43 protein-coding genes, 1 tRNA gene and 1 pseudogene (2 of these 45 cut by a window edge) are annotated in these 57,671 nt (G+C 46.5%); 24 read left to right on the plus strand and 21 right to left on the minus strand.

The genetic code is table 11. From position 1 onward, the window contains the following. Together PRU_RS00235 and PRU_RS00240 are read left to right on the plus strand one after the other, a co-directional pair. On the plus strand, positions 1-381 hold the 3' portion of the coding sequence (locus tag PRU_RS00235; protein WP_013065586.1) for a TonB-dependent receptor plug domain-containing protein. 1,674 nt of this gene lie to the left of the window's left edge; only the last 381 of its 2,055 coding nucleotides appear in the window; the start codon falls outside the window, past its left edge; it ends in the stop codon at positions 379-381. Positions 382-386: 5 nt separating this feature from the next. Further along, positions 387-1,181 carry a DUF4249 family protein gene (locus PRU_RS00240; RefSeq protein ID WP_080517152.1) on the plus strand — a complete coding sequence of 265 codons (795 nt, stop codon included), beginning with the start codon at positions 387-389 and terminating at the stop codon, positions 1,179-1,181. Here the strand turns inward: PRU_RS00240 and PRU_RS00245 are convergent. Both PRU_RS00245 and PRU_RS00250 read right to left on the minus strand, forming a co-directional pair. Continuing rightward, entirely contained in the window at positions 1,151-1,651 is a 501-nt protein-coding gene (locus tag PRU_RS00245) for a lipocalin family protein (protein ID WP_013064298.1), read from the minus strand. The genes PRU_RS00240 and PRU_RS00245 overlap by 31 nt on opposite strands. Then, positions 1,641-2,654 (minus strand): aspartate-semialdehyde dehydrogenase, encoded by a 1,014-nt coding sequence (locus PRU_RS00250; RefSeq protein WP_013065686.1) that lies wholly within the window; start codon positions 2,652-2,654, stop codon positions 1,641-1,643. The genes PRU_RS00245 and PRU_RS00250 overlap by 11 nt, the downstream gene beginning before the upstream one ends. A 90-nt stretch (positions 2,655-2,744) precedes the next feature. On the opposite strand from PRU_RS00250, the gene PRU_RS00255 reads away from it, so the two are divergent. The 3 genes from PRU_RS00255 to PRU_RS00265 are packed head-to-tail and all read left to right on the plus strand — an operon-like array spanning position 2,745 to position 6,426. Further along, a complete protein-coding gene (locus PRU_RS00255) occupies positions 2,745-4,877 on the plus strand; it encodes a cation:proton antiporter (RefSeq protein ID WP_013064918.1) in 2,133 nt (710 codons plus the stop codon). A 23-nt stretch (positions 4,878-4,900) separates the two neighbouring features. Further along, positions 4,901-5,584, plus strand: a complete 684-nt coding sequence (locus tag PRU_RS00260; RefSeq protein ID WP_013063685.1) for an ABC transporter ATP-binding protein — start codon at positions 4,901-4,903, stop codon at positions 5,582-5,584. Continuing rightward, entirely contained in the window at positions 5,581-6,426 is an 846-nt protein-coding gene (locus PRU_RS00265) for a CvfB family protein (protein ID WP_013063099.1), read from the plus strand. Before PRU_RS00260 ends, PRU_RS00265 begins: the two co-directional genes overlap by 4 nt. 42 nt (positions 6,427-6,468) lie before the next feature. Here PRU_RS00265 and asnS read toward each other — a convergent pair whose 3' ends face one another. From asnS to PRU_RS00295, 6 genes are all read right to left on the minus strand, one after another. Then, entirely contained in the window at positions 6,469-7,908 is a 1,440-nt protein-coding gene (gene asnS / locus PRU_RS00270) for an asparagine--tRNA ligase (protein WP_013064884.1), read from the minus strand. Positions 7,909-7,935: 27 nt separating this feature from the next. Next, positions 7,936-9,285: a pseudouridine synthase gene (locus tag PRU_RS00275; RefSeq protein WP_013064086.1), complete on the minus strand. Its 1,350-nt coding sequence runs from the start codon at positions 9,283-9,285 to the stop codon at positions 7,936-7,938. A 53-nt stretch (positions 9,286-9,338) separates the two neighbouring features. Beyond that, positions 9,339-10,685: an adenylosuccinate lyase gene (gene purB, locus PRU_RS00280; RefSeq protein ID WP_013063464.1), complete on the minus strand. Its 1,347-nt coding sequence runs from the start codon at positions 10,683-10,685 to the stop codon at positions 9,339-9,341. Positions 10,686-10,792: 107 nt separating this feature from the next. Continuing rightward, positions 10,793-10,867 (minus strand) — tRNA-Val (locus PRU_RS00285). Between the two features lie 86 nt (positions 10,868-10,953). After that, on the minus strand, positions 10,954-11,379 hold the full coding sequence (locus PRU_RS00290) for an ACT domain-containing protein (RefSeq protein ID WP_013065228.1): 426 nt from the start codon (positions 11,377-11,379) through the stop codon (positions 10,954-10,956). Positions 11,380-11,395: 16 nt separating this feature from the next. After that, the gene (locus PRU_RS00295; protein WP_013064721.1) at positions 11,396-12,694 is read right to left on the minus strand and encodes a phenylacetate--CoA ligase family protein; all 1,299 of its coding nucleotides are present in this window, start codon (positions 12,692-12,694) and stop codon (positions 11,396-11,398) included. 164 nt (positions 12,695-12,858) lie between these two features. Between PRU_RS00295 and PRU_RS00300 the strand changes: the two genes are divergently transcribed. Further along, on the plus strand, positions 12,859-13,593 hold the full coding sequence (locus PRU_RS00300; protein ID WP_013064392.1) for an MBL fold metallo-hydrolase: 735 nt from the start codon (positions 12,859-12,861) through the stop codon (positions 13,591-13,593). A 3-nt stretch (positions 13,594-13,596) separates the two neighbouring features. On the opposite strand, the gene PRU_RS00305 is transcribed toward PRU_RS00300, so the two are convergent. From PRU_RS00305 to dnaK, 4 genes are all read right to left on the minus strand, one after another. Next, positions 13,597-14,322: a DUF2461 domain-containing protein gene (locus PRU_RS00305; protein ID WP_013065292.1), complete on the minus strand. Its 726-nt coding sequence runs from the start codon at positions 14,320-14,322 to the stop codon at positions 13,597-13,599. A gap of 11 nt (positions 14,323-14,333) precedes the next feature. Then, positions 14,334-14,828: an acetyltransferase gene (locus tag PRU_RS00310; RefSeq protein ID WP_013063531.1), complete on the minus strand. Its 495-nt coding sequence runs from the start codon at positions 14,826-14,828 to the stop codon at positions 14,334-14,336. A 174-nt stretch (positions 14,829-15,002) separates the two neighbouring features. Continuing rightward, complete coding sequence (locus PRU_RS15120; protein WP_049769044.1) at positions 15,003-16,964, minus strand: hypothetical protein; 1,962 nt, start codon at positions 16,962-16,964, stop codon at positions 15,003-15,005. 913 nt (positions 16,965-17,877) lie between these two features. Beyond that, entirely contained in the window at positions 17,878-19,794 is a 1,917-nt protein-coding gene (gene dnaK, locus PRU_RS00320) for a molecular chaperone DnaK (RefSeq protein WP_013064777.1), read from the minus strand. 180 nt (positions 19,795-19,974) lie between these two features. Between dnaK and PRU_RS00325 the strand changes: the two genes are divergently transcribed. After that, positions 19,975-21,375, plus strand: a complete 1,401-nt coding sequence (locus tag PRU_RS00325; protein ID WP_041385470.1) for a hypothetical protein — start codon at positions 19,975-19,977, stop codon at positions 21,373-21,375. A 39-nt stretch (positions 21,376-21,414) separates the two neighbouring features. On the opposite strand, the gene recA is transcribed toward PRU_RS00325, so the two are convergent. The 3 genes from recA to PRU_RS00340 are packed head-to-tail and all read right to left on the minus strand — an operon-like array spanning position 21,415 to position 24,378. Next, the gene (recA, locus tag PRU_RS00330) at positions 21,415-22,437 is read right to left on the minus strand and encodes a recombinase RecA (RefSeq protein WP_013063920.1); all 1,023 of its coding nucleotides are present in this window, start codon (positions 22,435-22,437) and stop codon (positions 21,415-21,417) included. A 40-nt stretch (positions 22,438-22,477) separates the two neighbouring features. Further along, a complete protein-coding gene (locus PRU_RS00335; RefSeq protein ID WP_013065478.1) occupies positions 22,478-23,716 on the minus strand; it encodes a saccharopine dehydrogenase family protein in 1,239 nt (412 codons plus the stop codon). Between the two features lie 56 nt (positions 23,717-23,772). Further along, the gene (locus PRU_RS00340) at positions 23,773-24,378 is read right to left on the minus strand and encodes a DUF6621 family protein (RefSeq protein ID WP_013065334.1); all 606 of its coding nucleotides are present in this window, start codon (positions 24,376-24,378) and stop codon (positions 23,773-23,775) included. A gap of 205 nt (positions 24,379-24,583) precedes the next feature. Between PRU_RS00340 and nhaD the strand changes: the two genes are divergently transcribed. Beyond that, the gene (gene nhaD / locus PRU_RS00345) at positions 24,584-25,915 is read left to right on the plus strand and encodes a sodium:proton antiporter NhaD (protein WP_033151010.1); all 1,332 of its coding nucleotides are present in this window, start codon (positions 24,584-24,586) and stop codon (positions 25,913-25,915) included. 35 nt (positions 25,916-25,950) lie between these two features. Here nhaD and PRU_RS00350 read toward each other — a convergent pair whose 3' ends face one another. Genes PRU_RS00350 through PRU_RS00365 form a run of 4 tightly spaced genes read right to left on the minus strand, consistent with a single transcriptional unit; the run spans position 25,951 to position 35,364 of the window. Further along, a complete protein-coding gene (locus PRU_RS00350; protein WP_177168179.1) occupies positions 25,951-28,686 on the minus strand; it encodes an ATP-binding protein in 2,736 nt (911 codons plus the stop codon). Positions 28,687-28,704: 18 nt separating this feature from the next. Continuing rightward, positions 28,705-31,476: an ATP-binding protein gene (locus tag PRU_RS00355; protein WP_177168180.1), complete on the minus strand. Its 2,772-nt coding sequence runs from the start codon at positions 31,474-31,476 to the stop codon at positions 28,705-28,707. Between the two features lie 2 nt (positions 31,477-31,478). Beyond that, positions 31,479-33,461, minus strand: coding sequence for a PAS domain-containing sensor histidine kinase (locus PRU_RS15125; protein WP_013065077.1), 1,983 nt, complete (start codon positions 33,459-33,461; stop codon positions 31,479-31,481). Position 33,462: 1 nt separating this feature from the next. After that, on the minus strand, positions 33,463-35,364 hold the full coding sequence (locus tag PRU_RS00365; RefSeq protein WP_187288014.1) for a sensor histidine kinase: 1,902 nt from the start codon (positions 35,362-35,364) through the stop codon (positions 33,463-33,465). 286 nt (positions 35,365-35,650) lie between these two features. On the opposite strand from PRU_RS00365, the gene frr reads away from it, so the two are divergent. Genes frr through PRU_RS00380 form a run of 3 tightly spaced genes read left to right on the plus strand, consistent with a single transcriptional unit; the run spans position 35,651 to position 39,596 of the window. Beyond that, positions 35,651-36,211 carry a ribosome recycling factor gene (gene frr, locus PRU_RS00370; RefSeq protein ID WP_013064196.1) on the plus strand — a complete coding sequence of 187 codons (561 nt, stop codon included), beginning with the start codon at positions 35,651-35,653 and terminating at the stop codon, positions 36,209-36,211. Next, entirely contained in the window at positions 36,212-37,141 is a 930-nt protein-coding gene (rsgA, locus tag PRU_RS00375) for a ribosome small subunit-dependent GTPase A (protein WP_013064802.1), read from the plus strand. Between the two features lie 10 nt (positions 37,142-37,151). Further along, the gene (locus PRU_RS00380; protein WP_041385473.1) at positions 37,152-39,596 is read left to right on the plus strand and encodes an alpha/beta hydrolase family protein; all 2,445 of its coding nucleotides are present in this window, start codon (positions 37,152-37,154) and stop codon (positions 39,594-39,596) included. Between the two features lie 39 nt (positions 39,597-39,635). Here the strand turns inward: PRU_RS00380 and mnmA are convergent, their stop codons facing one another. Further along, on the minus strand, positions 39,636-40,715 hold the full coding sequence (gene mnmA / locus PRU_RS00385) for a tRNA 2-thiouridine(34) synthase MnmA (protein WP_013065715.1): 1,080 nt from the start codon (positions 40,713-40,715) through the stop codon (positions 39,636-39,638). 167 nt (positions 40,716-40,882) lie between these two features. Between mnmA and PRU_RS00390 the strand changes: the two genes are divergently transcribed. The 3 genes from PRU_RS00390 to PRU_RS00400 are packed head-to-tail and all read left to right on the plus strand — an operon-like array spanning position 40,883 to position 43,279. Then, entirely contained in the window at positions 40,883-41,848 is a 966-nt protein-coding gene (locus PRU_RS00390) for an SPFH domain-containing protein (protein WP_041385474.1), read from the plus strand. A 27-nt stretch (positions 41,849-41,875) separates the two neighbouring features. Next, positions 41,876-42,067, plus strand: a complete 192-nt coding sequence (locus PRU_RS00395) for a type II toxin-antitoxin system antitoxin (protein ID WP_013064487.1) — start codon at positions 41,876-41,878, stop codon at positions 42,065-42,067. Positions 42,068-42,079: 12 nt separating this feature from the next. Further along, entirely contained in the window at positions 42,080-43,279 is a 1,200-nt protein-coding gene (locus PRU_RS00400) for an alpha/beta hydrolase (protein WP_013065737.1), read from the plus strand. Between the two features lie 42 nt (positions 43,280-43,321). On the opposite strand, the gene PRU_RS00405 is transcribed toward PRU_RS00400, so the two are convergent. Continuing rightward, positions 43,322-45,241 (minus strand): alpha-glucuronidase, encoded by a 1,920-nt coding sequence (locus tag PRU_RS00405; RefSeq protein ID WP_013064909.1) that lies wholly within the window; start codon positions 45,239-45,241, stop codon positions 43,322-43,324. A 107-nt stretch (positions 45,242-45,348) separates the two neighbouring features. On the opposite strand from PRU_RS00405, the gene PRU_RS00410 reads away from it, so the two are divergent. The 10 genes and pseudogenes from PRU_RS00410 to PRU_RS00450 all read left to right on the plus strand — a co-directional run. Further along, complete coding sequence (locus tag PRU_RS00410) at positions 45,349-47,712, plus strand: beta-galactosidase (protein WP_013065075.1); 2,364 nt, start codon at positions 45,349-45,351, stop codon at positions 47,710-47,712. A gap of 85 nt (positions 47,713-47,797) precedes the next feature. Further along, positions 47,798-50,266 (plus strand): SLBB domain-containing protein, encoded by a 2,469-nt coding sequence (locus tag PRU_RS00415; protein WP_041385475.1) that lies wholly within the window; start codon positions 47,798-47,800, stop codon positions 50,264-50,266. Between the two features lie 6 nt (positions 50,267-50,272). Beyond that, complete coding sequence (locus PRU_RS00420) at positions 50,273-51,349, plus strand: GumC domain-containing protein (protein ID WP_013063358.1); 1,077 nt, start codon at positions 50,273-50,275, stop codon at positions 51,347-51,349. A 345-nt stretch (positions 51,350-51,694) separates the two neighbouring features. Beyond that, positions 51,695-52,249 carry a dTDP-4-dehydrorhamnose 3,5-epimerase gene (gene rfbC, locus PRU_RS00425; protein ID WP_013064752.1) on the plus strand — a complete coding sequence of 185 codons (555 nt, stop codon included), beginning with the start codon at positions 51,695-51,697 and terminating at the stop codon, positions 52,247-52,249. Positions 52,250-52,254: 5 nt separating this feature from the next. Then, positions 52,255-52,940 (plus strand): annotated as a pseudogene (locus PRU_RS15525) (AAA family ATPase); the annotation flags it as partial. Positions 52,941-52,996: 56 nt separating this feature from the next. Continuing rightward, entirely contained in the window at positions 52,997-53,083 is an 87-nt protein-coding gene (locus tag PRU_RS16470; protein WP_373314247.1) for a hypothetical protein, read from the plus strand. A gap of 214 nt (positions 53,084-53,297) precedes the next feature. Further along, positions 53,298-55,115, plus strand: coding sequence for an aminotransferase class I/II-fold pyridoxal phosphate-dependent enzyme (locus PRU_RS00435; protein WP_013063046.1), 1,818 nt, complete (start codon positions 53,298-53,300; stop codon positions 55,113-55,115). 7 nt (positions 55,116-55,122) lie between these two features. Next, positions 55,123-56,145 (plus strand): NAD/NADP octopine/nopaline dehydrogenase family protein, encoded by a 1,023-nt coding sequence (locus PRU_RS00440; RefSeq protein WP_013063014.1) that lies wholly within the window; start codon positions 55,123-55,125, stop codon positions 56,143-56,145. Further along, positions 56,142-56,828 carry a LicD family protein gene (locus tag PRU_RS00445; protein WP_013063781.1) on the plus strand — a complete coding sequence of 229 codons (687 nt, stop codon included), beginning with the start codon at positions 56,142-56,144 and terminating at the stop codon, positions 56,826-56,828. Before PRU_RS00440 ends, PRU_RS00445 begins: the two co-directional genes overlap by 4 nt. A gap of 2 nt (positions 56,829-56,830) precedes the next feature. Beyond that, on the plus strand, positions 56,831-57,671 hold the 5' portion of the coding sequence (locus PRU_RS00450; protein WP_013064607.1) for a lipopolysaccharide biosynthesis protein. It continues 602 nt past the right edge of the window; 841 of the gene's 1,443 nt are visible here — the first part of the coding sequence; it begins with the start codon at positions 56,831-56,833; its stop codon lies off the right edge, out of view.

Consider the following 57,671-nt stretch of genomic DNA (forward strand, 5'->3'; position numbering starts at 1 on the left):
CGCCGTCATGACATCAACATCGTGGCTATGTATCACCTGAATAAGCGTTGGAACCTGAGTGCCTCGTGGGTATATAACAGTGGTCAGGCTTTCACAGCCCCCAGTGGAAAGTATATGATTGAGGACAACTGGATATATTACTACACCGAGCGTAATGGTTATCGCGCACCAGCCTCGCATCATCTGGATGTAAGTGCTGTGTGGAGCAAGAAATACAGAAATCGCACCCATCAGCTGGTGTTCGGTATCTACAATCTGTATAACCGCTACAACCCCTTCCTCATTAACTTTGAGGATGGTGAGTATGGTGCAGGCACCAAGGCCAAGCAGTATTCGTTGTTCGGCATTGTACCATCGGTATCGTTTAATATTAATTTCTGATAGCTATGCGTAGATTACTATATATAATAGGTATATTAGGGCTGATGTCGTGTACAAAGGAAATCAGCATCGACTATCATAGTCACGATACACGCTATGTGGTTGAAGGTACTATTAACAATGATGGTACGGAGATACGTGTGAGCACCACCAATGCGATGGAAGATAATGCTACTGGCAGTGATGTGAACAACGCTACCGTTACAATGACGGCCGACGATGGTACCACTGCTACCATCCCCTTCGTACGCAATGGCTACTACCGTTCAAAGTTTGCTGGTATTGCCGGCACTGTTTATAAGTTGGATGTTGAGGTTGAAGGACACCATTTTACGTCAACTTCTACCATGCAGCGCACCCCCAAGATGAACGAGTTTAAACTGGTGTGGAAGAAGATGCTGACGGAGCGTTACTTGTTTGGTGACTTGCGCCTGCAGGACATACCTAACGAGAGTAACTGGTATTTTATGCATATTTATCGTAATGGTTTAGGTTATCGTTGGGCGGTGATGAAGGATGATAAGAATCCGAACAAGGAACTTCAGCAGCTGTTTACCTTCTTCCGTGATGGTCAGCACGATAATGACGTTCTACAGGATGGCGACGAGCTGCATATTGTTATACGTGCCATCGATCAGCGTGCTTACGACTATCTGTACTCTATGCAGCAGATGTCGAGCACGGCTACCAATCCTATTGATAACTTTACTGGTGGCTGTTTGGGGTATTTCTCAGCCAATAGCGAGATAGAATACTATCAGGATTTCTATTACCGCGATGTAACTGAAGATGACGAATAACCGTTAGTTTCGTTTGATAGTTTGCGAATAATGAAAGTAACGGTTATGCCTTTTTGTTCGTAGTCGTACCTGATAAGCACAGAACTGTCGGTAAACGAAACCACCTGTGCTAGGAGCGAGCGCTTGGCTCCGCCATCGTCAACATATGTAAGTTTCAGGTTATTGTTGTCGCACTGATAGTCGCCTTCGTAAATCACCATACCTTCTGTGTCGTAGGCGGTAAAAGTACCTTTGCGCACCATGCCGTTGTAATTGCCATCACCACGAAAAACAAACTGATCGTACGTAAAGTTATCGGGGCCTAAGTCGGTGTCGCCATCAATCACAACATCACCTTCGCCCCAACCGCGTTGCCAAGTGCCGACAATCATTTCGCCCAGTCGGCGTCCATCATCGTCACCACCACCGCAAGCGGTCAAAAATACCAGGGCAGCCACCATAGCTGCCCTGTATAAGAACTTACTTAACATTTCCAACCTTAACTAAGTACTCTGCAATCTGAACAGCATTAAGGGCAGCACCCTTACGTATCTGGTCGCCACTGAGCCAGAAGGTCAGACCGTTTTCGTCGCTCAGGTCCTTACGTACACGACCTACGTAAACATCGTCCTTGCCGGCAGTTTCCAGAGGCATGGGGTAGGTAAGTGTAGCGGGATCGTCCTTCAGTGTACAGCCGGGAGCAGCGGCGATAGCCTTCTGAGCCTCCTCTACGCTGATGGGGCGCTCGGTCTCAATCCAAACACTCTCTGAGTGAGAGCGCAGTGAGCTAACACGTACACACATGGCCGAGCACTTAGCATCGGTATGCATAATCTTACGTGTCTCGTTAAACATCTTCATCTCCTCCTTGGTGTAGCCATTTGGCTGGAACACGTCAATCTGAGGGATAACGTTATAAGCCAGCTGGTGGGCGAACTTCTTTACGGTCTTAACCTCACCATCCTCTACCATCTCTTTGTACTGCTGCTGCAGTTCGGCCATGGCAGCGGCACCGGCACCTGAAGCACTCTGATATGAAGCAACATGGATGCGTTTTATATGAGAGAGCTTTTCCAGAGGCTGGAGAACAACTACCATCATGATAGTGGTGCAGTTAGGGTTAGCGATTATTCCACGAGGACGGTTCAGGGCGTCCTCGGCGTTGCACTCGGGCACTACCAAGGGTACATCGTCGTCCATACGGAATGCACTCGAGTTGTCAATCATTACAGCACCATACTTTGTGATAGTCTCGGCAAACTCCTTCGATGTGCCTGCACCTGCTGAAGTGAAGGCGATGTCGACATCCTTAAAATCGTCGTTGTGCTGAAGCAGTTTAACCTCAATCTCCTTACCTTTAAAATTGTACTTCGTTCCGGCACTGCGCTCTGAGCCAAACAGTACCAGTTCGTCCATTGGGAAATTTCTCTCAGCGAGGATGCGCAGAAACTCTTGTCCTACGGCTCCACTTGCACCTACAATTGCTACTTTCATCTTGATAATCCTTTAAATGGTTACAATTTGGCCGCAAAATTATGTTTTTTTTTTCATTTTACCAAAAAAATGAGTACCTTTGTAGCCAAAATGACATTATTATTATCATATTTGCCGATTACAGACCCAACTTTTATCTTTTTTGTGGTGCTGATGATCATTCTGTTTGCTCCTATCGTGATGAGTAAACTTAGAATTCCGCATATCATTGGCATGGTTCTGGCGGGTATCGCCATCGGTCAATATGGTTTTAATATTCTGGTCCGCGACAACTCGTTCGAACTTTTTGGTAGGGTAGGTCTCTACTATATTATGTTCCTGGCCGGACTGGAGATGGACATGGAAGGTGTGAAGAAGCATTCGCGCCGATTCCTGCTGTTCGGACTGCTGACGTGCTTTGTCCCGCTGATACTTACCTATGCCATGTCGGTAACCATCCTCGACTATTCGTCATCGGCTTCGTTCCTGTTGGGCTGTATCATGGCGTCAAATACCTTGATTGCTTATCCTATTGTTGGTCGATATGGTTTGCAGAAGCACCAGAGCGTGGCTCTGAGTGTAGGTTCGTCGATGATATCACTGTTTATGGCGCTGGTGATGCTGGCTGCTATCTCAGGATCGTTCAGCAAAGATAGTGGTTGGTGGTTCTGGGTGCTGTTTGTGGTTAAGTTTGCCGCCTTCTGTGTAGGTAGCGTTGTTCTGATACCTAAGTTGACGCGCTATTTCCTGCGCCGATACAGTGATGCCGTGATGCAGTACACCTTCGTTATGGCGGTGATGTTTCTCAGTGCGGCACTCTCGTCGCTCATTGGTATCGAGGGTGTGTTTGGCGCATTCTACTCTGGTCTGATATTAAACAGATATATCCCACGTGTGTCGCCACTGATGAACCGCATCGAGTTTATCGGTAACGCGCTGTTCATCCCCTATTTCCTGATTGGTGTGGGTATGCTCATCAATCTGGGTACGCTGTTCTCTAGCATGCAGATGGTATGGATTGTACTGCTTATCGTGTTCTTCGGAACATTTGGTAAGGCTGTGGCTGCCTATATCTGCAGTCTGCTGTTCCGCCTGTCAAAGGCCGATGGTCACATGATGTTCGGTCTTACATCGGCCCATGCGGCTGGTGCCATCGCTATGGTGATGGTGGGCATCCGTTTAGAGGTGGCTCCCGGCGAATACCTGGTGAGCGACGACATGCTGAATGGTATCATTATGATGATATTGTTTACCTGTATCATCAGTACCATGATGACCGAGCATGCTGCCAAGAAGATTATCATTCAGGAGAAGACCCATCTGCAGGGTGATGTACCTAAGGATGACGACGAGAAGATATTGTTATGTGTGAAATATCCTGAGATTGCACCACATCTGCTGTATATGTCGATGTTTATGCGTAACCAGCGTTTGAATCGCGACTTGGTGGCGTTGAATGTGGTTTACGATGATGAGCGTAGCAATGCTGCTCGCGAAGAGGGTATCCGATTGTTGGAGCAACTGCAGCATACGGCCAGCGCCAGCGAGGTAAAGGTGCAAACGCAGGTGCGCTTGGCTACCAATATCGCCAATGGTATTAAGCACGCTTTCCGTGAGTTTGGATGCTCGGAGATTGTGATGGGGATGCACGTGCATACCGATATCAACCCCAGGTTCTGGGGAGAGTTTATCCAGAGTTTGTATAATGGCTTGAACCGCCAGATTCTGCTGGTACGTTTCGTTCAGCCTATGACCACGTTGCGTCGTATTCGTGTGGCAGTACCTTCACGAGCCGAGTTTGAGCCTGGTTTCCATCGTTGGCTCGAAAGGTTGAGTAGGTTGGCTGGTCAGTTGGACTGCCGTATCCAGTTCCATGGTCGCAACGAGAGTCTGATGCTCATCAAGGAGTATATCAACAACCGCCATCCCAATGTGCGTGCCGAGTACACCTACATGGCCCATTGGAACGAGTTGCCTCAGTTGGCTGCGGGTATTGCCGACGACCATCTGTTTGTGGTAGTTACAGCCCGTAAGGGTACCATCTCATACAAAACAGCGTTAGAGCGACTGCCTGATGAGTTGCAGAAGCACTTCTCGGGTAAGAACCTCATGATAATCTTCCCCGACCAGCATGGTGATACTAAGGACGAGCGCATGAGCTTTACTGAGGCACAGCACCACGAGGAGAAGAGTATCTATGATACTATTCTGCGCTGGATACACGAGAGGAAGATTAAACATTAAAAATTAAACATTAAAGATTAGAGATGATTGATATAAAGAATATAACCAAGAGCTTTGGCTCGTTACAGGTACTGAAGGGCATCGACCTCCATATCAACAAGGGCGAGGTGGTAAGCATTGTAGGTCCCAGCGGTGCAGGTAAAACCACGTTGCTGCAGATTATCGGTACACTCGACCGTCCTGATACGGGTAGTGTAGTGGTTGATGGTATCGATACAACCACGCTCTCATCCAAGCATCTTGCCGATTTCCGCAACCGCCATCTGGGATTTGTATTCCAGTTCCATCAGCTGTTGCCCGAGTTTACTGCTATCGAGAATATCATGATTCCCGCTTATATAGCTGGCACATCGCAGAGTAAGGCTAAGCAGCGTGCCAAAGAACTGCTTGAGTTTATGGGACTGGCCGATCGTGCTACCCATAAACCCAACGAACTCTCTGGTGGTGAGAAACAGCGTGTGGCTGTGGCTCGTGCGCTGGTAAACAATCCTGCAGTGATTCTTGCCGATGAGCCTTCTGGCTCGCTCGACACAAAGAATAAGGAAGAGTTGCATCAGTTGTTCTTCGATCTTCGTGATCAGTTCGGACAGACTTTTGTGATTGTTACCCACGATGAGGGACTTGCTTCGATTACAGATAGAACTATTCATCTTAAGGATGGACTGATATTACCTACGGAAAACATTGAAATAACAGAGGAAATATGATAAAATTAGGAGATTACAATACCTTGAAAATCGTGAAGTCGGTCGACTTCGGACTTTATCTCGACGGTGGCGAGGAAGGCGAAATTTTGCTTCCCCAGCGTTATGTTACTAACGATATGAAAATTGGTAACGAGGTTACGGTGTTTATCTACCTCGACCAGGAGGAGCGACCTGTGGCTACAACAGAGACACCTTATGCCAAGGTGGGCGAGTTTGTAAGTTTAGAGGTGGCATGGGTTAACCAGTTTGGCGCATTCCTTAACTGGGGTCTGATGAAAGATATCTTCTGCCCCTTCCGTGAGCAGAAAAAACGTATGGAGCAAGGTCAGCGTCATATCGTATATATTAAGGTAGATGAAGACAGCTATCGCCTGATGGCTACGGCTAAGGTAGAGAAATATCTCACTACACCTATCATTACCGATCTGCCATCGTTGCAGCATGGTGCCGAGGTGGATATTTTAGTGTGGCAGAAGACCGATCTGGGCTTCAAGGTGATTGTGAACAATAAGTTCCAGGGCCTGATATTCGAGAATCAGATTTTTCAGCCTCTGCACAGTGGTATGAAACTCAAGGCCTATGTGGATCATGTGCGTCAGGATGGCAAGATTGATATCGTTCTGCAGCAGACAGGCAGACAGCAAACGCTGGACTTTGCTGAGACACTGCTACGCTATCTTTACGAGAACGATGGATTCTGCAATCTGGGAGATAAGTCGCCTGCCGAGTTGATTTATGACCGCTTCCAGGTATCAAAGAAAGCCTATAAGAAAGCTGTTGGCGATCTCTATAAGCGTCGCCTCATCACCATCGAACCTGATGGCATTCGCTTAGTAAAATAAAGGCAATAAAAAACCTCGCCGATTGGCGAGGCTTTTTTATGTTTAGAACTCTGCTGATTTCGGAGTACGTGGGAAGGGGATCACGTCGCGGATGTTCTGCATACCTGTTACGAACAGGATGAGACGCTCGAAACCAAGACCGAAACCGGCGTGTGGGCATGAACCCCACTTGCGGGTGTCGATGTACCACCAGAGGTGGGTCTGGTCCATCTCGCGGCGATTAATCTCGCCCATCAACTTATCGTAGCTCTCCTCACGAACACTACCACCGATAATCTCACCAATCTGTGGGAAGAGTACATCGGTACCCTGCATGGTAGGACCAGGGGCAACAGCACCCTTATAACCTACTGAACCACCATCGGCAGTGTCCTGGTTCTGCTTCATATAGAACGACTTGAATGCACGTGGGTAGTCGGTCATGATAACAGGCTTCTTGAAGTGCTCTTCAACCAGGTAGCGCTCATGCTCGCTGGCCAGGTCGTCGCCCCAGTTGCAGGGGAACTCGAACTTCTTGCCGTTCTTGATAGCCTCCTGCAGGATATTGATACCCTCAGTGTAAGGCAAGCGAACGAAGGTCTCCTTGAGTACACCCTCCAGACGCTCGATCAGAGTTTTATCAATCATCTTGTTCAGGAACTCGAGGTCGTCCTTACAGTTATCGAGAGCCCAGCGTACGCAGTACTTGATGAAGTCCTCTTCAAGATCCATCAGCTCTTCCTGATCCAAGAAAGCAACCTCAGGCTCAACCATCCAGAACTCAGCCAGGTGACGAGGTGTGTTACTGTTCTCTGCACGGAAAGTAGGACCGAAGGTGTAGATAGAACCCAGTGCGGTAGCACCCAGCTCACCCTCCAACTGACCAGATACAGTCAGCGAAGTCTGTTCACCGAAGAAATCATCGTCGTAGATAATCTTGCCGTTCTCGTCCTTCTTCAGGTCGTACAGGTTCTTGGTAGTTACCTGGAACATGTTACCTGCTCCCTCACAGTCACTGGCAGTAATCAGTGGGGTGTGGAAGTAGAAGAATCCATGCTCGTGGAAGTAGGTGTGGATAGCCATCGCCATGTTGTGGCGGATGCGCATCACTGCACCAAAGGTGTTGGTGCGCAGACGCATGTGAGCGTTCTTACGCATTACCTCGAAGCTCTGGCCCTTCTTCTGCATGGGGTAGTCGTTGCCGCACAGACCGTAAACCTCAAGCTTAGTAGCCTGGATTTCGCTGCTCTGACCGGCACCCTGACTCTCAACCAGTGTACCCTCGGCGCTGATGCAGGCACCAGTGGTGATATCCTTCAATACCTGCTCGTCGAACTTAGTGGGATCAACAACAATCTGCACATTCTTGATGGTAGAACCGTCGTTGAGTGCAATGAAGTCTACAGCCTTAGAGCTGCGGTGCGTGCGCACCCAACCCTTAACGCAAACCTCCTTGCCATATTCAGTGCTCTTCAGCACATCAATAATCTTTGTTCTTTTCATTATCAATTGTCAATTATCAATTGTCAATTACTCATAAGCTCCCATACGCAGGCGGTCAACCTCCTCCTCGGTCAGGTAGCGCCAGTCGCCACGCTTCAGGTTCTTCTTAGTCAGACCAGCGAACTGTACGCGGTCGAGCTTCTGAACACGGTAGCCCAGGCTCTCGAAGATACGGCGAACGATACGGTTCTTACCTGAGTGAATCTCGATGCCAACCTGCTTCTTATCGGTAGGATGAGCATACTGAACGTCGTCGGCCTTAATCTCACCATCCTCAAGCTGGATGCCCTCGGCAATCTGTGCCAGGTCGTGAGCGGTAACGTTCTTATCGAGGTAAACGTGATAAATCTTCTTCTTCAGGTACTTAGGATGTGTAAGCTTAGAAGCCAGATCGCCATCGTTGGTGAGCAGCAGCACACCAGTGGTGTTGCGGTCGAGACGACCTACGGGGTAGATACGCTCAGGACAAGCGTTCTTAACGAGGTCCATTACAGTCTTACGCTGCTGAGGATCGTCGCTGGTAGTAACGTAGTCCTTTGGCTTGTTGAGCAGTACGTAAACCTTCTTCTCGATGTTTACGGGCTGATCGTGGAACTTAACAACATCGGTACGCAGGATCTTTGTTCCCAGCTCGGTTACAATCTCGCCGTTAACCGATACTACACCTGCCTGGATGAACTCGTCGGCCTCGCGACGGCTGCAAACACCAGCATTAGCCAGGAACTTGTTCAAACGCAGTGGCTCGTTTGGATCGTAGTTAATCTCCTTGTACTCGATGCGCTTCTTCATAGAGTACTTTGCATTTGGATCGTAGTCGGCTGTGCGCTGACGTGGACCCTTCTTATAAGGAGCTGCTCCGTAAGGCTTGCCATAGCCACCCTGCTGAGGACGACCGTAGCCACCCTGCTGAGGACGACCGTAGCCACCCTGCTGGGGACGACCGTAACCACCCTGCTGAGGACGACCGTAGCCACCCTGCTGAGGACGCTGGCCATAACCGCCACCCTGTGGACGCTGGCCGTAGCCACCCTGCTGGGGACGACCGTAACCGCCCTGCTGAGGACGACCGTAGCCACCCTGTGGGCGCTGGCCATAACCACCCTGACGCTGCTGACCGTAGCCACCATCGTTATTGTAGTTGTTACGTGGACGATAGCCTCCCTGAGGACGCTGAGGTGCATTGCTCTGCAAACCTGCGCCGAATCCCTCTGGGCGGAACTCGCCTTCGTCGTTGTTATTGCGATAGCTGGGACGCTCATATACTGGGCGCGCAGCGGTATGAATGCGTGGACGTGGTGAACGACCTGGACGATACTCCTTCTGATATCCGTCCTGTGCAGTCTCTTCCTGTTTTTTCTCGTTGTTTTCGAAATCCATGACTTGTTATTCTTTAAAATGTTACTAATTTCTATAAATATACTAATGTGTAATTAAATGCCTGTATAGGTTGATGGGGTAATGGCACGAAGTTCTTCTTTTACATCCTCACTCACCTCGAGTGTTTCAATGAAATTCTTGATCTTTTCGCCAGTCAGCTTCTCGTTGGTACGAGTCAGCGCCTTCAGGGTCTCGTATGGGTTGGGGTAGGCCTCACGACGCAGAATAGTCTGGATAGCCTCGGCTACTACTGCCCAAGTGTTGTCGAGATCCTCCTGCAGCTTCTCCTCGTTCAGAATGAGCTTGCGCAAACCCTTCAGTGTGCTCTGGAAAGCAATCACAGCATGACCCATAGGTACACCTACGTTACGCAGAACGGTAGAGTCGGTCAGGTCGCGCTGCAAACGGCTTACGGGCAGCTTTGCTGCCAGGAACTGCAGAATGGCGTTGGCAATACCCAGGTTACCCTCAGAGTTCTCGTAGTCGATGGGGTTCACCTTATGTGGCATAGCACTCGAACCAACCTCGCCCTTCTTGATCTTCTGCTTGAAGTAGTCCATAGAGATGTACATCCAGAAGTCGCGATCCAAGTCGATAACGATGGTGTTGATACGACGCATAGCATCAAAGATAGCACCCAACCAGTCGTAGTTCGAAATCTGAGTGGTGTACTGCTCGCGCTCCAATCCTAACTTTTCGCTTACGAATGTGTTACCAAACTCACGCCAGTCGTACTGTGGATAAGCCACGTGGTGAGCGTTGTAGTTACCGGTAGCACCACCGAACTTGGCAGTGATAGGGGTAGCCTTCAGACCGCGCAGCTGCTCTTCCAGACGGTACACGTAAACCATTACCTCCTTACCCAAGCGGGTTGGCGATGCAGGCTGTCCGTGGGTCTTGGCCAGCATAGGGATGTTCTTCCACTGCTCGGCATAATCGTGCAGTTGCTCAATCAGCTCCTCCACCATAGGATAGTAAACCTGCTCCAGAGCCTCCTTGATAGAAAGGGGAACGCTGGTGTTGTTAATGTCCTGCGATGTGAGGCCGAAGTGGATGAACTCCTTGTAGCTCTCGAAACCGCCCATGGCGTCGAGCTGCTCCTTGATAAAGTACTCTACGGCTTTTACGTCGTGGTTAGTAATCGACTCAATGTCTTTCACACGCTGTGCATTAGCGGGTGTGAAATTACGGTAGATGTCACGAAGTTGATCGAATGTTGAGTGGTTGATACCCTGAAGTTGAGGTAATGGCAATTCACACAAGGCAATAAAATACTCTATTTCAACGCGTACCCTGTAACGTATCAAGGCATACTCTGAAAAGTATTCTGCCAATGGTTCGGTCTTACTTCTGTAACGGCCATCAATAGGCGAGATGGCTGTCAATAAACTTAAATCCATGTTTTAAATTAATTCCTGTAATTATCGATAATTTCTAAACGTTCAATATCCTTCTTTAACCCAAAACCGCAACCTCATCGGCTGCGGAAAGCGGATTTTTTGTGTTGTGGGCGTTGACGGATTCGAACCGCCGACCCTCTGCTTGTAAGGCAGATGCTCTAAACCAGCTGAGCTAAACGCCCTTGTTTCTTGTTTGCGGGTGCAAAGGTACAAAGAAAAAATGAAACTGCAAAATTTTCAGGCGAAAATCTTGCAGTTTCTTGTAAATTTATAGCTGATAGAGGTCGTTTGCGGCCATCAACTCCACTTTTTTGTCTGAAAGTATCTTCTCGCAGGCATCCAAATCGGTGGGGCGGATTACCACTGTGGCCACATCGCCATTAGCAAACGAATACATATACTCGATGAAAACACCGTTCTGTGAGAGGTGCTTCAGTACGATGGCCAGCGAACCACTGGTGTTGGGGCATACAAATCCGATCACGTCAGTAATCTTCACGGCAAAGTGTGCCTCTTTCAGAACCTGATAGGCTTTGTCGGGATCGGAAACGATGCAGCGCAGAATACCAAAGTCGCTGTTATCGGCAATACTCATGGCCGAAAGGTTGATGCCTGCTGCACCAAGCACCTCGGTCACCTCAGTCAGACGGCCTGACTTGTTCTCAAGGAAAATTGATAGTTGCTTAGTCTTCATAATTACGATTGTATTTTTAGATGTTACGTTTGTCAATCACACGCTTGGCCTTGCCCTCCGAGCGCTCAATGCCCTTTGGCTCAACCAACTTAACCTTGAAGCCCAGTCCGATCACGCTACGCAGCTCGCCTTCCAGCTTCTTCTGCAAACCAACCATCGTGGCCATATCGTCGGTAAAGTACTCCTCCTTCACCTCAACCTTCAACTCTGAGGTATCGGTATTGTTCACGCGGTCAACAGTGAGCAGGAAGTGAGGCTCGTACTCAGGCAACTTCAGGATGACATCCTCAATCTGCGATGGGAATACGTTCACACCACGGATAATCAGCATATCATCGCAACGGCCCAAGATACGATCCATACGTACCAAGGTACGTCCGCACTTACACTTGTCGTAGTGCAGGGCTGTCAGGTCGTGGGTGCGATAGCGGAGCAATGGCATACCCTCTTTAGTAAGGTGGGTGAATGTCAGCTCACCGAACTGACCTTCTGGTAGAGGCTCGCCTGTCTTTGGGTCCAGAATCTCTGGATAGAACAGGTCCTCGTTCAGGTGGGTGCCGCACTGGTGCTCGCACTCGTAGCCTACGCCAGGACCGGCAATCTCGCTCAGTCCGTAGATATCGTAAGCTTTAATACCCAGACTCTCTTCCAGTTTCTTACGCATCTTCTCGGTCCAAGGCTCTGCACCAAACACGCCCACTTTCAGCTTAAACTCATCGCGGCTCCATGGGCACTCTTTCATGGCTTCGCCCAGGAACATGGCGTAGCTGGGGGTACAGCACAGAATGGTGGTGCCAAAGTCGTGCATCAGGGTCATCTGCTTCTGGGTGTTACCTGAAGAGATGGGGATTACCGATGCGCCGATATTGGTGGCTCCGTCGTGAGCGCCAAGACCTCCAGTAAACAGGCCATAGCCGTAAGCTACCTGGAAGATATCGTCCTTACCTGCACCATAGGCGGTAAAGGCACGACTGATGGCTTCGCTCCACATAGCAAGGTCTTTGCGGGTGTAAAGTACTACAACTGGTTTACCGGTTGTTCCCGATGAGGCATGGATTCTGACAATCTGACTCATGGGCACGGCAGCCAGTCCGAAGGGATAGTTGTCGCGGAGGTCGAGCTTATTAGTAAAAGGCAGCTTGGTAATGTCGTCGATACTCTTGATATCGCCTGGTTCCAACCCCATCTCCTGAAACTTCTTACGGTAGAAGGGGGTGTTGTAATATACATACTCTGCCATTTTTACTAGGCGTTGACTCTGGATTTCGCGAAGCTGTTCGCGATCCATACACTCCATTGTTTCATTCCAAATCATGTCTGTTTCTTGTCGTTGATTATATGTACTTTACGGGCACAAAGTTAAGGTATTTTTTTGAATCAACCAAGAAAGTACCATCAAAAGTATATATTTTATTTATTTGGTTTGGAACTTTCGTATATTTATCGTATTTTTGCCCCAGTTCTATATATTAATAAGGTATGAAGAAACTATTTTTATTGCTAATGGCCGTTTTAGGTCTCAACACAGCCTGTGGCCAGTCACCTTACGAGGTAGATGAGTTTACCACCGCGAGTGGAAAAACCGTTAAGTTTCATGCGCTGATGCACTCGTGTATCCGTATTCAGTATGATGGCAAGGAGATACAGATTGATCCTGTGACGAAGCTGGGCAATCGTTCTATCAACTATGCAGCCATGCCTAAGGCCGATTACATCTTTGTAACCCATGAGCATGCCGACCATTACGATGCTGCTGCACTTAAAACATTATCGGCTGACAAAACGCAGCTGGTGATGAATAAGCGCTGTGCCGATATGTATGGTTCTGGTAAGGTGATGGCGAATGGCGACAATCTGCAGTTAGCCGATGTTAGCGTTGAGGCTGTGCCTGCGTATAACTCTACGGTAGGTCGCGAGCAGTTCCACCCCAAGGGGCGCGATAATGGCTATATCCTTACTATCGATGGTTTGCGTATCTATATTGCCGGCGATACCGAGGATATCCCAGAGATGGCACAGATTAAGGATATCGACATTTCCTTCCTGCCTTGTAACCAGCCTTATACGATGACGCCCGATCAGTTGGTACGTGCAGCAAAGGTTATCAAACCCAAGGTGCTGTTCCCTTATCACTACGGACAAACCGACCTGAGCTCGATACCTGCTCAGCTTGAAGGAACAGGCATCGATGTAAGGATTCGTCATTACGAGTAAGGGCTACTCGTAATCGTCGATTACTGAGTTCATGAAATCCATCATTGGCTTGGCGGCTTTGAACATGCGTTCAATTTCGTCGAGCCATTTTTCGCCTTCATAAAAGTCGTCTGGCACCTGATGCCAGCAACAGTAATCCTTCATGCGCAGATACTCTACGTAGGGCCAGTCTTTGGGGAATCCTACTGGGCATTTCTTTAGTTTCTCCAGTCCAAAGCCCTGGGGCTGGTCCCAGCTCGATACATCCGTTGGTGTCGAGAAGCTGCTGGCTACAGGGCTACCGTAGTATTTCTTGAATTCTTTATTCTCTACGCACTTCAGCCACTCTGCTGTGTTGCCCATCATCTCATTGCGGCACGATGTGAGTATATTGGTTGGCAACCAATAGTTACCACACGCCACCATGCAATGTCCTGGCTCCAGGTGCAGGTAGTATCCGCCATGCAGAGCTTTCTTACCATGGGCTGCAATATAGCCGCCAAAGTGGTTCTTGTAGGGCGACTTATCGGGTGAGAAACGTGTGTCGCGATTAAAACGATACGTGCAATCCTTTACTGTAAGATGTGCAATCGAGGGGTCGAAACTCGCAATCCTGTTAATAGCCATTTCAATTCCAGCTTCGAAATCTGCCCTTACAGCATCATACTCCGCCTTATGCTCCCAAAACCAATCACGGTTGTTATTTGCCATCAACTGCTTCAGATAGCTTAGAATTCGTTTTGTATCCATATCCTTTGTTTTTATTTTGTTTTCTGATAAGCCAGGCGTTCGTCGCCCGAAAGTAGGTAGATGATGCCGCAGTAGGTAAAGCCTTCTTTGAGAATGACGTGCTGCATAATTTGATTGTCGCGATGGGTGTCGATGCGGATGTTGCTGTCGTGGGCAAAGCAGAAGTCCATGATGCTCTTAAAAACACCGTGGGCATCAGGATAACTGGCAATGCGGTGCACTACGTGATAGGGTAGAGTGTCCTCTATCCAGTTGCCCTCGTAGATTTTGGCGTAAGTTGGATCTGGACTGGGTAGAAAGGCGAAATAGGCCACGATGGTGCCATCGTCTTCTACCACATAGCCGCCACCAATCTCTATGTCGTGCAGAATCACATCTGTTGTGGGGTAATTGTCGGCCCATTGGTGCATGTTGCCCGATTGCCGCATAATCTTTTTGGCTGCAGCGATGACGTTCATGATGTCGTCAACCTGCTGCGGGTTGGCTTTTGTGATGGTTCTATTCATTGTCTGATTATCAATTATTAAACTTTTTAATTCGCCGGCAAAGTTACAAAAAACTTATGAAACAGGCGCTGGAAAAGTACTATTAATGAACGGCACAAACGATTATTTAACAAATAAGGGCTCGCTTGATGGCGAGCCCCCTCGTGTTTTTCAGGTACATGTTAATGACATAATTTATTTCCACCAGAACTCATCTACAAATGTACCTTGTACATAGTCTGTGAATTTCTTATTTTCATTAGCAATATTTCTTCTTTCTGGTACAGGTACGAATGTGTCGTCGACCAGTATCTTACAGGCTGCTTCACCTGTTGTGGCCTGGAGCTCCATCCATGAGCCGTTCTTATATACCTCAATCTTAATATTCTTAATCTGCTCGGGAGTGGTGTACTCGCCGGTAATCTCGAACTCAACGGGGTCAACATTCGGACCAGCACCCGTGTTATACATCTTATATTCGCCCTTTTCGTTGGGAGTTGTTTCGCCGAACAAGCCATGAACCTCTATGCCCATCACTCTGAGTGGAAGCACACCGCCAGCACAAATCAGTCTCAGTGTGGTCTTGCCGCCTTCGGCCTTCACTACGTCGAAGACAACGTCGTTGAAGTCGAAATCTCCAGCTTCTGAAGCCGACAGGTCCTCAGCAATCACGCGGTAGAGTGGGGTGCTGCCGCCAACAAAGCCTGGGTTACATGGTGTTTCGGGAATGGTAATATTGGGCTTGCCCGATTTGAAACCGGCCGCGTAGATGTTGTCAGCTATGCCGAAACCATCAACTGCGTAGATAACCGTTCTGCCGGCACCGCTGTCGCCTTGTGCGAAGTGAGTCTCTGCCGAAACATAGAGGTTGCCGCCGTAGATGATTGCGCCATGACTGTTGGTACTAGCAAGAGATGGGTCTCTGACAATATCCTTAGCCTGGAATACTGCATACCCATCTGGCGAGATGCCATAGATGCCATATCCTGAATCACCGGTTCTTCCGCATTCAAACTGGGCTGTTTTCTCAACTTTAAACACAGCATTCTCGCCCATCAAGATCTTAAATGGACCAGAAACGGCGCCAGAGCTTGAGTCTCTACCTCCATAGAAATTCTCTGTTACTACACCGCAACCAGCATCAATCTTGAAGGCACCTTCGGCAGATGAGATGTTCATCTCAAAGTCGTGGGTCACCTCAAGGAAACAGTTGTTGATTACGTTCTCGCTTCCACCGATGTAAGCATAGTCATAAGTAGTCCAATGTCCATTGTTTACCCAGCCAGAGTTGGTAGATTGGATTTTGGTGGTGTTGGTAACGTTACACTCGGCGTTGTTCTGTATAGCAGCTGCTTTTACAGTAACATTGGTGGCAGTGATGGTACCATCGTTTACAATTCGGCTATTGTTACTTTCGATATTTATGTTTCCTGCTTCCAGTGTGCCGACATTATAGAGGAAACCTGATACGTTAGTTTCGAAGGTGCCAACTTTGATGGTTCCATGATTGTAGATCTTGGTGCTATTGTTAGCCTTGAGGAGACCTGATGCCTCGAGTGTGGCACCTGCGGCAATATAAATGGCATCAACATTGAGAGTGATGGCACTAACCTCGCCTAACTTTAAGGTTGCTCCTTCAATCAGATAGATTGCCGATCGATAGTCAGGTGCAAATTTGGGGGAGTTGGCATCAGTGTCGCTATCTGATAAATCTACGGTTCCTGTTACATAAATCGTGCTGGCGCCAGCATACGTAGAAACAGATGGGGTTTCTGCATCAATGTAATAATTACCTGCTCCACCTCCCCATGATGGCAGTCTGTTGACACCTGCAGGTACTGCATTCAAGAAATTGCTGGCATTGCAGTCGGTCGGGAATGTGATGGTAGGCTGTAAGTTACCTTTGTACGAGGCATAAGTGCCCGCAGCACGGGTAAGGGCGCGTGTGTTGGCTTTCTTGCTGCTGAATCCCCAGTCAACATTGGAACCAACCTTACCAAACGCTTTTTCAAAAGCTGCAGCATACTTTTCGTTCAAATTCTGTTCAACTTTCTCTTCGCTGTAGAGATATTTATCATGACTACACGACGAGAGCATGATCGTAACCAGAAGGGTGGTTACAATTGCTATAAATCCGAAATTTCCTTTTGTTGTCATAATTGTAATAGGTTAGATTAGTAATTGCATTCATCATTGATATATTTGGCGCAAATATACGAAAAATACAAGTATGTTGTACTTGGTGTATGGTTAATTAGTGTTAACTGTTGCGCAAAAATAATGTGTTCGAAAATAAAAAGCATTGTATGGTCGATAGATTACGCGTGGTATATGCCAGAATCTTAGATGCCCTATCGTATATTTTTTCTATACAATAAACATTATTATTATTGAAAATTATGTAATTAGCCTACATGCCTACATGTTTTTATCGTAAATGCCTATTATACAATATGTTACAAAGTTTAAAGCCTACATAAAGCCCCACAAAAGCCTACATAAAGCCTACATAAAGCCTACATGCAGCCTACATGTTTTTGCCGTTTACCCACGTACTAACAGATATTGTTTGCCTGGTTAGCAGCTTTTATCCTTAATACTTGTTACGAAATTCTCTAGAGAATTTTGCTACTACCTAGGCACTCAGCAATGTTTAGTAAGGCACTTAGCCGAAAATTCTCTAGAGAATTTCGCAGCATCCTTTAGGAAGAAATATTGCAAGTACATTAATAAGTATGTTTTCGCAAGGCAGAAAGTAGCTTTTCGCATACTGATAAGTAAGCATCAAAAGGCCCAAAAGCTACTTTTCGTACCCTAAAAAGCTACTTTTCGGTCGATTTTATGTAGGCTTTATGTAGGCTTTTGTGGTACTTTATGTAGGCTTGAAAACGCCAGAAACCCTTTATGCATGCGGTTTTCGAGCGATTTTATGTAGGCATGTAGGCAATATGCCGAAAAATTTTGGGTGGAAATGGAATCATATGGAATACTGGTTGATTGAGAAATAAAACAAAAGAGGTGCAGACGTTGAATCTGCACCTCTTGGTTATGTTGTAAGTAAATCAGTTGTTTACTTTACCTCCTCAAAGTCGGCGTCCTGGATGTCCTCAGCCTTTGGACCTTCCTGCTGGGCCTGCTGCTGACCGCCCTGGAACTGATCGCCACCAGGCTGACCGGCTGCACCGCTCTGCTGGTACATCTGCTGCGAAGCAGTCTGCCAAGCAGTGTTCAGGGCTGCGATAGCTGTGTCGATAGCAGCTACGTCGCCTGCCTTGTGGGCATCCTTAAGCTGCTGCAGAGCCTGCTCGATAGCTGGCTTGTGCTGTGCAGGGATCTTATCGCCAAGCTCCTTCAGCTGATTCTCGGTCTGGAAAATCATAGAGTCGGCCTGGTTCAGCTTGTCAATGCGCTCGCGCTCCTTCTTATCGTTCTCTGCATTCTGCTCAGCCTCGGCCTTCATGCGGTTGATCTCGTCCTGTGACAGACCAGATGAAGCCTCGATGCGGATGGCCTGCTCCTTACCTGTAGCCTTATCCTTGGCAGATACCTTGAGGATACCGTTGGCATCGATATCGAAGGTTACCTCGATCTGAGGAATACCACGGCGTGCAGGAGCGATACCTGTGAGGTTGAACTGACCGATTGACTTGTTCTGTGAAGCCATTGGACGCTCACCCTGCAGAACGTGGATAGTTACCTCGGTCTGGTTATCAGCTGCAGTAGAGAATGTCTCGCTCTTCTTGCAAGGGATAGTGGTGTTAGCCTCGATCAGCTTGGTCATTACGCCACCCATGGTCTCGATACCCAGTGTAAGAGGAGTAACGTCGAGCAGTACGATGTCGCCTACGCCACCTTCCTTGTTCAGGATAGCACCCTGGATTGATGCACCTACGGCTACAACCTCGTCGGGGTTAACACCCTTTGAAGGCTCCTTACCGAAGTAGTTCTTAACCAGAGTCTGAACAGCTGGGATACGGCTTGAACCACCTACCAGGATTACCTCGTCGATATCAGCTGTGTTCAGCTTAGCATCGGCCATAGCCTTCTGACATGGAGCCAGACAAGCCTGGATGAGGTCGTGAGCCAGCTGCTCGAACTTAGCACGGGTAAGAGTCTTAACCAAGTGCTTAGGTACACCTGCTACAGGCATGATGTAAGGCAGGTTAATCTCGGTGCTTGTAGAAGAAGACAGCTCGATCTTAGCCTTCTCGGCAGCCTCCTTCAGGCGCTGCATAGCCATAGGATCGGCAGTCAGGTCGGCACCCTCGTCGTTCTTGAACTCCTGTACCAGCCAGTCGATGATAACCTGGTCGAAGTCGTCACCACCCAGGTGAGTATCACCATTGGTAGAGAGTACCTCGAATACGCCGCCACCGAACTCCAGAATAGAGATATCGAATGTACCACCACCCAAGTCGAATACGGCAATCTTCATATCCTTGTTAGCTTTGTCAACACCGTAAGCCAGAGCTGCGGCTGTAGGCTCGTTTACGATACGCTTTACGTCGAGACCGGCAATCTGACCAGCCTCCTTAGTAGCCTGACGCTGAGAATCAGAGAAGTAAGCAGGTACGGTGATAACAGCCTCGGTAACCTCCTGACCCAGATAGTCCTCTGCAGTCTTCTTCATCTTCTGCAGAACCATAGCAGAAATCTCCTGTGGAGTGTACTTACGACCGTTGATGTCAACACGTGGGTAGCCACCCTCGTTAACTACAGTATATGGTACACGACCAATCTCTTTCTCGGTCTGCTGCCAATTCTCACCCATGAAACGCTTAATAGAGTAAACAGTGTTCTTAGGATTAGTGATGGCCTGACGCTTAGCAGGGTCACCGATCTTACGCTCACCGTTATCAACAAAACCAACTACTGAAGGTGTTGTACGCTTACCCTCGCTGTTGGCAATTACTACTGGCTCGTTACCCTCGAATACGGCAACACAGCTGTTGGTAGTTCCTAAATCGATTCCAATAATCTTTCCCATAATTCTTATATTTTTTTAATTTATACTCAATTTGTCACAATCGGGAGTGCAAAGCATGTGCCAAAATGTCCTTTTATGATAAAAATGTTTTTTATTACGTCATTTTGGCACAAAATATTTGGATATTCATCCGAAAAAGTCTATCTTTGCACACAGAATTCTATATTAAAACAATCGGTCATGATGAAAAAAACGTTTTTAACTGCCTGTATGGCGTTTGCCTTTATGGCAGCCTCGGCTCAGACCAACTCTTATATTGTAAAGACTAAGGGCGCTACCAAGAGTGCTCAGAATCATATGGCAGACGAGATTGCCGAAGCGATGGAGGAGGATGAGGAGAGTGCTAAGGACTTCATCAGCCAGAACTTCCGCTTCCACAGTTTGTGCGATTGGGAGGAAGGTATGAAGTTTATGGTGATGCCTGATAAGTACGACCTGGTGGTGAAAACTTTTACTGAAACTGCCACGGGCAAGAATGTGAGCAATCTCACATTGAAGTATAAAATCATGATCTATAAAGGCCATTCGGAGAGTAAGGATGGTCATGCCCTGATTAACTTCCAGTGTCAGGATGATGGCAAATCCTATTATTACGAGATAGATTACGGCACCTTTGAGGACTATTGCTTCCAGAAAACGGGTGTGCCCACATTGGCCTATCTGGGCGATGTGGATATTGCCAAGGAGAAGCTGATGGATAAGATGCTGTACACCAAGACCAAGCTTTACCGTATGGATACCGAGTATGATGGCGAGGGCTATCAGGAGGTGCTGGTTGACCAGGATATGGTGGTTAAGGTAGTGGCTGTAGGTGTTGGCTCGCGTAATTTCCCTGTTAAAATCGTGGTCGAGGATAAGGATGGCAACCAGTTCTATCAGAACGTAACGATGTCGAGAACCAACTGTGGACTGCGCGACGATGAGTTGGCAGGTGAAGATGCTCGATTCTTGTTTAATAACTCGTTTGAGTTGCAGGACGACATCATGTCAATCAGCAGTCGTAACTACAAGCTGTTTATTGGTAAGGTGGTACACACCAAGATTCCTGTAAAGATGCTGAACGAGGTTACCAGCAAGCAGCAGGCAATACCACGTTTGGCTGAGTACAAGATTGAATCGATTACGCCCCACAAGAGCGATAATATGGCTACCGTTAAGCTGAAGAATACCACCCTTGGTACCTACTTCTATTCCGAGTGCTTCCTTGATCAGTATCAGAGCGAGGCTCATCCCGATCAGTTCTTCGGTTTGATATTTGCTCCTGGTCCTGGTAAGAAGGTTGTAACCAGCGAAGCCAGTCGTGCTATGATTCGTGCCGGACACGTAGGTGTCGGTATGAGCGAGGACGAGGTTCAGATGGCAGCTGGTGAGCCCGATAAGGTCGAGCCCGGACAGGGTGGACAGTACTTCTGGGTGTTTAACCGCTCGAACGATAAACTGCTGTATGTAGAGTTCGACGGAACGGGTGTGGTTAAGAAAACCAGCGTAAAGGATATGAACGAAGGCACTGGTAAGAAAAAGAAGAAGCCTCAGCCAGTAAAGGGTTGGATGGGTGGTAAAGCCGATCCAACAGCCGAATAAACAATTATCCCAGCCAAGCGGCTGGGATAATTGTTTTTATTATTTCTTGTCAGCGATAGCTTCCATAATCTTTGCTTCGAGTTCCTCGCAAAGCTCTGGATTATCCTTGAGCAGCGCTTTTACTGCATCACGGCCCTGAGCCAACTTCGAGTCGCCATAGCTGAACCATGAACCACTCTTCTTGATAATCTCGTACTCAACACCCAGATCTACAATCTCGCCAATCTTTGAGATGCCCTCGCCAAAGGTAATCTCGAATTCGGCCTTGCGGAATGGGGGAGCTACCTTATTCTTAATCACCTTTACGCGTACCTGGTTACCAATGATGTTGTCGCCATCCTTAATGGCAGTAACCTTGCGGATATCCAGACGTACTGAAGCGTAGAACTTCAGGGCGTTACCACCTGTGGTAGTTTCGGGGTTACCGAACATTACACCAATCTTCTCACGCAACTGGTTGATGAAGATACAGGTAGTGTTAGTCTTCGAGATGGTTGAGGTGAGCTTGCGGAGTGCCTGGCTCATCAGACGGGCCTGCAGACCAACTGCAGAATCACCCATATCGCCCTCAATCTCCTTCTTAGGAGTCAGAGCGGCTACAGAGTCGATGACGATGATATCGATAGCACTCGAACGAATCAACTGGTCGGCAATCTCCAGAGCCTGCTCACCATTATCGGGCTGTGAGATATAGAGGTTCTCTACATCAACACCCAGGTGGGCTGCATAGAAACGGTCGAAAGCATGCTCGGCATCGATGAAAGCGGCAATACCACCATTCTTCTGGCACTCGGCAATAGCGTGGATGGCCAGTGTGGTTTTACCTGACGACTCGGGACCATATATCTCGATGATACGACCTTTGGGGTAGCCACCTACACCTAAGGCTGCATTCAAACCTATCGAACCTGTTGGGATAACTTCTACATTATCTATCTGCTCGTCTCCCATGCGCATAATCGAGCCCTTACCATAGTCTTTCTCAATCTTCGACATGGCGGCCTGAAGCGCTTTCAACTTCTCCTGCTGAGGCGACAAGGCCTCATCTTTTTCTTTTGCCATAGTTAGTTATACTATTTGATGAGTTATTATTTATAATTGATTATAATTCCAAGTCGCCATCGTGGATCTCATGCCAAGGCAGACCCTGCTTGTTGAGCTGCTCCATGAATGGATCGGGATCGAACTCCTCTACGTTGTGAACGCCTGGGGTGTTCCAAAGACCCTTGCAGAACATCATGGCACCAATCATCGCTGGTACACCTGTGGTATAGCTAACACCCTGCATACCGGTCTCCTCGTAGGCGGCACGGTGGCTGCAGTTGTTGTATACATAATAGGTGTGCTCCTTGCCATCGTTGCCAATACCACGGATGCGGCAGCCGATAGAGGTTTGTCCCTCGTAGTTCTCGCCAAGATCCTGTGGGTTAGGCAGCACAGCCTTCAGGAACTGCAGAGGTACAATTTTTACCTTGGCAGTACCAGTACCATCGGCCAATGGTGCCTCGTATTCTACCTCGTCGATACGGCTCATGCCAATGTTCTGAATCACCTCGAGGTGCTTCAGATACTGCTGACCGAAGGTCATCCAGAAACGTGCACGCTTGATGGTGGGGTAGTTGATAACCAGACTCTCGATTTCCTCGTGGTGCAGCAGGTAGCTGTCGCGAGGACCGATCTCTGGATAGGTAAGATCCTTGTGAATCTCCAGAGGCTCAGTCTCAACCCACTTGCCATCTTCCCAGTACAGTCCCTTCTGGGTAATCTCGCGGATATTGATCTCTGGGTTGAAGTTGGTAGCGAAAGCCTTGTGGTGGTCGCCAGCGTTACAGTCAACAATATCCAGATACTGAATCTCCTTGAAGTGATGCTTGGCAGCATAAGCGGTGTAGATTGAAGTAACACCTGGGTCGAAACCGCAGCCCAAGATAGCTGTCAGTCCTGCCTTCTCAAAGCGCTCGCGATAAGCCCACTGCCATGAGTACTCAAAGTGAGCCTCGTCCTTTGGCTCGTAGTTGGCTGTATCGAGATAGTTGCAACCGCAAGCCAAGCAAGCATCCATAATAGTCAGGTCCTGATAGGGCAGGGCCAGGTTGATAACCAGCTCGGGCTTGAAATCGTTGAACAGCACCTTGAGCTGCTCTACATCATCTGCATCAACCTGAGCGGTCTTAATATCCATTTTATATCCAGCCTTGTGGATATCCTCCACAATTTTATCACACTTAGCCTTACGGCGACTAGCAATCATAAACTCTGTAAACACGTCAGCGTTCTGAGCAATCTTAAACGCTGCAACGGTAGCCACGCCACCAGCGCCAATCATTAATACTTTTGCCATAGTCCTATAATTTTTAATGTTTAATTTCTTAATGTTTAATGTTTAATTTTTAATCTTTAATCTTTAATCTCGTCGGCTTTGATACCGAGTGCTGCCATCAGCGAGTAGCCTAAGATTTCCTGACGATAGTTGCCGCCTGTTTGTGGCTGCATGCTGAACACGGTGATGCGCTTGTCATCATCGTCGGCATGGCGCAACGTCTCGCGTACCTTATTATATATAGAGGCATCTTCGGCATTAGGAATCACCATCAGGCGCTTAATGTTCTTCTGGGCGCAAACCAGTTCGAGTACCTCGCAAAAGAAATCGCCAGTCTTGGCAAACTCTTCGGGCTGGTAGGCATTGATGGTAAACTCGCCCAGATGATCCTTGAATGCCTTTTCGCTCAAGTCGTTAGCATAGTTTCCTGGTACGAAGTTTTTCATCTGCTGCTGGTCCTTCTGGTGAATCAGGATTACCTGTATATCGTTCTCACCCTCTCTCACGCCGCCATCGAGTGCCACGCAGTCAAGCCACTTGGCGATATCTGCCTGTGGAATGCGTCTTCCAATCATGCGCTCGAAGTTAACAATGAGATTAAATGCCACAGTGTCAACGTAGTCTGCATCTACCAGTACCACGTTGTCACTCCACTTTACTTCATTATTCAGTTCGTTGTTCATATGGAGTGCAAATATACAAACTTTTTCGCTAAGCAACAAACTTTTCGGGTTTTATTTGGTATTCTTCTCACTTATTATTACCTCTGAGCTTCGCTCTAAGGTACTTCCGTTCGAGAAAACTCAAATAATATTTGGTTTTCTTCTCACTTATTCGTACCTTTGCAGCCAAATTCAAAACAATAATTAAAAAGTATTCTAAACAAAAATGTCAACATTAACAATTTTGATTGTCGTTGTGTTCTGTATAGGCTATCTTTGTATAGCTCTTGAGAGCCTGACAAAAGTAAATAAAGCGGCTATTGCGCTGCTGATGTGTGTGCTGTGCTGGACACTGCTTATGCTCGATCCAATGTCGTATTATCCCAGCTTACTGGGCAGTGATGTGATGCACCACATATCCGAAGTTATCGAACATCATTTGGGCGATGCCGCAGGTACCTTGTTCTTCCTGATGGGTGCCATGACCATCGTAGAGATTGTAGACTCAAACGGTGGTTTTAACTTTGTTCGCGATGCCATAAAGACACGCTCTAAGCGTAAGCTGATGTGGCGAATGGCCTTTATGACCTTCTTCCTTTCAGCTATTCTTGATAACCTAACAACATCTATCGTGATGATTATGGTGCTGCGTAAGTTGGTTCAGAGTCGTAACGACCGATTGATCTATGCAGCTCTGGTTGTTATCTCGGCTAACTCGGGAGGCGCATTCTCGCCTATTGGCGATGTAACCACCATCATGCTTTGGATTAAGGGCGTTATTACTACTCAGGGTGTGCTGACCGAAATCTTTATCCCATCGCTGATTTCTATGCTGGTACCTGCCTTTATCCTGCAGTATCAGTTGGAAGGCAAGTTTGATAAGGAGCAGAATCTGCCAAAGGCCGATGTCAGTACCTTTACCAAGTCGCAGCGCGACATCATCTTCTGGCTGGGTGTAGGCGGTCTGTGCTTTGTGCCCATCTTCAAGACGATTACTCATCTGCCTCCATTCATGGGCATCCTGCTTGTTCTGGGTCTGCTTTGGACAGTTACAGAGATCTTCCACTACAGTGCTTCGGATGATGACACCATGGCCAAGCGTGTAAGCGATCTGCTGTCGCGTATCGACCTGTCTACCATTATGTTCTTCCTGGGAATCCTGATGGCTGTAGCCGTACTGCAGGAGGTTGGCGTACTCACCATGCTGGGTGGCGTACTTGATACCACTTTCGAGGGTAATCACTTCCTGGTAACAGGTATTATCGGTGTGCTCTCGTCGATTGTTGATAATGTGCCTCTGGTAGCCGGATGTATGGGTATGTATCCTGTGGCTGCTACTGGCGATATGGCTATCGATGGTATCTTCTGGCAGTTGCTGGCCTACTGTGCTGGTGTGGGCGGTTCAATGCTTATCATCGGATCGGCTGCTGGCGTGGTTGTGATGGGCCTCGAGAAGATTACCTTTGGCTGGTATATGAAGAAGATTACCTGGGTGGCTTTTGTGGGCTATCTGGCAGGTATTCTTACTTACTGGGTTGAAAGAGCATTGTTCTTCTAAATAATAAGCCCTCGCTAAATGGCGAGGGCTTTTTTTTATTTCCTTGGTATCCACATCCAGAAGGTAGAACCATGACCTTCACCTTCTGATTCAACACCAATCTTTCCTTCGCATCGTTCGGCAATAGCTTTACAGATACTCAATCCTAAACCTGTACCCTGTACAAAGTCGTTGAGCTTTACAAAACGCTCAAACACAGCAGCCTGCTTATCCTTGGGGATACCAGCACCTGTATCTTCGCAGTAGAAGTAGATGCCGCCATCCTGCTCGCGATAGCCCACCTTGATGTGTCCTTCGTGGGTGTACTTGATGGCGTTGGTGGTAAAGTTGGTAAGTACCTGTTGTATGCGGCCCTTATCAAGCGTAGCAGGGAAGGTTTCGTATGGATTATCCTTGATGAACAGCACGCCAGCCTCATCTACACGTTGTGCCAAGGTCTGACAGATGTCGTCGAATACCTTGGCAAAGTCAACCTGCTCGGGCTGGATGGCCAGTGCCTGACCAACATTCGAGGCTTCGAGGATATCGTTGATGAGTCGCATCAGCATGTCGCAGTTGTTACGGATAATGCGGATAAACTCCATACGCTCGCTATGTTCCTCAACCACTGGCAACAGATCGCTGAATCCCACAATGGCATTCAGAGGGGTACGTATCTCGTGTGTCATATTGGCCAGGAAGGCGGCCTTCATCTTACCAGATTCTTCGGCACGCTGCGTCTCGTCCTTTAGTTTCTGTTGGGCCTCCATCAGAGTGTTGATGTTACGGGCCACACCAAAGTACTTACAAACATTCCCGGAGCTATCGAAGCTTGGGATGCCGCTGATGGCATACCATACGGGTTTGGGTTCGCTTGGTGTGTGGTTGAAGTGAATGGTCGTATTATATGGTTTGCCTTGGCGCATAGTTTCATATACCTCGCGGATACCGGATTCGCGATATTCTTCGGTAGCACCAGCAAAGAATTCCTCGATGGTTTCGGTGTAGTCGGATTTTCGGCCGCTTCGACTAAAGTGGATGATGCCCTCGTTGGTATAGAAGCTCCATACGAACATGTTACTGTTCATCAGCAGGTAACCTAACTGTTCCTCATAGGTCTTGATATTCTCGGTGGCTTTACGAATCTCGGTATCGTGCCTATGCTGTTCCAGATATAGGTGTCGTTCGGCAGTCATATCGCGGGCCGTTACCACGTAGAACTGCATCTCGCCATTCTCATCGAATGTTGGGCGCACCTTAATCTCGATATACTTGTAGATGCCTATCTCGGGATAGAACATGCGCTGACAAACGTGGAAGTTCTCTTTTTCGCCTTTGTGGTACTGGCCTTTTACCAGGGGAACTTCGAACAGGTTCATCTGGCGGAAGAACTCCTCGCCATCCTTGTCAAACTCGCAGAGGTCGGCCATGCGACGGTTCACGTCAATCAGTTTACCATCCTTGTCATAGAACGACATGGCTATCAAGCCATATTCGAACATGTTCTGGTATTTGCTGGCTATCTCTTCGTTCATGCGCTCCTCTTGTACCTCGTTGGTGTAATCCCTGAACGAGGTAATGATGTAACGTGGCTTGTCTTCGTCGTATTCTACTACGGCGTGTCCCTCAATCCAATGCCAGTCGGGCTTTTCTATCGTTCCTCTGTTATAACGACGCTTCAGATAGCCCAGATCCTTATGACCTTGACTCATTAAGCGCATGGCTTCGCTGAATTTACCCTTATCTTCTTCGGGGAGGCGTTCCATAAACACGGCGTGACTCATACCTTCTTCGGGTAGCATATCGCCATATCTGTTTTTCAACCATTGTGTCTGGATGTCGAACTCTATCACATAGTATTTACCTGAACTCAGTGCTTTCTGCATCATCTCGTTCAGGTCAACCGATTTCTCAACAGCCTTTCGAACGCGGGTACGCATCACCTGACTGAACAGCAGGAAGATGATGGCTGCTGCGATGATGCCAACCAGCAGAATGAGTGCCATGGGCGATGCATCGTTGTGTACATTCTCGGGATGGAACCACCTGTCGTATATCCTTTCGATATCGCCCGACTGCTCCATACGTGCAAATGTATCATCGATGGCGTGAATCAGATCCTTATCGTAACCGATGATACGCAACTCGCCAGCAGGGATGTCGGTCTCGTCAAACTCAATGCCATCAATGTTCAGCTCCTTAACCTTCATCATCAGTGGCTGTTCGCCCCACATGTAGTACTTGTACTTGCCACTTCGGATACCCATCAGGGCCTCGCGGGGCGAATGGTATTCTACCCTAAACGGCTTGCTCTTCTGTTCGGCTACCTTCAAGTCAACATAGTCGTTTTTCTTTACTGTCAGTGTGTCATTCTTAGTAAGCTGACTGATGCGTCGGAGCGGACGGGTCCCCTTCAGTCGTACAGCCCTCACATTATAATAGGTAATCATGTTCTGGGTGTACTCGAATGGGGGACGGTCGTATTTAAACTTCAGACAGTGGATAAGGTCGGCCTCGTGCCTGTCGAAGGTCTCTGTACACTGGTACCACTCTTTCATGATGAACTTGTGCGGAATACCCAGTTTGTCTAATATCAGGTTCAGTACCTCAACATTATAGCCATCGGGTTCGCCCATGTCGTTTCTGAACTCATAAGGCGGAAACTCCCAGTCGCTCACAATAATCAGCGGTTTATCGGTGGTGTATTCACGTATATATTTAGCTGCCGCTTGCTGCACGTGGCACAAGGCAAGCAAACTGGTAATAGCAAGTATGAATATCTTTTTTGTCATGATCATCAAGTTTCGGATTTAACAACGTTCCATTTCTATCAGCTTACAAGGTATCGAGAACCATACCATGGTGCCCTTGCCTTCGGTAGATTTAAGCTCTATCTGTCCGCCCATATACTCTACCAACTCATGGCAGATACTGAGACCCAAGCCTGCACCATTGTTGGCACCGGTTACAAATCGGTCGAATATGTGCTCGATGTCTTCTTGCTTAATGCCACATCCGGTATCTTCTACCGATACAATCAGGCGGTCGGCAATAAACTCGTAGCGTGCCAATACCGATCCCGAGGTGGTGTGTTGTATGGCATTAGTGAGTATCTTGTTGAGAATCATCGATGCATTGGGCTCATCAATCTCAACTATCAATCGCTTAAACGGATTCTGTGCAATATACTCTACGCCTGGTTGCCTGTGGTTGTCCCATACAGATGAGCAACGGCCCTCGAAAATGCTGGCCAGATCGATGGGCTGAGGCGAGATGGTAATCATGCCGGCATCCAGTCGCGACAGGAACAGAATGTCGTTGATCAGTTTGAGCAGCGAGGCCGAGCTCTCCTTAATCTCATTGATAAATACAGCCTCGTCTTCAGGCGAGTGATCCATCTCAAACAATTCGGAGAATCCTACTACCGTATTCAATGGTGTACGTATCTCGTGGCTCATGTTGTGCAGGAAGGCGTTCTTCACTGTCTCTACCTCCTGGGCACGAACCGACTCCAATGCCAATTTCTCTTCCACGGCCTTTATATCACTGATGTCACGAATCAGTCCGAAGTATTCCACTATCTGTCCATCCTTATAGGTGGGCACAAAGTTAAACTGCAGGTGCAGGGTTACGTGGTCCTTGCGCCTGATGCAGGTCTTGATTTCGGCTCGCAGACTGCCAGGCTGCTTATTATCCATCTTGTTCAGTATGCGCAGTGCCTGTTTCTCTGATGAGGGGGCGATGAATGCCAATGCTCTGGTTTGGGTTAGCGAATATTTCTCGTGATTGATTTCGCTGAATACGGTTAGTGTATGCGTGTCAAGGTGATACTTGGCCAGACTGATGCCTCCTACAGCCAGCACATAGTCGATATTACGCACATAGCTTGTAACCTCGTCCTGTGCCTCTTGCAGTTCGTTGGTGTTCTCCTGCAGCTGTCGGTACGAATGGGCAACCTCGGTTACATTACGTCCAGAACCGAAGAAACCGATGCGCTTACCATTGTTATCGCGGATAGGCATTACCTGCAGCTCGTAGTATAACTTGTCGCGTTTCAACAGATTGTTCAGTATACGCCCATCGTCAGGTCCGTTGTAAATCTGTGTGGCATAGAAGATTTCGAAGTCGTCGAGATCCAAATCTTCTATACCCAGCACATCGGATAGCGAGATGTGCTGTTTTCTGATTGTTTCTATGTCAACTCCTACTACAGCAAGTGATTTGGAGTTCATATCGGTGATATAACCATCGGCATCATAGTACACCATATCAACCATAGCCGAGTTAAACAGCGACTGATAACGCAGCATCGACTCCTTAATGAGCTGTTGGCGCATGCGCTCCTGGGTGGTATCGGTCTTCGAACAGATAATAACTGATGGTTTCTTGTGTTTATCGCGTCGCAATACCGACAGGGTAGCCGTGTAGTTGTTGCTATGAATCAGGTCGTTCTCGTATTCCTTGAGTTGCAAGGTAAAGGTAGGAACTTTCTCCTCGATAACCAGGCGCAAGGCTTCGGTAAGTTGCGTAAAGTCGTTAGGATCGAATCGGTGTGAGAATTCCAGCAGCGAATAGTTGCGCTCGGGGTAGCCGGCCGAGTCCATCATCACAAAGAACTGTGAGTCCACATCGTAAGTACAGAACTTTACGTTACTGGTACGCATAACCAACGACAGACGTTCGTTTTCCCTCAAGATCTTCTTTGTCATTTTGTGTTCGCGAATCTTGAAGAAGGCGTAGTAAATGATAATGGCTAAAGCCAGGATGGCAAAGAACTTAATCCAATCCCAAATCCATGAAGGGATACCCGATTCCTGGCGCTCTGGGTAGAACCACTTGTTCTGGATAGCAGTCAACTGGTCGTTGGCGCGCAGTTTCGAGTAAACGCTGTCCAGTTGCGCCAGCAGGTGATGGTCGTTGGCAAAGAACTTATATTCGCCATAGGGAAAGTCGAAGGGAGTGAGTTCCAGGTTGTCGGTATGGTATTTCATCATCAGCCACTTCAGCGACATAGAGTTCCAAAGTATCACACCTTTGTTTTCAGAACTTACTGTCTGTATGGCCTCTTTCATGTCGTCGAAGGGGATGATTTCCTTGGCCCATCCGTTATCAATCAGTTTGTGGTGACTGAAACTGCCCTCATGCACAATGATAGAGTAGTCGGTAAGGTCTTTTCCTGCCTTGGCATGGATAGCCTGACTTTTAGGAGTTACCAGACTATGGGTGAATATCTGCACAATGGTTTTTCCGTAGGATGAGTTGTTGCGGGCAAAGTCGGCATCCATTCTCAGCATCAGGTCCGACTTATGGTCTTTCAGGTCTTTCTGTGCTTCCAGAGTAGGGCGTAGTCTGATAACGTATGGAATGTCGAGTTCTTTGAAAATCATCTTCAAAAGGTCGATATTATAGCCGTCAGGTTCGCCGTTCTCGTTCAGGAATACATAGGGCCACAGGTCCCAGGCATCCTCATACACCAGCGGTCGCTGATCATTGTAAACAATGATGCTGTCTTTTTGAGCGTATGCGGTGCCAAATGACAGGTGGCAGGCCAAAAGTAGTACAAATATTCTAAATCTATTCATAATCATTCAGTAATTTCTTGTTTACATGGAATCCATACCCAGAAGGTGGAGCCACAATCCTTGCCTTCGGATGTAACGCCAATCTCGCCACCGCTATTGTCGGCAATAAGCTTGCAGATGCTCAGACCCAGACCTGTGCCCTGTACAAAATCATTCAGCTTTACAAAGCGGTCGAACACTTTTCCTTGGTGCTCCTTGGGTATGCCTGCACCGGTATCTTCGCAGTAGATGTACAAGCCTTCCTTATCCTGTCGCATCTGCTGCTCATAACCAATCTTTATATGTCCCTGTTGGGTATATTTGATGGCATTGGTAACAAAGTTGGTTACTATCTGTTGGGTACGTCCGCCATCAATGGTTGTGATATAGGTGGGGTAGGGACTCTCTACCAGGAATTCTATCTTGGGGTTCTTGATGCGCTGTGCCAACGAGGTGGCCACGCTGTTAAAACACTTGGCAAAGTCGGTTCTGGTGGGCTTGACGATGATGTCGCCACTCTCTAACGATGAGAGTGCCAGAATATCGTTCACCAGACGTAACAGCATGTCGCAGTTGTTGGATATCACTTGTATAATTCCCTCTCGCTCTTCGGGTGTACTCATGGTTGCCAATACATCCGAGAAACCTACGATGGCATTCAGTGGGGTACGTATCTCATGACTCATGCTGGCCAGGAAGGTACTCTTGCGCATACCCGCCTGGTTAGCGCGTTCGGTTTCTTCCTTCAGTTGTTCCTGCTTGTAAATCAGGTCGGTAACGTTTCTTACCACACCATAGGTGCCTGTCTGCTTGCCGTTCTCATCATAGTATGGAATGCTATCGATAAAGGTCCACTCCAGTTCATCGCTGTCGTGGAAGAACGGACGCATATGGGTCAGGGTCGACTTAGGCTCGTTAAAGAACTCGTAGGGATGGCGTAATCCTTCGGCAAACGGATCGTCGATAAAGTGGGTAATGAGCTCGTCGAAACCCATTTTGCTTTCTATCACGCTCATCTCGCGATAGAAGGTAACCTCGCGTTTCTCGAACGAGGTGCGGAAAAAATGCATGTCAACATTCTCCATCAGGTATTTCAGCTCTGTCTCGTACTGTTCGATGGCCTGGTTGGTACGTTGCAGCGATGCTTCGTTCTCCTTGTCCTGCTGGTATAGCTCACGTTCCTGGGTAACATCTCGCATATACAGTGTGAAGAACTCCAATTGGTGATCTTCATTGAAAATGGGATGTATTCTTATTTCTGAATAACAGTTCACGCCACGCTCATACATCACTGTCTTGGTGCAGAAGTAGAGGTCGTCGGTAAGATCCTTTCGTAGAATATAACGGAAGGTTGGCAACTCAAACAGACTGTAGCGATGATAGAATGGGTCGTCTTCTGTCTTAAACTTCAGTATCTCGCGCAACTTGTGGTTGGCTGTTAGCAGATGGCCATCCTTGTCGTAGAAAGCCTGCCCCACGATGCTCTGTTCAAACAGTTTGCGATAGCGGTCGGTTAGTTCCCGTTCTTCCTTTTCGGTCAGTATCTGGTCGGTCTGGTCGTCCAGAATACAGTAAAAATTGATTGGCGTTTTCTTGTCATCATAGTCGTATTCCACAATACCTATATCGTGAATATAGCGCCATTGTTCTTCATGCTTGTCCAAACTGCTATCCCATCTGAAGATACACTCCGATGATTCGGCACCTTTTACTAACCGAATAATAAACTCGCTATAGAAATGACGGTCGTCGGGGTGTATGTATTCCAGACTCTGTTCGAAAGTCATACCGTTGGCAGGCAGGAAATCGCCATATAGGTTATAGGCCAGGTGGTTTTGCAGTTTGAGTCGTACCACATAGTTGTTGTCGTTTAGTGTGCGTTGCATGATGGTAGCCATATCCTTGGCTCTCCAGGTATTCTTTCGAATGCTGTAGAGTGTAATGCGGTTCAATATCATGCCTATGATAATCACCACCAGGGTTAATATAACTATCAGTATCTGCATACTATATCACTATTTTTCTTTCAAAGTCAATCATCTCGCAGGGCAGGGCGATAAAGAACGAGCTACCCTTGTCGGGTTCCGACAGCACATCGATGGTACCGCCCATCTGTTCTATCATCTCTTTTACGATAGGCAGGTCCAGTCCTGTGCCAATGCGCTTGTTCTTGCCATCGCTTACAAAGCGGTCGAACATCTTGGTGGCATCTTCCAGGTCCATACCGCCATCTGTGCTGTCAACAATCACAATCAGCTCGTCGTGCAGGTATTCGTATCTTGATTTGATAAGTCCCTCGTTGGTACTCAAACCTACATAGTTACACAACTTCTCGATGGCAATACCCAAGTTGTGCTTATCAATTTTTACACGAAGCGATTTATAGGAGTTGTTGATGATCTTTCTGGCATCATTGCTCGTCTCGCTCCAACCATGCTGGCACCAACTGTCGAACAAGGTGGCAAAGTCGTGCACCTCGTAATTGTATTCTATCATGTGGGCATCCAGACGCGATATGAACAGGATATCGTTAATCAGGTTCAACAGCACATCTGTGTTCTTCTTGATTTCGTTGGCAAATATCGGCTCGTCTTCCAGGCTATGCTCTGTTTTGAACAAGTCGGCAAAACCAATCACTGCGTGTAAGGGCACGCGCAGCTCATAGCTCATGTTCAACAGGAAGGCGTTCTTCAGCTGCTCCTCTTCCTGGGCTTTGGCTGTTTCTTCCTGCAGTCGCATTTCAGTGTACGACATCTCTGTGTCGTTTCGTAGCAGACCGAAGTAATGCGTTACTATGCCATCGTGGTTGGTGATGGGCATCAGGTTAAAGTTCAAGTAAATGTCGCGTCCCTGCTTGTCGGGCAGTTTGGTATGCAGTGTTTCTGATATCGTGCCCAAACGTCGTTTGTCCATATGCAGAATCAAGTGCTTGGCTTTGGGACGGTCGTCGCTATGTATCAGTGCTACGGCATGTAGCTGTGCTATACGTTTACCTGTTTCGGTCAGGTCGCTCAGAATCTCCAGTTCATGGGTGTCGGGGTAGTAGTTTACCAGGCGTGCCTCACTGATTCTCAGCGAGTAGTTGATGTCTCTGATATATTGCTGTATGTCTTTGGTACGTTTCTCAATCAGCTTGCTGGCTTCCTTCTGCTTGTGTGTCGACTCTACCATCTCGGTAATGTCTCTGCCTGCTGCAATCACACCATAAAGCTGGTTGTCCTCGTTTCGGATAGGCCCTAACATCACCTCATAGTATATCTTGCCTTGGCGTGTTACCTCGGGAACACGCTCATCGGTAGCTTTTGTCTGACTGATATCGGTAATCGACGATAGCTGGGTGTGCTCTATAGTGCGTACGTCCATCTCCCTGTACGAGGGAATATCGGTCATTTTCATCTGGCGGTCAAGCAAGGCTTGAGGGTTTTTTACACCAAATGTCTCGCAGGCTTTATCGTTCAGGTCGGCCAGATAGCCATCTGCATCATAGTAAATCATGTCAACTAGCGACGAGTTAAATACTGTGTGGTATCTCAGCATCAGTTTTCGGGTATTCTCTGCCCTTTGCTGCTCCAGAGTAATGTCGCGCTGGGTACCTAGAATCTCGCTTGGCATGTCGTGGCGGTTCCTGTGCAGTACCGAGAGGGTTATCTCGTAGCATTTCACTAATCCGTCTTTGTTGGGTGCACTCTTCACGGTCAGTGTTTCCGATAGGGTTTCTCTGTTCTGTATGTTTGTAATGGCTTTCTGTATCTTTTTAAAGTCATCGCGGTCGTAAAGCTGTGAAAAGTCGAAAGGTGTATAGAGTGTCTCGGTCAGATCCTGTTTTGATATAACCTTAAATATATTCTTCTTGGTATGATAGGTCCAGGTGTCAGTTTTGTTGGCATCCATAATCAGTGTCAGTTGCATATTCAGCCGCTGTACTTTCCTGGTTATTTTGCGTTCGCGATAGTAGATGAGCCGATTGTATACTACCATGCCAATAACGGATATCAAGAAAACCGCTATCAGATAAATATATATATGATTGCTGTATATAAGCATAAATTGTCCGTAAGTATGGTAGTAAACACCCGCAAAGATAGCTGATTTTGCGCAAATAACAAAATTTTTGAACGAAAAAAACGCATTTATTTGGAAGTTTCGCAGAAAAACGTTACTTTTGTCATCAGAAAATGACTAAAAGTACAAAAATATGGTTGACGTAAAAGAAATTTTAAACAAGAGCGAAGAGCGCATGGAAATGGCGGCTATGTACCTCGAGGAGGAGCTGAATCGTATCCGTGCCGGCCGCGCCAACGTGGCTATTCTCGATGCTGTGCGCGTAGAAGTGTATGGCAGCAAGGTGCCCCTCAATCAGGTGGCTAACGTAAGTGTGCCCGACCCTCGTACCATTGCTATCAAGCCTTGGGATCGTAAGGAGATCCGCAATATCGAGAAGGCTATTATGGATAGCGATGTAGGTATCACTCCTGAGAATAACGGTGAGATTATCCGATTGAATATTCCTCAGCCTACTGAGGAGCGTCGTCGCGATCTTACCAAGCAGTGCAACAAGATTGCCGAGAAGGCTAAGGTTGAGGTACGTAACGTGCGTGGTGATATCAAGGATAAGCTTAAGAAAGCAATTAAGGATGGTCTGTCTGAGGACTTGGAGAAGGATGCCGAGGCTGAGCTCCAGAAGTTGCACGATAAGTTTATCAAGAAGATTGATGAGCTGATTACGGCCAAGAACAAGGAAATCATGACCGTATAAATGCGCGGACTTGTTATTAAGAATACAGGCAGCTGGTACACCGTCTTAACCGACGATGGCCAGCTGATTGAGTGTAAGATAAAGGGTAACTTTCGATTGAAAGGTATCCGTAGTACTAACCCTGTAGCCGTGGGCGATAGGGTAGAGATTGTACCTAACAACGAGGGTACGGCTTTTATTACCGAGATCGAGGATCGCCGTAATTACATTATCCGTAAAAGTATCAACCTCTCCAAACAGAGTCATATCCTGGCGGCTAATGTCGATCAGGCCATTTTGGTGGTTACGGTGGTTAATCCGCAGACATCCACTACCTTTATCGATCGTTTCCTGGCTTCGGCCGAGGCTTATCGCGTGCCGGTTATCCTGGTATTTAATAAAACCGACCTGCTCGATGAAGATACACGCCGCTATCAGGAGGCGATGGTACATCTGTATCAAACCATTGGCTATGAGTGTTATCAGATTTCGGCCGAGACAGGTGCAGGTGTTGAGGCTCTGCAACCCTTGCTCAAGGATAAGATAACCTTGCTGAGTGGTAATAGTGGCGTAGGTAAATCAACGCTTATTAACCGTTTAGTGCCTGGTGCTAGTCAGCGTACAGCCGAAATCAGCGATGCCCATAATACGGGTCAGCATACCACCACTTTCAGTGAGATGATTCGGTTGGATGAAGGCTGGTTGATCGATACCCCAGGTATTAAGGGCTTTGGTACGTTCGATATGGAACCAGAAGAGCTTACCAGCTATTTCAAGGAGATATTCCGTTTTTCTCAGGATTGCAAATTCTCAAATTGTACCCATACCCACGAACCTGGTTGTGCTGTGCTCAAAGCACTCGAGGACCATTACATTGCCGAAAGCCGCTATCAGTCATATCTCTCGATGCTCGAGGATAAGGACGAAGGCAAATATAGAGCAGCTTATTAAACAAACATAAATGAAAAGACTTATTACAACACAAATGCTGTTAGCCATTGGCATGATGGCTACAGCCCAAGTAAAGACGCCTGTAACCGAGTTTAATCTTGCAGGTCCTTATGCAGTTTCAGCCCCTTTTGCTATCGATACAGTTGATGTGCAGGGCAAGAAGTTCGATCCCGTTTCGCAGTTGGGTTCCATTGCTTTAACCTCTCACTTTACAGGAAAGTTCTCTGGTCAGGTCCTTCCATCGTTGCCTGATAGTAAGAGCGTAGGTTTGCTGAGTTTCTATGTTAATAACTCCGATTTTATCAAGGGTAAGATCGAGGTGAAAGGTCCCAAGCACTCCAAGCTTTTTATCGATGGTGTTGAGGCTGGCGGTGAGTTAAAGCTTGCACCCGAACATCACACCTTTACCATCCAGTATCTGGCCGAGCCTAAGGATACCGATTCTGTCCAGGTGGTTTTCGATACACCAACATCCATCACCTATCAGCTAACACCTAATCATCCTTATATGGTACACGATCTGACAGATGGTAAGCGCGTTCGTGGTATCAATCTTTCGGCCGATGGTCAGTTTGTTTGTGTGTCTTATCAGACAACCGACCGTGGTGGTAATACTCGTTGGAATTATGAGTTGCGCGATGTGAAGTCTGGTCGACTGATTTCGCAGCCTTCACGCAATCCACGCTGGATGCCAAAGAGCATCGCTTGGTTGGAAGAGGAGAAAGAGGGTAGTCATCGCGTATTATATAAGGTTGACCCCAAGACAGGTGTTCGTACGCGTTTTGCCTATGATATCCCAGAGGGTAGCTACACGGTTTCTCCTACCGAGGATTATCTCATTTTTACACTTGAAGAAGAAGGTCCACAGGAGGATAAGGAAGTATTCGAGATTCTCGAGATGGACGATCGCCAGCCTGGTTGGCGCAAACGTAACTATCTGGCCAAATACGATATCAAAACGGGTATTACCCAGCGTATTACCTTTGGTAATAAGGGCGAGTATCTGTATGATATCTCACAGGATGGTAGTAAGCTGTTGGTTATCAGCAATCGCTCTCGTCTTACTAAGCGTCCCACCACTGTTTCTGATGTGTTTGTGATGGATGCTCATACGTTGAAGGTTGATACGCTGCTTTCAGGTGCTGAATTCCTGGGTGGTGGTTCTTTCTCGCCAGATGGATCGCAGATATTGTTTGTGGGTAATCCCGAGGCCTTTAATCGTATCGGTTGCCAGTTGCCTGCCGAGGTTACACCTAGTATGACAGAGAATGAACTTTTCCTGTTTGATATCGCTTCAAAACAGGTTAAGCCCTTAACTAAGGATTTCGATCCTTCAATTGATGATGTCGATTGGTCGTGGGCTGATGGACAGATTTACTTCTCAGCCGAAGATCGCGATTATGTCAATATGTTTGTACTGAATCCAAAGACGGGGATCATAACAAAACTGCCTGTGAAGGGCGATTATACTTATCGTTTTAATATGGCTGCTCATGCTCCTGTACTGGCATATCTGTCGTATAAAACGATGGAGCCTGCATCGGCTTATATAGCTACTATTAAGAACGCAAAGTTCAATGCTCATAGTTCAATGTTCAATGGCAAAGAGGCACTTGGCGACGCTGAGATTGGTACCTGTCAGGATTGCAACTTCACCAACAGTAAGGGCGATACTGTTTATGGTCGTCTTTATCTGCCTAAGGATTTCGATGCCACCAAGAAGTATCCTATGATTGTTTACTATTATGGTGGTTGCTCGCCTGTGTCGCGTTATTTCGAATCTCCATATGCGCCTCAGTATTGGAACTCTCTGGGGTATGTAGCTTATATCCTTGAGCCCAGTGGTGCTACAGGTTTTGGTCAGGAGTGGGCATCGCGCCATGTTAATACCGCTGGTCGTGGTCCTGCCGAGGATATCATCGAGGGAACTAAGAAAATCTGCGAGGCTCATCCATTTATTAATAAGGATAAGATTGGTTGTATGGGTGCTTCGTATGGTGGCTTTATGACCCAGTACCTGCAAACACAGACCGATATCTTTGCTGCCGCTGTTTCGCATGCCGGTATTGCCAACCACACCAGTTATTGGGGCGAGGGCTATTGGGGCTATAACTACAGCGAGGTGTCGATGGCCAATAGCTATCCTTGGAGTCATCGCCAGTTGTATGTCGATCAGAGTCCGCTGTTCAATGCCGATAAGATCCACACACCACTGTTGCTGCTCCATGGAAATGCTGATACCAACGTGCCGCTCATCGAGAGTCTGCAGATGTTTACTGCTCTGAAGCTCTTAGGACGCGAAGTATCGCTGGTTGAAGTTGAGGGTGAGAATCATCACATTCTCGACTATTCTAAGAAAGAAAAGTGGTTGGCTACCCAGATGGCGTGGTTCCAGAAGTGGCTGAAGGACGATCCCACTTGGTGGGACGCTCTCTATCCCAAGAAACATCTTTAATAAACAAAAATCCCTCGCTTACTGGCGAGGGATTTATTGTTAAATGGTGATTTCGCCTGAGCCTAAGCAGCGGTGATGATCCTTGTCGTAAACTACACAGAACTGACCAGGTGCCACACCGTGGATTTTATCTTTTGAGTGAACCATGCAAGTACTTGGACTTGTCCACTCTAATGTGGCCGGATGGTATTCTGGTGTGTGGCGAATCTTAAAGGTAATCTTCGTTGGCTGTAATTCCTTAGTGAGGAAATGGAAATCGTGCACTGGGAAATCGGCCTTATAAGCTGTTTCGGGATCGTAGCCGTGCGATACATATAATATATTATTAGCCACATCTTTCTTAACTACAAACCAAGGACCGCCACCAAAGCCCATGCCCTTACGCTGACCAATGGTGTGGAACCACAAGCCCTTGTGTTCGCCAATGCGCTTGCCTGTTTCCAGTTCAATCACATCACCTGGTTGTTCGCCAAGATACCTGCGAATATAGTCGTTATAATTAATCTTTCCTAAGAAACAGATACCTTGCGAATCCTTACGTTTTGCATTAACCAAATGCTCGCGTTCAGCTATCACACGCACCTCATCCTTTACATAATGACCTATTGGGAACAGGGCCTTCTTCAGCTGCCAGTCAGCTATCTGTGCCAGGAAATCAGTCTGGTCCTTCACTGGGTCAGGACTGGTGCAGAGCCACTTGTCACCATTCTCGTCTGTTTCGGTCATAGCATAGTGACCTGTTGCAATCAGGTCGTAGTCGTGACCACGCTTCTCGTCAAAGGCACCAAACTTAATCAGTCGGTTGCACATGACATCGGGATTAGGTGTTAATCCTGCACGCACTTTGTCCATGGTGTACTTAGTCACCTGGTCCCAATACTCATTATGACAATCGATAACCTCCAACTTGCATCCAAACTTATGCGATACAGCAGTAGCCATCTCCAAGTCCTCCTCGCTCGAGCAATCCCATTCTTCTTCCTCTTCCGGACCAATCTTAATATAGAAACAATCAGGATGCAGTCCCATACGAGCGAACTCGTATACGACTACACTGCTATCTACACCGCCCGAAAGCAACACTGCAATGCGCTTATTCTCAATGTCTTTTATGTTCATGGGTGCAAAGGTACTAAATAATTGATAATTGACAATTGATAATTGATAGTTGATAGTTAAATATGGTTAATGTTTCCTCGAAATCCATTGTTGATTCGAAAATAGTTCATATCTTTGCGATATCAAAATGATATCAGATCGAATTATAAATATTAAACATTAAGATTATGGAAAATAAAGAGTGTACATTTAATGGAATGGTCCTAAACGGATTCCTCATGTTGTTTGTAACAATAGCATTGGCATTAGCAAATATCTATGCTGGTATAAAGTGGATTATCCTTTTGACAGACACAGATGGAGCCAATGGTGGCTGGCAGCTACTCTGCTGTGCAGTCCTCTTAATTGTAAGCATTGTGCTGATGTGTGGATTCCTGATGTTGGAGCCCAACGAGGCACGTGTACTTACATTCTTTGGAAAGTATAGAGGTACGTTCACAAGGACTGGATACTTTTGGGTTAACCCATTATTATCTTCTAAGAAGGTTAGTCTGCGTGCGCGAAATCTGGATGCAGAGCCTATTAAGGTAAACGACAAGACTGGTAACCCTGTAATGATTGGCCTGGTACTGGTTTGGAAACTGAAGGACACCTACAAGGCTCTGTTCGAGGTTGATACACAAACCATGGCCGCTAATCCTGCTGCTATAGGTAGCGACACCAAGGGACTGATGAACGCGCTCGAGAATTTTGTACGTGTGCAGAGCGATGCTGCCCTGCGCCAGGTGGCTGGTCAGTATGCCTACGATGATGAGGACACCAAGACAGGCGAACCTACCCTGCGCTCGAGTGCCGATGAAATCAACGAGCAGTTGGAGCAGAAACTGGATGAGCGCTTGGCACTGGCAGGTATCGAGGTGGTAGAGGCCCGCATCAACTATCTGGCCTACGCTCCTGAGATTGCAGCCGTAATGCTGCGTCGCCAGCAGGCAAGTGCTATCATCACTGCACGCGAAAAGATTGTAGAGGGCGCTGTATCGATGGTAAAGATGGCACTCGATAAGCTCTCGAACGAGGAGATAGTAGAACTCGACGATGACAAGAAGGCTGCCATGGTTAGTAATCTGCTGGTAGTGCTCTGCGGCGATGACAACGCTCAGCCCGTAGTCAATACAGGAACGCTAAATCATTAAACATTAAAGATTAAACATTAAAGATTAATGGCAGAGAAGAAATCCACTAAGAGTTTTATCCTGCGTGTAGATAGTGACACGATGGACGCAATAGAGGCCTGGGCTGCGGACGAGTTCCGCAGCACCAATGGCCAGCTGCAGTGGATCATCACCGAGGCCCTGCGCAAAGCCAAGCGTCTACCAAAAAAGAAGAAGAACAATGAAACCAGAGAAGATTAAAGTTAAAGCGAAATGAAAAAACTATTCTTCACCCTTGTCTTAGTCTGCATAGGCCTGACCGCCACTGCGCAGGAGGTGCGCAGAAGTTGGAGTGGTAATCTGGAAGCGATGGGACAGAAACTGCCCATCGTACTGAACCTGGTTGACGGCAAGTGTACGCTCGATAGTCCTGCCCAAGGTGCAACAGGCATCCCTGCCACTGTAGACCTGCTCACAAAAGACTCGATAAAGATCAGCGTCAAGTCGCTTGGTGCCACATATGTTGCATGCTTTGTAGATGGTCAACTGCAGGGAACTTTCGCCCAAGCAGGTATGAAGTTGCCACTCAACATGAAAGAGATCTCGCCCGATGGTCCCAATCGTCCACAAACACCAAAGGGGCCATTCCCCTACACCACAGAGGAGGTGACATTTACCAACACCAAGGCTGGCGCAACTTTGGCAGGCACACTGACTGTCCCCCAAGGCGGAGCTAAATGCGTAATGATTATGGTGACAGGCAGTGGACCAGAGAATCGCGATGAAGAGATATACGCCCACAAGCCATTTGCAGTGATTGCTGACCGCCTGGCGCGCGCTGGCATAGCCACACTGCGATATGACGATCGTGCCACAGGTCAGTCGGTGGGTGGAGATATGAAAAACGCCACATCGATCGACTTAGCCGAAGATGCCGCTGCAGGCATCGAGTGGCTGCGTGCGCAGAAGCGATTCAAGAAGGTGGGACTGCTGGGTCACAGCGAGGGCGGACTGATAGCCTTTATGCTGGGTGCACAAAAGAAGGTAGACTTCATTGTATCACTGGCTGGTCCAGCAGTTAAGGGCGATAGTATCCTGCTATATCAGAGCAGAAACAGCGGCAGTCCACTTGCTAAGGGTATCACCATGGAGTATCTGCGCAATATGATGAAGGGCAATAAGTGGGTGGAGTGGTTTATGGACTATGATCCAACTGAAAATATCGCCAAGACCAAGTGCCCAGTGCTGGCACTTAATGGCACCAAGGATTGTCAGGTGCCCGCTGCACAGAATATCCCAGTACTACGCCGCCTGCTGGCCAAGAACAAAAAGACGATCATCAAGGAGTGTGAAGGATTGAACCATCTGTTCCAACACTGCGATACAGGTCGCCCTGATGAATACTACAATATTGAAGAAACCATCGCTGAAGAGGTACTTGCAGATATTGTTGGTTGGGTCAATAAGCTATAACAAATAAAAATCCCTCGCTTATTGGCGAGGGATTTGTTGTTTTTATTTCTTTGTAAAACTACTGAAGTAATCCATACATACTTTCTGCCATTCCTTGGCATTTTCGAGTTGATGCTGTAAGCGGGCATCTACTTCTTGCCAGCGCTGCTCGTCGATGTTTGGTTTGGTCTCGTTCCAGATGCGGATAAAGTCCTCAACCTCTTTCACGCCACGTGCGTAGCGATAGTCCATCTCCTCAAGTACGGTGCGACCGCTTTTCAGTCGGTAGCTCCATGGCACTCGGTGGAACCACAGCAGGTAGCGCTCTGGACAGGTGTTGATGTTGTCGTACAGTGTGCAGTATGGCTCTCGATACTGTGCTGTGGCATTCGAACCGGTATGAGTACGGTTGAAACCAATGCTGTCGTTGTTGGCCTTATGGTAGTAAACAGGGCACCACTCCAGGGGAACGTGTGCATTGTAACCGTCAGGCTCGGGTCCGTAGTGCTCATCAAATGCAAAGATATGGTGCAATCCTATTGGCATCATATAATCTACACAAGCCTCGCGACTGCGCAGCATCATCGACTTTAATGCTTCGTTATTCGAAGCATTAAATGTCAGACCCAGCCATTCTTCTGCAATCTGCTCGCTGGTCAGGTTCGGATTCCATGCCAGACGACCAAAGGCATACCAGTTGGCCTGTGAGAAGTGGTGACCGCACCAGTTCTTATCCAATCCGATGTTGGCAACACCTGCAATGCCAACTAATTTCTCGGGTGCAACAAATCCAAAGAACTCGCGCCACATGGGGGCTAAGTAGGTAAGGTGGCGCGACTGGCCTAAGTATTCCTGAGTAATCTGCAACTCGGCCATTTGTTTTGTGTTTTTAATATTGTCGAAGATAGGAGCGTACGGTTCGCGTGGTTGGAAGTCCAGAGGACCATTCTTTGACTGCAGAATCACATTGTCGCGGAACTTGCCATCCAGGTCCTTAAATTCGCTTACAGCCTGCTTGACGCGGTCCTCGCCACTATGGGCAGCACCATATACAAAACTGCGCCACATGATGATGCCGCCGAATGGTTTCACTGCATCGGCCAGCATGTTTGCACCATCAGCATGCGTGCGCTTATAGTCGAATGGTCCAGGCTGTCCTTCCGAGTTGGCCTTTACCAGGAATCCGCCAAAGTCGGGAATCTGTGCATATATCTCCTTAGCCTTTGCTTTCCACCAGGCTTTTACTTTGGGGTTCAGCGGGTCGGCCGTCTTGATGGGCTTGCCGCCATTAAAGCCTTTGGCAGGAATGCTCATGGGCGAAGCAAAGTTAACCGAGAGATACACCTTGATGCCATAGGGGCGCAGGATGTCGGCATACTGCTTTACCTTATTAATATATATAGCCGACAGCATCTTGGGCGAGGCATTTACATTATTCAGTACCGTACCGTTGATACCGATCGAGGCATTGGCACGTGCATATTCTTTTATCAGTTCAGCGTCGATGGGCTGATCGGGATCCTCTACAAAGATGGTGCGACCGTGGAATTTTCTTTCGCCGGCTTTACCTTTCCAGAAAATGCTCAATCCAGCGTAACCGCGCTCGATAGTGCCATTCATGTTGTCCCAGTGGTTCAATATGCGCAGTTTGTAGAATGGCTCACTGCCGGTAGTCTCGCCACGCAACAATGCATAGGCGCCATACAATAATCCGATCTCGTTTTTGGCAGAGATTACACTGTTCACTTTTCCCTGTTCACTATTCACTTTGATGCAGTACGCATCCTGTTCCATTGTTGCATCAATCTTCAGGGTTACATTTTGGGTACTGTAGGTTCTCAGTTCCTGGGCAGCGATGCACTCAGGTCCGGTAACCTTTGCTTTGTTGATAGGTTGTTGTCTTAGCCACAGTTGGTGACCATCCTCAGCCTTTGCCATCCCAGCAAAGACCAATGCCATTAAGAGTAATGTTAGTATCTTCATATTTATTGATAATTTTGTTGCAAAAATATAAAAAATCTGTGTAATCCGCGTAATCCGTGCCTAAAAATTTGTACCTTTGCACCAAATAAAGAAATAAAAGATACAAAATGAAAAAAGTTAAACTACTGATTACTGCTTTATTGCTCACTTTTGCTCAGTTTGCTAGTGCTGGCGATTTTACTGTTGGAAACAAAACTTTCCTGCTTAATGGCGAGCCTTTTGTGGTTAAGGCGGCCGAGGTTCACTATCCGCGTATCCCCCGTCCATATTGGGAACATCGCATAAAAATGTGTAAGGCTTTAGGTATGAACACCCTCTGTATCTATGTGTTCTGGAATATCCATGAACAGCGCGAGGGACAGTTCGATTTCACTGATAATAATGATGTGGCTGAGTTCTGCCGACTGGCCCAGAAAAATGGCATGTACGTGATTGTCCGTCCTGGTCCATACGTATGTGCCGAGTGGGAGATGGGCGGTCTGCCTTGGTGGCTGCTCAAGAAGAAAGATATCCGTCTGCGCGAGCGCGATCCTTATTTCTTGGAGCGTGTAAAAATCTTCGAGCAGAAAGTGGGCGAGCAGTTAGCTCCCCTCACCATTCAGAATGGTGGTCCTATCATCATGGTGCAGGTAGAGAATGAGTATGGCTCGTATGGCGAGGATAAACCCTATGTCTCTGAGATTCGCGATTGCCTGCGTGGCATCTACGGCGAAAAACTCACACTGTTCCAGTGCGACTGGAGTTCAAACTTCGAAAGAAACGGTCTCGACGATTTGGTTTGGACCATGAACTTCGGTACTGGTGCTAATATCGATCACGAGTTTGCACGTCTCAAGCAGTTGCGCCCCAATGCCCCTCTGATGTGCTCTGAGTTCTGGAGCGGTTGGTTCGATAAGTGGGGGGCTAATCACGAAACACGCCCTGCCAAGGATATGGTGGATGGTATGGACGAGATGCTGTCAAAGAATATCTCGTTCTCGCTCTATATGACACATGGCGGTACCTCGTTTGGTCATTGGGCAGGTGCTAACTCGCCAGGTTTCGCACCTGATGTAACCAGTTACGATTACGATGCTCCTATCAACGAGTATGGTGGCACCACCGAGAAGTTTTTCCAGTTGCGTAAGATGATGCAGAAGTACAGCAAAACACCGCTGCCTGCTATCCCCGCGCGCCCTGCTAACATGATTAATATCCCTGCCTTCGAGATGCGCGAGCATGCCGATATTCTGCTGGGTGCCGACAGTCTGGTGATGAACAGTCCGCTGCGCACCATGGAGGAACTTAATCAGGGCTGGGGCTCGATGGTATATATCACCTCGCTGCCCGATATCGATACCCCTAGTGTGCTTACCCTCAACGATGGACACGACTTTGCACAGGTGTTCATCGATAGTACCTATATCGGTAAGATTGATCGTGTACGCAACGAAAAGAGCCTTCTGTTGCCAGCCGTAAAGAAAGGTCAGGAACTTAAGATTCTTATCGAGGCTATGGGTCGTATCAACTTTGGTCGTGCCATCAAGGATTACAAGGGCATCACCGAGAGTGTCACCCTGTCAACCGATAAGGATGGTCACGAGCTTATCTGGAACCTGAAGCGCTGGGATATCTTTACTATTCCCGATAGCTATGCAGCTGCCAAGAAGGCACTCGATACAGCCAAGCGCGATTCGCTTACTAAAATGGTGTTCAAGGGTTCAGGCTATTATCGTGGCTATTTCAACCTCAAGAGGGTAGGCGATACCTTCCTGAATATGGAGAACTGGGGCAAGGGTCAGGTATATGTCAATGGTCATGCTATTGGTCGTTTCTGGTCTATTGGTCCTCAGCAAACCCTCTATGTGCCAGGTTGCTGGCTTAAGAAGGGTAAGAACGAGGTCGTTGTGCTCGATGTGGTAGGTCCTTCTGCTAAGGCATTCTACTTCACTAAGGACAAGAAGCGCCTTTCACCTTGGCTCTTTGCGCAGAATAAGCCTGAACTCGATAAACTAAATGTTGAAAAATCTCGTACACATAACGATCCTGCTAATCAGCCCGATCTCAACTCTGCAACTCCAGCCCATGTAGGTCAGTTGGCAGCCGATAATGGTTGGCAGATGGTACGTTTTGCTGCACCACAGACAGGTCGCTATCTCGCTATCCAGGCCTTATCTACCCACGAAGGTAAGGATGTGGTATCTGTAGCCGAACTCTATGCCGTTAATGCTGTTGGCGCACGCCTCAGTCGTGAACCTTGGACAGTAAAATATGCTGATAGCGAGGAGACGAAGCGTGGTAATAATACTGCTGAAAAATCTTTCGATTTGCAGGAGTCAACTTACTGGCGTACTGAGCGTGGCGCGGCACTGCCACATCTGATGGTCATCGACCTTGGTAGCGAGCAGACGATTACTGGTTTCGATTACTTGCCACGTGCCGAGGAAGGTGCCCCAGGTAGCATCAAGGATTACAAAATCTTTGTGTATTAAAAAATAAAATAGGTAAAAAAGTTGTGCGTTTTAAATAAAAACACTATCTTTGCACCCGTTTTAAAACTGAAAGTATTTTTTTGAAATGAAGAGATCTCTATTGGTATTATCATTGTTGCTCACCACCCTGTTGGTGCAGGCTCAGATGAGCGACATTCAGGTGATGCAGTATGTCCAGCGCGAGATGAAGAACGGTTCGTCTCAGTCGCAGATTGCTACTAAACTCATGCAGAAAGGCGTTACCATGCAGCAGTTGCAGCGTGTGCGCAGTCAGTACGAAAAGTTGAATGGCACCTCAGCCGTGCGTTCTTCTGGATCAACCACCGACCAGCTCACGGCCGATAGTCGTATGCGTGAGAGTAATGGTGCTGTGCGTGTTGATGCTGAGGGTAACGAGTTGTATGTACAGAAGATTGGTAGCAGCAATACCGACGAAGATATGCTCGAGAATTCTAACTTGAGCAATCGTCAGCAAGTCTATATCCCTGATTCTGTGAATACCATCAACGGCAAACGTGTGTTCGGCCGTGATATCTTCAATAACAAAGCCCTTTCGTTCGAACCCAACATGAATATTGCCACTCCTACCTCGTATATCGTAGGTCCTGGCGATAAGGTGTTCGTCGATGTCTATGGCGGTTCTCAAAAGTCAGAGCAGATGGAGGTAGGCCCCGATGGTTCTATCGTGGTTACTGGTTACGGTCCTATCCACATTGCAGGTCTGTCGGTTGCAGCTGCCAATGCTAAGATCAAGCAGACCCTTGGTAAGCGCTATAGCAGTTCAAAGATTCGCATGACGTTGGGTCAGACCCGTACCATCATGGTCAATGTGATGGGTGAGGTGATGGCACCTGGTACTTATACCCTTTCTGCTTTTGCCAGCGTGTTCCACGCCCTGTATATGGCAGGTGGTGTTAATAGTCTGGGTACCCTGCGTGATATCAAGGTGTTCCGTGGTGGTCGTCAGATTGCTTCGGTCGATATCTACGATTACATCCTCAATGGCAAGCTCTCTGGCAATATCCGTTTGGCCGAGAACGATGTTATTATGGTCGGTCCTTATCAGAACATCGTCGATGTGGCTGGTAATGTAAAGCGCCCCATGGCCTACGAGATGAAGAAGAACGAGAGTATTGCTACCCTGCTCAAGTATGCTGGTGGTTTTACTGGCGATGCTTATAAAAAGGCTGTTCGTGTAAATCGTACTGCTGGCGAACAATATTCGGTATATAATGTCAACGAGTTCGATATGAGTAGCTTCCGTTTGCAGGATGGCGACTCTGTAACCGTTAGTGGTAACCTCCGCCGTTACGAGAATATGGTCGAGATTGCAGGTGCAGTATTCCGTCCCGGCCAGTATAGCCTTGGTGGCAATGTTACCACTGTTAAGAGCTTGATTGAGCAGGCCGATGGCCTTACCGAGGATGCTTTTGCTGGTCGCGGTGTATTGCATCGCATGAAAGAGGATCGCACCCGTCGTGTCATCTCACTCGATATCCAGGGCATTCTCAATGGTACTGTAGCTGATGTGCCTCTGGAGAACGAAGATGTGCTCACCATTGCCTCTAAGCAGGAAAAGACCAACGAGCGTACCGTTACCATCTTTGGCGAGGTAATGTTCCCTGCTACCTACGAGTATGCCGATGATGAGTCAATTGAAGACCTCATTATCCAGGCAGGCGGTCTCACCGATGCCGCTTCTACTGTGAAAGTCGATGTATCACGTCGTATGATTGATCCTAAGGCTACCGAGGATTCTCGTGAGGTAGCTCAGACATTCTCTTTCACCTTGAAAGATGGTTTGGTAGTAGATGGCTCTAAGGATTTTGTGCTGCAGCCTTACGACGAGGTGTATGTACGTAAGAGCCCTGGCTATATGCCTCAGCGCAATGTAACTGTCGAAGGCGAGGTGCTCTTTGCAGGTACCTATCCTCTGGCTCATAAAAACCAGCGTCTCAGCGAGGTGGTTAAGGCTGCCGGTGGTGTTACTAAGGAAGCTTATATCCGTGGTGCCCGTATAGAGCGCCCCATGAATGCCGACGAGAAGTTCCGCCTCAATCGTATCCTCCAGTTGGCTAAGGTACAATCTGGCGCCGGTTTCGATGCCAATAAGGTCGATCAGGATAGTGTTTACTATGTAGCTATCGAGCTCGATAAGGCTTTGGCTAATCCTGGCTCTGATGATGATGTGGTACTCCGCGAGGGTGACCGTATCATTGTACCCGAGTTCAGCGGTACCGTTAAGATTGATGGTAATGTGATGTATCCCAATACAGCCAGCTATAGCAGCGGTAAGAGCTATAAGTGGTACGTTCGCAACCAGGCTGGTGGCTTTGGTATGGGCGCCAAAAAGTCGCGTGCATTCATTCTCTATCAGAATGGTGCTGTTAAGAAAGCCAGCGGCGCTAAGATTGAGCCAGGCTGCGAAATTTTCGTGCCTAGCAAAACCCGCTCTGCCAACGATAAGATTAGCATGATTGCTAACCTTGGCACATCTCTCGCCACCATGGTTACCATGCTGGCCACAGTTACAAACCTGATAAAGACATTCTAACGTAATATGGAGCAGAATCAACAAAATCAGATAAATCCACAGGTTCGTAAACCTCAGCCCATCGATTTTGGTGCCATCTGGCAGGCCATCAAGAGCAATCGTAAACTCTATTATATCGTATTGCCTATCGCCTTTGTGGTGGCTGTCGTTATCGCCAAGTCGATACCTCCTTATTATAAGTGCGAGGTGATGTTGGCGCCCGAGGCTGGCGGTGGCGGTAGTAGTATGGGCCAGTTAGCCTCTCTAGCCAGTTCCTTTGGTGTGAGTCTTGGTGGTGGTGGTAATGCATCTGGTGATGCTATTACGCCTTCATTATATCCTGATTTAATGAAGAGTACCGACTTTAAAACCTCACTTTTCCCCATTAAGGTGCATGGCAAGAATGACAAAACGTCCATGACTTATTACGATTACCTCAAGAACGAATGGAAGGAACCCTGGTGGAAAGATTTCTTTGGTCTGATGGCCCCCGAGAAGAAGCAGGATACTCTGGTTAATAACTTTGAATTGACAGGAGAACAGGCACGTATTGCTGGTATGATTATGAAAAATGTGGTTTGTAAGATTGATAAGAAAACAGATCTGATTTCTATCAGTGTTACCACCCAGGAACCGTATATCGCAGCTTTGTTAGCAGATTCTGTTCAAACTCGTTTGCAGGATTTCCTCACCGACTATCGTACCAAAAAGTCGCGTCACGATTTGGAATATGCCGAGATGTTGCAGCAACAGGCTAAGAAGGATTACGAGCATGCCCGTCAGAAGTATGTGGAATTTGTAGATGCTAACCAGGATGTTGTTCTGGAAAGTATCCGTCAGATGCAAACCGATTTGGAAAACGACTTGCAGTTGCAGTATAACAACTACAATACATTGAGTGCTCAGGTATTGGCCTATAAAGCCAAAGTTCAAGAGGCTACACCCGCTTTTACAACCCTTCAGCGTGCCACAGTACCTTTGGGCCCTGCAGGTCCCAAGCGTCCTCAGATACTGTTCGTCTGTCTGTTCCTGGCAGCCTTATTCACAACAGTTTGGATATTGTATAAAGAGCATCAACTCAAGCCATTGTTAGGCTTGTCATAATGGACTAATGAATTATAAAAGACGGAAGTGACGAATAATTAAGGAATAAAACGTCATTTTCCGTCTTTTTTATTTGGTTATATCAAGGAATTCCCTTATCTTTGCATGCGGAAAAGGGAAATCGATTTCTTAAAACTCCCAAGTACCACATGGTTAATAAAAGCTAATTTTTTTGTAACGTACTGACCTATAGCACTTTGCATTCGTCAGTTCGGAATGTTTTCTTTGCGCTTGTGTAAAAAAATACACGCTCGTCGGGGCTGTCTGCCCCTTGCCGCGTGGCGCTCCCCGAGTGTTTTAGCATGGTATTAAATATGGCGCTTTTAGCGCATAAGCAGTATATTAATGGAAGTTAGAAAAACATCAATTGATGGTGTGTTCATTATCGAACCCCGAATTTTCGAGGATAGCCGTGGCTATTTCTTTGAATCTTTCTCTCAACGAGAGTTCGAAGAAAAAATCGGCCCAATCAATTTCGTTCAGGACAACGAGTCCAAATCAAGCTATGGCGTAATGCGTGGCTTGCATTTTCAGCGCCCTCCCTTCACTCAGAGCAAGCTGGTTCGCTGTGTCAAAGGTGCAGTACTTGATGTGGCTGTCGATATCCGCAAAGGCAGCCCCACCTATGGCCAGCATGTGGCTGTAGAACTTACCGAGGATAATCATCGTCAGTTCTTTATCCCCAAGGGATTCGCTCATGGCTTTGCAGTGTTGAGTGAAACAGCAGTATTCCAATACAAGTGCGATGAGTTCTATCACCCTGAGGCTGATGGCGGCATCAGTATCTTAGATGAAAGTCTGAATATCGATTGGCATATCCCAACGGATAAAGCCATCCTCTCCGACAAGGATACCAAACATCCCCTCCTCAAAGATTTTGAGACTCCTTTCAATTACTAATCGGCATGAAATACCCCATAGGAATTCAGAATTTCGGTGAAGTTAGGCGTAATGGTTATGCCTATGTGGATAAGACTGCACTGCTGTATAAGTTGGTGTCGGAGGGAAAGTATTATTTCCTTTCTCGTCCCCGTCGCTTTGGTAAGTCATTGTTCCTTTCTACACTGGAGAGTTATTTCTGTGGCGAAAAAGAGCTGTTCGATGGACTGGCAGTGAGCGAGTTGGAGCACGATTGGAAATCGTATCCTATTCTGCATCTTGATTTGAACACAGAAAAGAAAGTGTACGTCAGTTGGCTGAGACCAATGGTCTTACACAGGATGAATGTTATAAAAAGTTAGCTAAGGACTATGATGGCTATCACTTCGATTATGATACCCCTGGAATCTACAATCCCTTCAGCTTACTTAATACGCTAGATAATAAAGTGTTCCGTGACTACTGGTTCGAGACGGGCACACCATCGTTCTTGGTTTATCAACTTAAGAAAACCGAATATCCGTTGGAAAGCATGACAGAGGAGGAACTCACCACCGATACGCTTAATAGTATCCATATTATGGATGAGAATCCACTGCCATTACTCTATCAGAGCGGTTATTTGACAATTAAGAGTTATGACAAGGAGTTTGATTGTTATCAGTTATGTTTCCCAAATCGTGAAGTAGAGCAGGGATTTTCTCAGTTACTCCGTAGGTTAAAGAAAAACGGCAACAAATAGAAGAAAAAGGTTACGCCAAGGCTTTTATGAATGATAGCCGTAAGTTGTTCAAAATTGGCATCAATTTTTCTACAGAAAAGAAGTTGATAGATGATTGGACAGTTGTTGAATAGGAACTTGATACTTCAGGAGGCATACTCAGCTTGCTGCTATGCTTGCAAAGAACATATTACTGATGACCATCGGTATTAAATAATAATAAAGTTTAATTTAATCTAAACGCTTCAGGTGACCAAAGCCGCCCTAAAAGGCTGTTTTTAAGTCTGGACGTCAAAATTGACAGTTTACTGGAGTAAGAATAGCATATTAATACAAAATACAAATATAATGCAAGCAATTATTTTAGCTGCGGGTATGGGAAAGCGTCTTGGTGAATATACCAAGAATAATACCAAGTGTATGGTGCCTGTAAATGGTGTGCCATTAATAGATCGTGTTCTACTTCAGCTTTCAATTCTTTCTTTGAATCGTGTGGTGATTGTTGTTGGCTATGAAGGTCAAAAACTGATGAATTATCTTGGTAGCGAACAGCATGGTTTGAAGATTGAGTATATTGATAATCCTATTTATGACAAAACAAATAATATATATTCTTTGGCATTAGCAAAGGAAAAATTGCTGGATGATGATACATTGTTGATTGAAAGCGACCTCATTTTTGATGATGGTATGTTTAAATTGCTGCTTGATAATCCTTATCCTAATCTTGCGCTTGTCGCAAAATATGAAAGTTGGATGGATGGTACGATGGTCCGAATTGATCAAGATAACAATATTGTAAATTTTGTACCGAAGGCGGCTTTTGATTTTAGGGAAACAAACTCATATTATAAGACCGTAAATATCTACAAATTCTCTAAGACTTTTTCCAGAACAAAATATGTTCCCTTTTTGGAGGCATATACCAAGGCTGTTGGTAATAATGAGTACTATGAGAATGTGCTGCGTATTATATCCTTCTTGAATAGCCATGACCTGAAGGCTTTACCTATTACTGATGAGAAGTGGTATGAGATCGATGACAAGCAGGACTTGGATATTGCAGAGGCTTTGTTTGCTGATGAGAAAGATGTGCTTCGTAAGTATTATGGTCGCTATGGCGGTTTCTGGCGGTTTCCAAAAATGCTTGACTATTGCTATCTTGTGAATCCCTATTTCAATGAGAGTCGTATCATTGACGAAATGGAGGCTTTCTTTAGAACGCTTATTTCAGAATACCCCTCAGGTATGAAGGTGAACTCCCTCATTGCCAGTAAGTGCTGGGGCGTTAAAGAAGATTATATCATTCCAGGTAACGGAGCGGCAGAGTTGATAAAGGTCCTAATGGAAACTTTGCCTGGTACTTTAGGAGTGACTCGACCTACATTTGAGGAATATCCTAACAGACGCGATAAGGAAAAACTAGTGACTTATATTCCTCAGAATAGTGACTACCGCTATACAGCTAAAGACCTGATGGATTTCTTTGAGAAGAACCATGCTGACAATATTCTGCTGATTAACCCTGACAATCCTTCAGGAAACTTTATTCCTATCTGTGACGTATTAGTTTTGGCTGCTTGGTGCCAAAAACAGGATATCCGCTTGATAGTAGACGAAAGTTTTGTTGATTTTAGCGTTGGGTTTGAGAATAATTCTTTATTGAGTAATACACTCCTTGAAGCCTATCCCACAATGGTTGTAATGAAAAGCATCAGTAAGAGCTATGGTGTTCCAGGCATTCGTTTGGGCATTCTATGTTCAGCAGATGTAACACTAATTGCCAAGATGAAGAAGATGGTGAGCATCTGGAACATCAATTCCTTTGCTGAGTATTTCATGCAGATTTTCACCAAGTACGAAAAGGACTACAAACGTGCTTGCGAGAAATTCATTGCAGAACGTGAGGACTTCGAGAAAAAACTGAAGGAAATCAGTTTCTTGCGGGTAATGCCATCGCAAGCCAACTATTTCCTTTGTGAGATTCTTCCACCTAAGAATGCTAACCAGTTAGTGCTCACAATGCTTAAGAAATATAATATTTTGGTTCGTGATTGTTCTGACAAGCAAGGATTTGATGGAAAACAGTATATGCGAATTGCTGTTCGTAGTCATGAGGATAATGAACGATTTATTCACGCATTTCGGGACTTAGATAAAAATTAAAATCTTTATGAATATTACGATTTGTGGAGGAGGAAACTTAGGGCACGTTGTGGCTGGTTTCTTAGGATCACAGAGAGGTCAGGATATATCTATTTTGACAACTTGTCCAGAAAAATGGTCTCAAAACATTGAAGTTGTTGATAACAAAGGTGAAATATTTAGAGGATGTCCTGTTTCTATTTCATCTAGCCCTAAAGATGTTATTCCTAATGCAGATGTTGTTTTGCTGTGTCTTCCTGGCTTTGCTATACGCGATATGTTAAGAGCAATAGAACCTTATTTGACTCCCAATATTTGGGTTGGTTCTATTGTGTCTAGTACAGGATTCTTTTTTGAAGCTTTTAGTATTCTGACTAATAATCAACCTCTATTTGGATTTCAGCGGGTGCCTTTTATATCTCGAATCATAGAATATGGGCACAGGGCAGAATTGAAAGGTTATAAGGATTCTTTAAGTGTCGCTGTCATGAATGTGGATGATAAGGAATATATGAGGAAGACATTAGAGGTTTTATTTAAAACGCGTACATTCCTTCTTAATAGTTTCTATGAGGCAAGTCTTTCAAATAGTAATCCGCTTCTTCACACAGCACGTTTATATACTATGTGGAAAGATTGGAAACCAGGACTTTCATATGATGTTAATCCTGGCTTCTATTCTGAATGGACAGTCGCTTCTTCTCAGCTATATTTATCAATGGATGATGAGTTCCAGAAACTTTTGAGAATAATAGGGGTACAAGAGGGAGCAATTCCTTCTGTTTTGGATTATTATGAATGTTCTGACGCAAATTCTTTAACAAAGAAAATACGTACAATACAGGCATTTCAAGGAATTTTATCCCCAATGACTGTTAATAATCATGGAAGGTTTGAACCTGATTTTTCAAGCCGGTATTTTATAGAAGATTTTCCTTATGGATTAAGGTATATTATCGAAACTGCGGAAAAGCATAATTTCGATAGCCCCATTATGAAAGAGGTCTATCAATGGGGTATGAATATGTGTAATGGAAATAAGATGCAATGATAAAGGAATTATTAGATTTGTTAAGTCTAGGATATTATTCAAAATATCGAAATAATAGAGTTTTATTGAAACAGAGTTCTTTAATGCATGAATTTGGGTTAGAGATTTTAGATTTGTTTCATAGAATTAGTCTTGAACAAAAAAAAGCGATATGGTTGGAGTTCGGAACATTGCTTGGGGCATACAGGAATCATTCTTTTATAAAATATGATTATGATATGGATTTGGGAATGTATCAGGATCAGTATGATCTTGATTTTGAAAATACTCTTATAATGAGTGGTTTTAAAAAGAAACATTTTTTCTATCAGTATAGAGATGGGGGGCGTTTTTTGACAGAAGTAACTTGGGAGTATAAAGGATTTCAAATCGATATTTTTTTGTGTACAAGTGACAATGGTGAACGACATGTTTTTTGTTATGATAAGCAGAATGACGAATCTTTTGCTCAAAACAAATGGATGTTTCGTGAGTATACCATACCGGAGGCATGTCCATTAGTGAAGTTGGATTTGGCTGGCATGGAATGTAATGCTCCTGCTGATCCAAAGAAATGTTTGGAAACGTATTATGGTGAATCTTTTATGACGCCTATTGCAGATTGGACTCCGTCTGAACCAAATAAGAGGTTTAAGAATTGGTTTGTAGATAAAGCCTATGGTAGCATTACAAGAGTGTACTAAAAATGAAAAAGTCTGTATCTGCAACTATTTGGAGTGTCTTAGATCGAATTTGGGCTCAGATTATTAGCTTCTTTATTGGGATCGTTTTAGCTCGCTTACTTACCCCCGATGATTACGGTTTGGTGGGGATTAGTATGGTTTTTATTGCGTTTTCTAATGTTTTTATTGAAGCAGGATTCTCTAATGCTCTTATTCGAAAATTAGATAGAACAAATATCGATTATTCAACAGCATTCCATTTTAACACTTTAATGGGAGTTGCTATGTATGCAGTGTTATATTTCGGTGCTCCTTGGATAGCAGATTATTTTGATGACAAACAGCTGATTCCACTCACAAGGTTAGTAAGCATTACTGTTGTGTTGAATTCTCTATGTATAGTGCAAAATGCAATTCTTACAGCAGAATTCAGAATGCGCGAACAGGCGATAATAAATATTGTATCGCAAATCCCATCAGGACTTTTAGCTGTTTATCTGGCATATATAGGTTGGGGCATATACGCTTTGGCAGTGAATACAATATTGGCTTCATTCATTAGAACTGTTATGTTCTGGATTGTTACAAAATGGTGGCCTTCTTGGGAATTTAGTATGGAGTCTATGCGCTATTTGTGGGGGTTCGGTTCTAAACTAATTGGTGCAAATTTCTTAGGTACGGTATTTAATGAGATATATACCTTATTGATTGGTAAATACGTTAATAAAACTGATTTGGGCTTCTATTCAAAGGGGCGTTCATTGTCAACACAGCCGGAAACGATATGTAACGGAGTTATTCAGAAGGTATCTTTACCATTATTAGCTAATGTTCAAAATGATGCAAATTTGCTACGAGAGAAAT

Origin of the sequence: Xylanibacter ruminicola 23 (assembly GCF_000025925.1) — a bacterium.
Taxonomy (GTDB): domain Bacteria; phylum Bacteroidota; class Bacteroidia; order Bacteroidales; family Bacteroidaceae; genus Prevotella; species Prevotella ruminicola.

Coding starts and splice junctions, on each gene's coding strand:
- PRU_RS00240 (WP_080517152.1), top strand. CDS start 387: ATGCGTAGATTACTATATATAATAGGTATATTAGGGCTGATGTCGTGT.
- PRU_RS00245 (WP_013064298.1), bottom strand. CDS start 1,651: ATGTTAAGTAAGTTCTTATACAGGGCAGCTATGGTGGCTGCCCTGGTA.
- PRU_RS00250 (WP_013065686.1), bottom strand. CDS start 2,654: ATGAAAGTAGCAATTGTAGGTGCAAGTGGAGCCGTAGGACAAGAGTTT.
- PRU_RS00255 (WP_013064918.1), top strand. CDS start 2,745: ATGACATTATTATTATCATATTTGCCGATTACAGACCCAACTTTTATC.
- PRU_RS00260 (WP_013063685.1), top strand. CDS start 4,901: ATGATTGATATAAAGAATATAACCAAGAGCTTTGGCTCGTTACAGGTA.
- PRU_RS00265 (WP_013063099.1), top strand. CDS start 5,581: ATGATAAAATTAGGAGATTACAATACCTTGAAAATCGTGAAGTCGGTC.
- asnS (WP_013064884.1), bottom strand. CDS start 7,908: ATGAAAAGAACAAAGATTATTGATGTGCTGAAGAGCACTGAATATGGC.
- PRU_RS00275 (WP_013064086.1), bottom strand. CDS start 9,285: ATGGATTTCGAAAACAACGAGAAAAAACAGGAAGAGACTGCACAGGAC.
- purB (WP_013063464.1), bottom strand. CDS start 10,685: ATGGATTTAAGTTTATTGACAGCCATCTCGCCTATTGATGGCCGTTAC.
- PRU_RS00290 (WP_013065228.1), bottom strand. CDS start 11,379: ATGAAGACTAAGCAACTATCAATTTTCCTTGAGAACAAGTCAGGCCGT.
- PRU_RS00295 (WP_013064721.1), bottom strand. CDS start 12,694: ATGATTTGGAATGAAACAATGGAGTGTATGGATCGCGAACAGCTTCGC.
- PRU_RS00300 (WP_013064392.1), top strand. CDS start 12,859: ATGAAGAAACTATTTTTATTGCTAATGGCCGTTTTAGGTCTCAACACA.
- PRU_RS00305 (WP_013065292.1), bottom strand. CDS start 14,322: ATGGATACAAAACGAATTCTAAGCTATCTGAAGCAGTTGATGGCAAAT.
- PRU_RS00310 (WP_013063531.1), bottom strand. CDS start 14,828: ATGAATAGAACCATCACAAAAGCCAACCCGCAGCAGGTTGACGACATC.
- PRU_RS15120 (WP_049769044.1), bottom strand. CDS start 16,964: ATGACAACAAAAGGAAATTTCGGATTTATAGCAATTGTAACCACCCTT.
- dnaK (WP_013064777.1), bottom strand. CDS start 19,794: ATGGGAAAGATTATTGGAATCGATTTAGGAACTACCAACAGCTGTGTT.
- PRU_RS00325 (WP_041385470.1), top strand. CDS start 19,975: ATGATGAAAAAAACGTTTTTAACTGCCTGTATGGCGTTTGCCTTTATG.
- recA (WP_013063920.1), bottom strand. CDS start 22,437: ATGGCAAAAGAAAAAGATGAGGCCTTGTCGCCTCAGCAGGAGAAGTTG.
- PRU_RS00335 (WP_013065478.1), bottom strand. CDS start 23,716: ATGGCAAAAGTATTAATGATTGGCGCTGGTGGCGTGGCTACCGTTGCA.
- PRU_RS00340 (WP_013065334.1), bottom strand. CDS start 24,378: ATGAACAACGAACTGAATAATGAAGTAAAGTGGAGTGACAACGTGGTA.
- nhaD (WP_033151010.1), top strand. CDS start 24,584: ATGTCAACATTAACAATTTTGATTGTCGTTGTGTTCTGTATAGGCTAT.
- PRU_RS00350 (WP_177168179.1), bottom strand. CDS start 28,686: ATGACAAAAAAGATATTCATACTTGCTATTACCAGTTTGCTTGCCTTG.
- PRU_RS00355 (WP_177168180.1), bottom strand. CDS start 31,476: ATGAATAGATTTAGAATATTTGTACTACTTTTGGCCTGCCACCTGTCA.
- PRU_RS15125 (WP_013065077.1), bottom strand. CDS start 33,461: ATGCAGATACTGATAGTTATATTAACCCTGGTGGTGATTATCATAGGC.
- PRU_RS00365 (WP_187288014.1), bottom strand. CDS start 35,364: ATGCAACTGACACTGATTATGGATGCCAACAAAACTGACACCTGGACC.
- frr (WP_013064196.1), top strand. CDS start 35,651: ATGGTTGACGTAAAAGAAATTTTAAACAAGAGCGAAGAGCGCATGGAA.
- rsgA (WP_013064802.1), top strand. CDS start 36,212: ATGCGCGGACTTGTTATTAAGAATACAGGCAGCTGGTACACCGTCTTA.
- PRU_RS00380 (WP_041385473.1), top strand. CDS start 37,152: ATGAAAAGACTTATTACAACACAAATGCTGTTAGCCATTGGCATGATG.
- mnmA (WP_013065715.1), bottom strand. CDS start 40,715: ATGAACATAAAAGACATTGAGAATAAGCGCATTGCAGTGTTGCTTTCG.
- PRU_RS00390 (WP_041385474.1), top strand. CDS start 40,883: ATGGAAAATAAAGAGTGTACATTTAATGGAATGGTCCTAAACGGATTC.
- PRU_RS00395 (WP_013064487.1), top strand. CDS start 41,876: ATGGCAGAGAAGAAATCCACTAAGAGTTTTATCCTGCGTGTAGATAGT.
- PRU_RS00400 (WP_013065737.1), top strand. CDS start 42,080: ATGAAAAAACTATTCTTCACCCTTGTCTTAGTCTGCATAGGCCTGACC.
- PRU_RS00405 (WP_013064909.1), bottom strand. CDS start 45,241: ATGAAGATACTAACATTACTCTTAATGGCATTGGTCTTTGCTGGGATG.
- PRU_RS00410 (WP_013065075.1), top strand. CDS start 45,349: ATGAAAAAAGTTAAACTACTGATTACTGCTTTATTGCTCACTTTTGCT.
- PRU_RS00415 (WP_041385475.1), top strand. CDS start 47,798: ATGAAGAGATCTCTATTGGTATTATCATTGTTGCTCACCACCCTGTTG.
- PRU_RS00420 (WP_013063358.1), top strand. CDS start 50,273: ATGGAGCAGAATCAACAAAATCAGATAAATCCACAGGTTCGTAAACCT.
- rfbC (WP_013064752.1), top strand. CDS start 51,695: ATGGAAGTTAGAAAAACATCAATTGATGGTGTGTTCATTATCGAACCC.
- PRU_RS16470 (WP_373314247.1), top strand. CDS start 52,997: ATGAATGATAGCCGTAAGTTGTTCAAAATTGGCATCAATTTTTCTACA.
- PRU_RS00435 (WP_013063046.1), top strand. CDS start 53,298: ATGCAAGCAATTATTTTAGCTGCGGGTATGGGAAAGCGTCTTGGTGAA.
- PRU_RS00440 (WP_013063014.1), top strand. CDS start 55,123: ATGAATATTACGATTTGTGGAGGAGGAAACTTAGGGCACGTTGTGGCT.
- PRU_RS00445 (WP_013063781.1), top strand. CDS start 56,142: ATGATAAAGGAATTATTAGATTTGTTAAGTCTAGGATATTATTCAAAA.